Source organism: Marinitoga lauensis (assembly GCF_004135675.1).
GTDB classification, from domain to species: Bacteria; Thermotogota; Thermotogae; order Petrotogales; family Petrotogaceae; genus Marinitoga; species Marinitoga lauensis.
On the sequence record NZ_QHLX01000006.1, the window covers coordinates 115,343 to 173,013 of the forward strand.

68 protein-coding genes, 7 pseudogenes and 1 riboswitch (2 of these 76 running past the window's edge) are annotated in these 57,671 nt (G+C 26.8%); of the genes and pseudogenes, 52 read left to right on the forward strand and 23 right to left on the reverse strand.

The window, feature by feature from the left end; translation table 11 throughout:
* The 6 genes from DJ007_RS11340 to DJ007_RS11360 form a co-directional block, all read right to left on the reverse strand.
* On the reverse strand, window positions 1–252 hold the 5' end (the start) of the coding sequence (locus DJ007_RS11340; RefSeq protein WP_129409650.1) for a hypothetical protein. Its footprint begins 1,338 nt before the window's first position; the window shows 252 of its 1,590 coding nt (coding positions 1–252); it begins with the start codon at window positions 250–252; its stop codon lies beyond the left edge, outside the window.
* A gap of 13 nt (window positions 253–265) precedes the next feature.
* Complete coding sequence (locus tag DJ007_RS11345) at window positions 266–1,027, reverse strand: outer membrane lipoprotein-sorting protein (RefSeq protein WP_129409652.1); 762 nt, start codon at window positions 1,025–1,027, stop codon at window positions 266–268.
* Window positions 1,024–2,634: an efflux RND transporter permease subunit gene (locus DJ007_RS11350; RefSeq protein WP_129409654.1), complete on the reverse strand. Its 1,611-nt coding sequence runs from the start codon at window positions 2,632–2,634 to the stop codon at window positions 1,024–1,026. The genes DJ007_RS11345 and DJ007_RS11350 overlap by 4 nt, the downstream gene beginning before the upstream one ends.
* Window positions 2,631–2,762: a hypothetical protein gene (locus DJ007_RS19360; protein WP_276318760.1), complete on the reverse strand. Its 132-nt coding sequence runs from the start codon at window positions 2,760–2,762 to the stop codon at window positions 2,631–2,633. The genes DJ007_RS11350 and DJ007_RS19360 overlap by 4 nt, the downstream gene beginning before the upstream one ends.
* Window positions 2,735–3,058, reverse strand: a complete 324-nt coding sequence (locus tag DJ007_RS11355) for an MMPL family transporter (protein ID WP_129409656.1) — start codon at window positions 3,056–3,058, stop codon at window positions 2,735–2,737. Before DJ007_RS11355 ends, DJ007_RS19360 begins: the two co-directional genes overlap by 28 nt.
* A 174-nt stretch (window positions 3,059–3,232) precedes the next feature.
* The gene (locus DJ007_RS11360; RefSeq protein ID WP_129409659.1) at window positions 3,233–3,748 is read right to left on the reverse strand and encodes an RND transporter family protein; all 516 of its coding nucleotides are present in this window, start codon (window positions 3,746–3,748) and stop codon (window positions 3,233–3,235) included.
* Between the two features lie 169 nt (window positions 3,749–3,917).
* On the opposite strand from DJ007_RS11360, the gene DJ007_RS11365 reads away from it, so the two are divergent.
* Window positions 3,918–4,124, forward strand: coding sequence for a transposase (locus DJ007_RS11365; protein WP_129409679.1), 207 nt, complete (start codon window positions 3,918–3,920; stop codon window positions 4,122–4,124).
* Between the two features lie 5 nt (window positions 4,125–4,129).
* A complete protein-coding gene (locus DJ007_RS11370; protein ID WP_129409681.1) occupies window positions 4,130–4,450 on the forward strand; it encodes a hypothetical protein in 321 nt (106 codons plus the stop codon).
* 230 nt (window positions 4,451–4,680) lie between these two features.
* On the opposite strand, the pseudogene DJ007_RS20470 reads toward DJ007_RS11370, so the two are convergent.
* Window positions 4,681–6,022, reverse strand: a pseudogene (locus DJ007_RS20470) (NCS2 family permease).
* 170 nt (window positions 6,023–6,192) lie between these two features.
* A riboswitch (purine riboswitch) is annotated at window positions 6,193–6,294 on the reverse strand.
* A 62-nt stretch (window positions 6,295–6,356) separates the two neighbouring features.
* Entirely contained in the window at window positions 6,357–8,054 is a 1,698-nt protein-coding gene (locus tag DJ007_RS16265; RefSeq protein ID WP_206076346.1) for an HD-GYP domain-containing protein, read from the reverse strand.
* A 259-nt stretch (window positions 8,055–8,313) separates the two neighbouring features.
* On the opposite strand from DJ007_RS16265, the gene DJ007_RS11385 reads away from it, so the two are divergent.
* The 14 genes and pseudogenes from DJ007_RS11385 to DJ007_RS11440 all read left to right on the forward strand — a co-directional run bounded on the left by DJ007_RS11385 (window position 8,314) and on the right by DJ007_RS11440 (window position 16,296).
* Window positions 8,314–8,598, forward strand: a complete 285-nt coding sequence (locus tag DJ007_RS11385; protein ID WP_129409683.1) for a protein-glutamate O-methyltransferase CheR — start codon at window positions 8,314–8,316, stop codon at window positions 8,596–8,598.
* Window positions 8,592–9,107 (forward strand): CheR family methyltransferase, encoded by a 516-nt coding sequence (locus tag DJ007_RS11390; RefSeq protein ID WP_206076347.1) that lies wholly within the window; start codon window positions 8,592–8,594, stop codon window positions 9,105–9,107. The genes DJ007_RS11385 and DJ007_RS11390 overlap by 7 nt, the downstream gene beginning before the upstream one ends.
* A 113-nt stretch (window positions 9,108–9,220) precedes the next feature.
* Window positions 9,221–9,397: a hypothetical protein gene (locus tag DJ007_RS14855; protein ID WP_165974146.1), complete on the forward strand. Its 177-nt coding sequence runs from the start codon at window positions 9,221–9,223 to the stop codon at window positions 9,395–9,397.
* 1 nt (window position 9,398) lies between these two features.
* Complete coding sequence (locus tag DJ007_RS11395) at window positions 9,399–10,040, forward strand: hypothetical protein (protein ID WP_129409687.1); 642 nt, start codon at window positions 9,399–9,401, stop codon at window positions 10,038–10,040.
* 111 nt (window positions 10,041–10,151) lie between these two features.
* The gene (locus DJ007_RS11400) at window positions 10,152–10,442 is read left to right on the forward strand and encodes an Hpt domain-containing protein (RefSeq protein WP_129409689.1); all 291 of its coding nucleotides are present in this window, start codon (window positions 10,152–10,154) and stop codon (window positions 10,440–10,442) included.
* Window positions 10,443–10,714: 272 nt separating this feature from the next.
* Entirely contained in the window at window positions 10,715–11,032 is a 318-nt protein-coding gene (locus tag DJ007_RS11405; protein ID WP_129409692.1) for a hypothetical protein, read from the forward strand.
* Between the two features lie 5 nt (window positions 11,033–11,037).
* Window positions 11,038–11,139 (forward strand): annotated as a pseudogene (locus DJ007_RS20475) (hypothetical protein); the annotation flags it as partial.
* A gap of 81 nt (window positions 11,140–11,220) precedes the next feature.
* Complete coding sequence (locus DJ007_RS18125) at window positions 11,221–11,514, forward strand: hypothetical protein (protein WP_240739558.1); 294 nt, start codon at window positions 11,221–11,223, stop codon at window positions 11,512–11,514.
* A gap of 62 nt (window positions 11,515–11,576) precedes the next feature.
* Window positions 11,577–11,915, forward strand: a complete 339-nt coding sequence (locus tag DJ007_RS11415) for a response regulator transcription factor (protein WP_276318772.1) — start codon at window positions 11,577–11,579, stop codon at window positions 11,913–11,915.
* Between the two features lie 8 nt (window positions 11,916–11,923).
* Window positions 11,924–12,490, forward strand: coding sequence for a chemotaxis protein CheB (locus tag DJ007_RS11420; protein WP_129409696.1), 567 nt, complete (start codon window positions 11,924–11,926; stop codon window positions 12,488–12,490).
* A 23-nt stretch (window positions 12,491–12,513) separates the two neighbouring features.
* A complete protein-coding gene (locus tag DJ007_RS11425; RefSeq protein ID WP_129409698.1) occupies window positions 12,514–12,987 on the forward strand; it encodes a PDC sensor domain-containing protein in 474 nt (157 codons plus the stop codon).
* Window positions 12,984–13,808, forward strand: a complete 825-nt coding sequence (locus DJ007_RS11430; protein WP_129409700.1) for a methyl-accepting chemotaxis protein — start codon at window positions 12,984–12,986, stop codon at window positions 13,806–13,808. The genes DJ007_RS11425 and DJ007_RS11430 overlap by 4 nt, the downstream gene beginning before the upstream one ends.
* Window positions 13,809–13,822: 14 nt before the next feature.
* A complete protein-coding gene (locus tag DJ007_RS11435) occupies window positions 13,823–15,484 on the forward strand; it encodes a formate--tetrahydrofolate ligase (RefSeq protein WP_129409702.1) in 1,662 nt (553 codons plus the stop codon).
* 104 nt (window positions 15,485–15,588) lie between these two features.
* A complete protein-coding gene (locus tag DJ007_RS11440) occupies window positions 15,589–16,296 on the forward strand; it encodes a bifunctional 5,10-methylenetetrahydrofolate dehydrogenase/5,10-methenyltetrahydrofolate cyclohydrolase (protein WP_129409704.1) in 708 nt (235 codons plus the stop codon).
* A gap of 275 nt (window positions 16,297–16,571) precedes the next feature.
* Here DJ007_RS11440 and DJ007_RS11445 read toward each other — a convergent pair whose 3' ends face one another.
* Together DJ007_RS11445 and DJ007_RS11450 are read right to left on the reverse strand one after the other, a co-directional pair.
* The gene (locus DJ007_RS11445) at window positions 16,572–16,988 is read right to left on the reverse strand and encodes a chromate transporter (protein ID WP_165974147.1); all 417 of its coding nucleotides are present in this window, start codon (window positions 16,986–16,988) and stop codon (window positions 16,572–16,574) included.
* 93 nt (window positions 16,989–17,081) lie between these two features.
* Complete coding sequence (locus DJ007_RS11450) at window positions 17,082–17,612, reverse strand: chromate transporter (RefSeq protein ID WP_129409708.1); 531 nt, start codon at window positions 17,610–17,612, stop codon at window positions 17,082–17,084.
* 136 nt (window positions 17,613–17,748) lie between these two features.
* Here DJ007_RS11450 and deoD point away from each other — a divergent pair, with 136 nt between their 5' ends.
* The 18 genes and pseudogenes from deoD to DJ007_RS11530 all read left to right on the forward strand — a co-directional run bounded on the left by deoD (window position 17,749) and on the right by DJ007_RS11530 (window position 32,244).
* Window positions 17,749–18,456, forward strand: coding sequence for a purine-nucleoside phosphorylase (gene deoD, locus DJ007_RS11455; protein WP_438268390.1), 708 nt, complete (start codon window positions 17,749–17,751; stop codon window positions 18,454–18,456).
* A gap of 97 nt (window positions 18,457–18,553) precedes the next feature.
* Window positions 18,554–19,072 carry a PAS domain-containing protein gene (locus DJ007_RS11460; protein WP_129409712.1) on the forward strand — a complete coding sequence of 173 codons (519 nt, stop codon included), beginning with the start codon at window positions 18,554–18,556 and terminating at the stop codon, window positions 19,070–19,072.
* Window positions 19,045–20,301 (forward strand): sensor domain-containing diguanylate cyclase, encoded by a 1,257-nt coding sequence (locus DJ007_RS11465; protein WP_303645148.1) that lies wholly within the window; start codon window positions 19,045–19,047, stop codon window positions 20,299–20,301. The genes DJ007_RS11460 and DJ007_RS11465 overlap by 28 nt, the downstream gene beginning before the upstream one ends.
* A 14-nt stretch (window positions 20,302–20,315) precedes the next feature.
* Window positions 20,316–22,459 (forward strand): annotated as a pseudogene (locus DJ007_RS11470) (sensor domain-containing diguanylate cyclase).
* On the forward strand, window positions 22,413–22,736 hold the full coding sequence (locus DJ007_RS11480) for a hypothetical protein (protein WP_129409715.1): 324 nt from the start codon (window positions 22,413–22,415) through the stop codon (window positions 22,734–22,736). Before DJ007_RS11470 ends, DJ007_RS11480 begins: the two are co-directional and overlap by 47 nt.
* Window positions 22,694–24,049: an Ig-like domain-containing protein gene (locus DJ007_RS11485; protein ID WP_165974148.1), complete on the forward strand. Its 1,356-nt coding sequence runs from the start codon at window positions 22,694–22,696 to the stop codon at window positions 24,047–24,049. Before DJ007_RS11480 ends, DJ007_RS11485 begins: the two co-directional genes overlap by 43 nt.
* Window positions 24,028–25,125: an alpha-2-macroglobulin family protein gene (locus DJ007_RS11490; protein ID WP_129409717.1), complete on the forward strand. Its 1,098-nt coding sequence runs from the start codon at window positions 24,028–24,030 to the stop codon at window positions 25,123–25,125. Before DJ007_RS11485 ends, DJ007_RS11490 begins: the two co-directional genes overlap by 22 nt.
* Before the next feature lie 65 nt (window positions 25,126–25,190).
* Entirely contained in the window at window positions 25,191–25,676 is a 486-nt protein-coding gene (locus tag DJ007_RS11495) for a hypothetical protein (RefSeq protein ID WP_129409718.1), read from the forward strand.
* The gene (locus DJ007_RS11500; protein ID WP_129409719.1) at window positions 25,673–26,674 is read left to right on the forward strand and encodes a hypothetical protein; all 1,002 of its coding nucleotides are present in this window, start codon (window positions 25,673–25,675) and stop codon (window positions 26,672–26,674) included. The genes DJ007_RS11495 and DJ007_RS11500 overlap by 4 nt, the downstream gene beginning before the upstream one ends.
* Window positions 26,631–27,044: a hypothetical protein gene (locus DJ007_RS11505; protein WP_129409720.1), complete on the forward strand. Its 414-nt coding sequence runs from the start codon at window positions 26,631–26,633 to the stop codon at window positions 27,042–27,044. The genes DJ007_RS11500 and DJ007_RS11505 overlap by 44 nt, the downstream gene beginning before the upstream one ends.
* Before the next feature lie 28 nt (window positions 27,045–27,072).
* Complete coding sequence (locus tag DJ007_RS11510) at window positions 27,073–27,717, forward strand: DUF1175 family protein (protein ID WP_129409721.1); 645 nt, start codon at window positions 27,073–27,075, stop codon at window positions 27,715–27,717.
* A 21-nt stretch (window positions 27,718–27,738) separates the two neighbouring features.
* Complete coding sequence (gene abc-f / locus DJ007_RS11515; RefSeq protein WP_240739560.1) at window positions 27,739–29,283, forward strand: ribosomal protection-like ABC-F family protein; 1,545 nt, start codon at window positions 27,739–27,741, stop codon at window positions 29,281–29,283.
* Window positions 29,284–29,390: 107 nt separating this feature from the next.
* Window positions 29,391–29,534: a hypothetical protein gene (locus tag DJ007_RS18130; RefSeq protein ID WP_240739561.1), complete on the forward strand. Its 144-nt coding sequence runs from the start codon at window positions 29,391–29,393 to the stop codon at window positions 29,532–29,534.
* Window positions 29,535–29,538: 4 nt separating this feature from the next.
* Window positions 29,539–30,090, forward strand: a complete 552-nt coding sequence (locus DJ007_RS18135) for an alpha amylase N-terminal ig-like domain-containing protein (protein ID WP_240739562.1) — start codon at window positions 29,539–29,541, stop codon at window positions 30,088–30,090.
* Window positions 30,091–30,131: 41 nt separating this feature from the next.
* Window positions 30,132–30,524 carry an alpha-amylase family glycosyl hydrolase gene (locus DJ007_RS19365; protein WP_276318774.1) on the forward strand — a complete coding sequence of 131 codons (393 nt, stop codon included), beginning with the start codon at window positions 30,132–30,134 and terminating at the stop codon, window positions 30,522–30,524.
* A complete protein-coding gene (locus DJ007_RS11520; protein ID WP_276318761.1) occupies window positions 30,512–31,525 on the forward strand; it encodes an alpha-amylase family glycosyl hydrolase in 1,014 nt (337 codons plus the stop codon). The genes DJ007_RS19365 and DJ007_RS11520 overlap by 13 nt, the downstream gene beginning before the upstream one ends.
* Before the next feature lie 94 nt (window positions 31,526–31,619).
* Window positions 31,620–31,883 carry an STAS domain-containing protein gene (locus DJ007_RS11525; RefSeq protein WP_129409722.1) on the forward strand — a complete coding sequence of 88 codons (264 nt, stop codon included), beginning with the start codon at window positions 31,620–31,622 and terminating at the stop codon, window positions 31,881–31,883.
* Between the two features lie 121 nt (window positions 31,884–32,004).
* The gene (locus tag DJ007_RS11530) at window positions 32,005–32,244 is read left to right on the forward strand and encodes a glutaredoxin family protein (protein ID WP_129409723.1); all 240 of its coding nucleotides are present in this window, start codon (window positions 32,005–32,007) and stop codon (window positions 32,242–32,244) included.
* A 31-nt stretch (window positions 32,245–32,275) separates the two neighbouring features.
* On the opposite strand, the gene DJ007_RS11535 is transcribed toward DJ007_RS11530, so the two are convergent.
* Window positions 32,276–33,628 carry a glutamine synthetase family protein gene (locus tag DJ007_RS11535; RefSeq protein WP_129409724.1) on the reverse strand — a complete coding sequence of 451 codons (1,353 nt, stop codon included), beginning with the start codon at window positions 33,626–33,628 and terminating at the stop codon, window positions 32,276–32,278.
* Window positions 33,629–33,770: 142 nt separating this feature from the next.
* On the reverse strand, window positions 33,771–33,971 hold the full coding sequence (locus DJ007_RS11540) for a hypothetical protein (protein WP_129409725.1): 201 nt from the start codon (window positions 33,969–33,971) through the stop codon (window positions 33,771–33,773).
* A gap of 6 nt (window positions 33,972–33,977) precedes the next feature.
* Here DJ007_RS11540 and DJ007_RS11545 point away from each other — a divergent pair, with 6 nt between their 5' ends.
* Entirely contained in the window at window positions 33,978–34,184 is a 207-nt protein-coding gene (locus DJ007_RS11545) for a hypothetical protein (RefSeq protein WP_129409726.1), read from the forward strand.
* Here DJ007_RS11545 and DJ007_RS11550 read toward each other — a convergent pair.
* Window positions 34,174–34,581: an MFS transporter gene (locus tag DJ007_RS11550; RefSeq protein WP_129409727.1), complete on the reverse strand. Its 408-nt coding sequence runs from the start codon at window positions 34,579–34,581 to the stop codon at window positions 34,174–34,176. The genes DJ007_RS11545 and DJ007_RS11550 overlap by 11 nt on opposite strands.
* An 8-nt stretch (window positions 34,582–34,589) precedes the next feature.
* Complete coding sequence (locus DJ007_RS11555; protein WP_129409728.1) at window positions 34,590–34,898, reverse strand: hypothetical protein; 309 nt, start codon at window positions 34,896–34,898, stop codon at window positions 34,590–34,592.
* Window positions 34,899–34,966: 68 nt separating this feature from the next.
* Here DJ007_RS11555 and DJ007_RS11560 point away from each other — a divergent pair, with 68 nt between their 5' ends.
* The 11 genes and pseudogenes from DJ007_RS11560 (at window position 34,967) to DJ007_RS18150 (ending at window position 44,740) form a co-directional block, all read left to right on the forward strand.
* Window positions 34,967–35,236, forward strand: coding sequence for a hypothetical protein (locus DJ007_RS11560; RefSeq protein ID WP_129409729.1), 270 nt, complete (start codon window positions 34,967–34,969; stop codon window positions 35,234–35,236).
* 257 nt (window positions 35,237–35,493) lie between these two features.
* The gene (locus DJ007_RS11565) at window positions 35,494–36,240 is read left to right on the forward strand and encodes a hypothetical protein (RefSeq protein ID WP_129409730.1); all 747 of its coding nucleotides are present in this window, start codon (window positions 35,494–35,496) and stop codon (window positions 36,238–36,240) included.
* 12 nt (window positions 36,241–36,252) lie between these two features.
* Window positions 36,253–37,155: an ABC transporter substrate-binding protein gene (locus tag DJ007_RS11570; RefSeq protein WP_129409731.1), complete on the forward strand. Its 903-nt coding sequence runs from the start codon at window positions 36,253–36,255 to the stop codon at window positions 37,153–37,155.
* 10 nt (window positions 37,156–37,165) lie between these two features.
* The gene (locus DJ007_RS11575) at window positions 37,166–37,561 is read left to right on the forward strand and encodes a MazG nucleotide pyrophosphohydrolase domain-containing protein (RefSeq protein WP_129409732.1); all 396 of its coding nucleotides are present in this window, start codon (window positions 37,166–37,168) and stop codon (window positions 37,559–37,561) included.
* Window positions 37,554–38,468, forward strand: coding sequence for a metallophosphoesterase (locus DJ007_RS11580; RefSeq protein ID WP_129409733.1), 915 nt, complete (start codon window positions 37,554–37,556; stop codon window positions 38,466–38,468). Before DJ007_RS11575 ends, DJ007_RS11580 begins: the two co-directional genes overlap by 8 nt.
* 49 nt (window positions 38,469–38,517) lie before the next feature.
* The gene (locus DJ007_RS11585; protein WP_129409734.1) at window positions 38,518–38,733 is read left to right on the forward strand and encodes a hypothetical protein; all 216 of its coding nucleotides are present in this window, start codon (window positions 38,518–38,520) and stop codon (window positions 38,731–38,733) included.
* A gap of 15 nt (window positions 38,734–38,748) precedes the next feature.
* A pseudogene (locus DJ007_RS19370) lies at window positions 38,749–39,732 on the forward strand (NAD(P)H-dependent glycerol-3-phosphate dehydrogenase).
* A gap of 31 nt (window positions 39,733–39,763) precedes the next feature.
* Window positions 39,764–42,425: pseudogene (gene ppdK, locus DJ007_RS11595) on the forward strand (pyruvate, phosphate dikinase).
* A gap of 145 nt (window positions 42,426–42,570) precedes the next feature.
* Window positions 42,571–42,951 (forward strand): hypothetical protein, encoded by a 381-nt coding sequence (locus tag DJ007_RS11600; protein ID WP_129409735.1) that lies wholly within the window; start codon window positions 42,571–42,573, stop codon window positions 42,949–42,951.
* 419 nt (window positions 42,952–43,370) lie between these two features.
* Window positions 43,371–44,530, forward strand: a pseudogene (locus DJ007_RS11605) (methyl-accepting chemotaxis protein); the annotation flags it as partial.
* Between the two features lie 30 nt (window positions 44,531–44,560).
* On the forward strand, window positions 44,561–44,740 hold the full coding sequence (locus tag DJ007_RS18150; RefSeq protein WP_240739563.1) for a hypothetical protein: 180 nt from the start codon (window positions 44,561–44,563) through the stop codon (window positions 44,738–44,740).
* Window positions 44,741–45,127: 387 nt separating this feature from the next.
* On the opposite strand, the gene DJ007_RS16270 is transcribed toward DJ007_RS18150, so the two are convergent.
* From DJ007_RS16270 to DJ007_RS11630, 5 genes are all read right to left on the reverse strand, one after another.
* Entirely contained in the window at window positions 45,128–45,817 is a 690-nt protein-coding gene (locus DJ007_RS16270; protein WP_206076348.1) for a P-loop NTPase fold protein, read from the reverse strand.
* A gap of 17 nt (window positions 45,818–45,834) precedes the next feature.
* A complete protein-coding gene (locus DJ007_RS16275) occupies window positions 45,835–46,290 on the reverse strand; it encodes a hypothetical protein (protein WP_206076349.1) in 456 nt (151 codons plus the stop codon).
* 102 nt (window positions 46,291–46,392) lie between these two features.
* On the reverse strand, window positions 46,393–47,478 hold the full coding sequence (locus DJ007_RS11620; protein WP_129409738.1) for a BMP family ABC transporter substrate-binding protein: 1,086 nt from the start codon (window positions 47,476–47,478) through the stop codon (window positions 46,393–46,395).
* Window positions 47,478–48,302 (reverse strand): hypothetical protein, encoded by an 825-nt coding sequence (locus DJ007_RS11625; protein WP_129409739.1) that lies wholly within the window; start codon window positions 48,300–48,302, stop codon window positions 47,478–47,480. Before DJ007_RS11625 ends, DJ007_RS11620 begins: the two co-directional genes overlap by 1 nt.
* 22 nt (window positions 48,303–48,324) lie before the next feature.
* Window positions 48,325–49,056, reverse strand: coding sequence for a metallophosphoesterase family protein (locus tag DJ007_RS11630; protein WP_129409740.1), 732 nt, complete (start codon window positions 49,054–49,056; stop codon window positions 48,325–48,327).
* A gap of 106 nt (window positions 49,057–49,162) precedes the next feature.
* Here DJ007_RS11630 and DJ007_RS18155 point away from each other — a divergent pair, with 106 nt between their 5' ends.
* The 6 genes from DJ007_RS18155 (at window position 49,163) to DJ007_RS19390 (ending at window position 54,459) form a co-directional block, all read left to right on the forward strand.
* Window positions 49,163–50,053 carry a hypothetical protein gene (locus tag DJ007_RS18155; RefSeq protein ID WP_240739564.1) on the forward strand — a complete coding sequence of 297 codons (891 nt, stop codon included), beginning with the start codon at window positions 49,163–49,165 and terminating at the stop codon, window positions 50,051–50,053.
* Window positions 50,054–50,100: 47 nt separating this feature from the next.
* Complete coding sequence (locus DJ007_RS18160; RefSeq protein ID WP_240739565.1) at window positions 50,101–50,910, forward strand: M3 family metallopeptidase; 810 nt, start codon at window positions 50,101–50,103, stop codon at window positions 50,908–50,910.
* Window positions 50,911–51,202: 292 nt separating this feature from the next.
* Window positions 51,203–52,222: a Fe(3+) ABC transporter substrate-binding protein gene (locus tag DJ007_RS11640; protein WP_129409741.1), complete on the forward strand. Its 1,020-nt coding sequence runs from the start codon at window positions 51,203–51,205 to the stop codon at window positions 52,220–52,222.
* Window position 52,223: 1 nt separating this feature from the next.
* Entirely contained in the window at window positions 52,224–53,810 is a 1,587-nt protein-coding gene (locus DJ007_RS11645; RefSeq protein ID WP_129409742.1) for an ABC transporter permease, read from the forward strand.
* Window positions 53,810–54,142 carry an ATP-binding cassette domain-containing protein gene (locus DJ007_RS19385; protein WP_206076350.1) on the forward strand — a complete coding sequence of 111 codons (333 nt, stop codon included), beginning with the start codon at window positions 53,810–53,812 and terminating at the stop codon, window positions 54,140–54,142. The genes DJ007_RS11645 and DJ007_RS19385 overlap by 1 nt, the downstream gene beginning before the upstream one ends.
* Window positions 54,136–54,459 carry an ATP-binding cassette domain-containing protein gene (locus DJ007_RS19390; protein ID WP_206076351.1) on the forward strand — a complete coding sequence of 108 codons (324 nt, stop codon included), beginning with the start codon at window positions 54,136–54,138 and terminating at the stop codon, window positions 54,457–54,459. The genes DJ007_RS19385 and DJ007_RS19390 overlap by 7 nt, the downstream gene beginning before the upstream one ends.
* A gap of 46 nt (window positions 54,460–54,505) precedes the next feature.
* On the opposite strand, the pseudogene DJ007_RS11655 reads toward DJ007_RS19390, so the two are convergent.
* The 4 genes and pseudogenes from DJ007_RS11655 to DJ007_RS11665 all read right to left on the reverse strand — a co-directional run.
* A pseudogene (locus DJ007_RS11655) lies at window positions 54,506–55,236 on the reverse strand (SDR family oxidoreductase).
* 631 nt (window positions 55,237–55,867) lie between these two features.
* Window positions 55,868–56,743: an Abi family protein gene (locus tag DJ007_RS11660; RefSeq protein WP_129409743.1), complete on the reverse strand. Its 876-nt coding sequence runs from the start codon at window positions 56,741–56,743 to the stop codon at window positions 55,868–55,870.
* 245 nt (window positions 56,744–56,988) lie between these two features.
* On the reverse strand, window positions 56,989–57,162 hold the full coding sequence (locus tag DJ007_RS14860; RefSeq protein ID WP_165974150.1) for a hypothetical protein: 174 nt from the start codon (window positions 57,160–57,162) through the stop codon (window positions 56,989–56,991).
* Window positions 57,163–57,401: 239 nt separating this feature from the next.
* Window positions 57,402–57,671 carry the 3' portion of a hypothetical protein gene (locus DJ007_RS11665; RefSeq protein ID WP_129409744.1) on the reverse strand. Its footprint extends 1,893 nt past the window's final position, so only the last 270 of its 2,163 coding nucleotides appear in the window; its start codon lies off the right edge, out of view; its stop codon occupies window positions 57,402–57,404.

Sequence of the window (57,671 nt, forward strand, 5' to 3'; positions counted from 1 at the left end):
AAACACTGAATAATCACTGCTATCAAATTCAAAATAGTCTTTTCCATTTTTTATTTTAAATAGATCAAGTGATAATTTATAATATAATGTATCCAATGAATTTTCCAGAGTTATATTTGTTTTTAATCCGCTAATAGTAGTTGAAGCTTCATCTGAAAAATTATATCCATAAAAATATTGTAAATCTCCACTATATGCAAAAATTATTAATGCTGATAAAATCATTAGAATTGTAAGAATACTTTTTTTCATTATTACACCTCCATCATTTGTATTTCAATACTGGTTTTGAAATATTTCTTCTGTCAAAGAATTTCTTTGTTATAGGAATTTCAAATTCTGCTTTTTTAATTTCTAATACTGTAGAATGATTTTCTTCTAAATTATTCAATTCAACTATAGTAGCTAAAAGATGTCCGCTAAAATCCTTTACATCTTTAAAGTTCATAACTTTAATTAATCTATTGTCTTTACTATAAAATTCTATTTTATTGAATAAAAGATGATCTTTTGTAATATCCATAATTATTTTTCCATAATCTGTATCTTTATCATGAGGTATAACTTCAACAACATAATTTGTATCTGTTTCTTTCAATAAATTTGCATCATAATCCCCACTTTGTTCATTGTATAATAATGTAATATCATTGTATTTAAAGTCTGATCCTACGAATTTCCCATTTTTTGCGCCACCAGAAATTCTTTTTGTTTTTCTATATGCTGGCATGTATAAATAAATTTCGTCATCTGATAAAGTTAATAGGGTAATATTTTTTACTTCTGATGGTTTGTTAAATCTTACCAATGCTAACGAATCATCACCTTCATGCATTAAATACATATTAAATTCTCTTTCCCTTACTTTCCCATTTGAATCTATTAATTTCATTACAACAACGGATTTTTCTGTTTTGAAATTATTATGAAAATCCTTTACGTTATCCAATACTTCTTTACCTGTAATTGCAAAAATAGAAGTGATAAATAAGGTTAGAACTGTTAATGTAATAACTACCTTTTTCATGCTACTTCCTCCCTTTTCTTTAATTTTTGTTTTATAATTGACTCTTTTGAGAATTTTTTTAATAATTTTTCACTTAATAAGGTCATCAATATTGGGAAAATTGTTAGAGTTAAAAATGGTGCCACTATCATTGCTGTTGCCGTTAAAATACCGAATTGTTTCAACATTCCTATTTCTGAGAAAATAAATGTTGCAAAGCCTAAAATAACTGCTAATGAGTTTATAACTATAGCTCTTCCTGAGGTTGCTGATGTTCTAACTGCTGCTTTGAATTTATCGTTGCTTTCTCTATATTCTTTTTTGAATCTTGATAAATAATGAATTGTATAGTCAATTCCAGTTCCTATTGTAATGGAAGCTATGGTAACTGTTGCTGCGTTTAAAGAAATACCCGTTAATCCCATAATTCCAAAATTTACTATAATTGTTAAGGTAATAGGTATTAATGCCAATAGACCCAAAATAATCGAATGCATCTGGATGGCAAATAATATAAACACCAGAACATAAGCCAACATCATACTTTCTTTTTGATTATCAAAGACCATATCATTAACCTTATTTGTTAAAACTGGAATTCCTGTTACTCTAACTTCAAGAATATTATTTCCTTTTTCTACCGGAACCTGCTCATCATTTACATATTGTGATAATTCTTCAAGATGTTTTTCTGATAAATTTGTATTTAATGTTTCTAATTTCTTTTTGGCATATGTCGCTCTTAGATTTGGTTCATAATCGTATAAGAAATAATCATAATATTCTGAAATATATTCATCAACACTATTTCCATTTATCAAATTTGAAAATGTATCATAGTCAATTTGGTTTTCTTCATTATATTCAAGATAATTATTAAACATATTAAAGAGTGTTTTTGTATCAATATCTTTAATCAAAGCATCTATTTCCTGAGATTTTGCATTTATCATTACATCTAAAATCGCATCATCATACTCTCCGCCTCTTGAAATAACAAATTGTTTTATTTCATTGCCATATGCTTTAACATGTTGTGGATTTTCAATATCAAAATCCTCTATTTTATAATTTTTCATTATATTTTTATCTATAAAATCCTTTAATGATTTTTCTAACACTTTTACATCACTAAAACTCTTTGTATTTACCATTATTTGTGAAATAGCTTCATTTTTTTCAGAAGATAATATTTGGTCTATACCTTCACTACCTTCAATTAACATATAATTCTGTTCCATTGCATAATTAGAACCAGGAACATATGCAATTCCTATAAATCCTTTTGTTAGATTTGCTACAACATCGCCAATATTAGTTATTTGAGAAACTATTGAATAATTTTTTGCATACATAGAAATATCTCTTATTGAACGATTGAAATAAAAATCTCTAAAAGAATTGTCTCCTTTTGCAACTAAATCCACAAAAATATAATCATTTCCACCAAAGTTTTTCCTGAGGAAATTAGATCCCTGAACCATATGTGTTTTTTCGCTCATAAAATTCTCTATTTGCATATCAGATTTAATTTTAGGAATAAAAAATGTTGTTAATCCTATTAAAACCAATATAATACTTAAGGTTATAGCTCTATGGTGAACAATTTTTTCTGTGATGTTTCTCAATAAGTGGCTTTCTCCATCCTGGATAAATTAGCCTTTGATTTTGGTTGGAAAATCATTAACATTGCAGGAACAAATACTGTTGCCATTAATAATGCCAATGCTATTCCAAGAGATGTAAATATACCCAATTGCCAGACTGGGTTAAATCTGCTGTTAATAATGATAGAAATCCTGCAATAGTTGTTAAAGCACTTAATACAACAGCAGTACCCACATGCTTTAGAGTAGCGTTAACAGCTTCTGATGCTGATATACCTCTATGTAATTCTTCATAATATTTACTTATAATATGTATTGAATAAGCTGTTCCTATTCCTACAACTGCTATTGGTACAGCGGAAGTAGTAATATTAAAATTAATACCTAAAAGATACATTATTCCAACTGTCCATATATCTGCTATTAACACTGAAATTATTGGCAATAATACCCTGCTATATTCTTATAACTGAAATACAAAACGAGCATTACCAATATCAACACTATAGGTATAAGTTTTAAAAGATTATCTTTAACTATTTCTTCAATTTCTCTATTTGCTATTGCAGTACCGAAAATATAATAATCAACCCTGCATCTTTGAAAACATTTTCAACCATTAAACCCGCAGATTTTTCTTCAACGTCTTTTTTAATCCAATTGCAAATAACACACTTTTACCATCTTCTGAAATAAATTTTCCTTTTATCATATCATCATTTTTTAATATACTTTTGAGCTCATCTGGATCATATGAATTTTCAGAAGAAAAATCATAACTCGACTTTAAATTCCCAACCGAAATATCACCATCTTCTGTTACACTAATTCTTGGTGCTGTAACAGGAGATATTACGTTATCCACTACATCTAATTTTTTAAGTTTTTCTGTCAACTTATCTATTTCGCTAAAATGTTTATATGCATCATCAAACTTTATCCCTGTGAGAATAATGCCATTTAAACCAAACTCATCAGCAACTTCATCGTATATCTTCTTATCTGGATCATTTTTTGGAACATAACTGGCAATGTTATCTTTAACGCTTACTTTTGATGCATAGAATCCAAAAAAAACTGTTAAAATAGTAACTAAAATAACTATAAATACTGAGTTTTTTCTATTTAGTTTCATATACTCCCTCCTTTGGTGGCAAATATTAAATACTTATTTCAGAATATACTTTACTCCCTAATTGTTTCATTTGTATTTAAAAATAAAGAAAATTTTGGTGGCAAATAATTAAGTCTTTATTAATGTGGTAAAATAGTAATAGACAAAATAATGAAAAATGAGGTGAGTTATGAAATTAGAAGAATTAAAAAACGATATAGAGGCTGAAAAGTTTTTAATTGAAATAGGAGTCTTAAATATAAAAGAAGAATGCCCTTATTGTGGCAGTAATGAAGTGTATTCAATAAGAAGAAATCATTTTAAATGTAAAAATTGCAGAAGAGAATGGTCTAAATATAATGGAACTATTTTTAAAGATATTAGAATAAAGCCTTAAAGTTTTTGAAGATTGTTCATGAGCTTTCAAAAGGAAGATTAATAAAAAGAATTTCAGAAGATTTAGAAGTTTCATATAATACTGTTTTAAAAATCAAGAATTTGCTCTTAAAAAGATTATTAAAAAGATTTTTTGATATAGATGAAATTAAACCTTTATTTTCCATAGGTATAAGAATAGATAATGATAAATTAGATATGAAGTATATAGAAGATATCGATATAGATGATTTATCAAATTTAAAGAATGAAAAAATAGGAAGACTTTACATTTTCAAAAATTATAATAATTATGATTTGTATATAGTATTTTCAGAAAAATTATAAAACCTTTAGAAAAAATTCTCATAAATTAGACATAAAAACTGCAAGGAAAGAATTAAGGCAAATATTAAAAAATTTTTCTGAAAAAGTTTTTCACGGAAAGATATCAAATATGGAAACACTATTGTTTACCTTAACCCATAGTCATTTGGTACAGCAAGAAGGCGAAGACAGGATCTTTTATATCTTTTTAGAAATATTAAAAAATTAGCCCGCAAAATGCGGGCTAATTTTTAGTGTTGTAAAAATACAAGATAATATACAAAGGCCAATGCAAGGAACCAATTAAACCAATGAATTTCTTTTCCTTTACCAGAAAAAACTTTAACTAATGGATATACTACTAAACCAAGAGCAATACCATTTGCAATAGAATAAGTAAGAGGCATCATTATAATTGTAATGAATGCAGGAACAGCTTCTGTAGTATCTTCCCATTTTATATTAACTAAATTTTTAAGCATTAATGAACCAACAAAAATTAATGCTGGTGCTGTTGCTGCTGCTGGAATAGTCAAACCCAATGGTGAAAAGAAAAGCATTAATAACATTAATACTGCAACTGTTACTGATGTTAATCCTGTTCTTCCACCCTGAGCTATACCCGTTTCACTCTCAATATATGTAGTAACTGTAGATGTTCCAAATAAAGCCCCAACAGTAGTTCCAATAGCGTCTGCCATATATGCCCTATTTGATCTTGGAAAATCACTTTCCCTTTTTTGATGAATCCTGCACTTTGTGCTAACCCTGTTAAAGTTCCCAATGTATCAAAGAAATCAACAAAGAAGAAGGTTAAAACAACTACCCAAAATGACCCTGTTATCAAATCTCCCCACGTAAGTTGCATTTTAAGAAAAGTAGGAGCAATGCTTGGTATTTTTCCAATAATCCCTTGATAATGAGTAACCCCAAATACCGGAAATGCACCTATAATCGTCGTTAAAATAATCCCAGTAATATCGATCCAGGAACTCTTAAAGCAAATAATACAGCTGTTAAAATTAATCCTATAATAGCTAATAAAGAATCTGGTTTAGTTAAATCTCCTAATCCTACAAAAGTAGCTGGATTAGAAACAATTATATTAGCACTTTTCAAACCAATAAATGCAATGAATAAACCTATACCTGCGCTTGTTGCAAATTTAATATTTTGCGGAATTACTCTAACTACAAACGTTCTTGCACCAGATGCCGTTAATATAATAAAAATTATACCTTCAACAAAAATAGCACCTAAAGCTATTTGCCATGGTATCCCCATTTTAAGAACGACTGTATATGTAAAATATGCATTTAACCCCATACCTGGAGCTAAGGCAAAAGGATAATTAGCATAAAGCCCCATTACCAGAGTTGCTGTTGCTGCACCAAAAATAGTTGCTACCATTAAAGCACCAAAATATTGCGCATATACTGATGTTTCCGGTCCAGCACCAGGTGCCATAGCCGTTACTAAAATGCTCGGGTTAACAAATAATATATATGCCATACTTAAAAAAATAGTTAACCCAGCCAAAATCTCAGTGGTCACCGTTGTTCCGTTTTCCTTTAACTTAAAAAACTTTTCCACCCCTTAACACCTCCTGAGTTATAAAAATATAAAAAACCTTAACATTATTGTATAGTTAATTGATTGCTTATTTTTTTCTATTTCTTTAAAAAAATGTAAACTTTAATCCTATATTCATATTATACATAAAATAAAAAAACCTCTCTGGAAGAGAGGCGTGATTATATTAATATTCACAACTCCCTTCCTATAGTCAAACAGTTTACGGCTGTTTGGTAGAAACTCCTGAGCCGTATTCTCAGGATTATATAGGAAGAGTCCATTTATTTACTTTTCAAGTTTAAAAATACTAAAAAAATTAAGATGATAGCATTAAATAATTGAAAAAATAATGTTAATTTACTCTTTTAAATTCTTTCATCTTTCTACTTTGGATATTTCTATTATTAGTCTCCATTTTCTTATATTCAGTATATATTTTATCAAACTCAATATGATACTTCTTAAATACTTCTAATACTTCAGGATCAAATATCGATGGTTTCGTTTTGAAATCTCCATTCACTATAATGTTATATGCTTCCTTATGATCATACTCATCTTTATATGGCCTTTCGCTTCGTAATGCATCGTAAATATCTGCAAGTGCTACTATTCTGGCTTCAATAGGAATTTCTTTACCAGATAATCCAAATGGATATCCACTCCCATCATAGTTCTCATGATGATACATTGCTATATTTTTTGCCATTATAAAACGCTCATCATCCCCAAATATTCTATCTGCAAATATTGTATGCTTTTTCATTTCTTCATATTCATCTCTGGTTAAACCACCTGGTTTATTTAAAATTTCATGTTTAACCATTAATTTACCTATATCATGTAACGACGCATATGCTTCTATATCATTAACAAACTTCGGGTTGAATCCCATTTTTTCAGCTATTAACCTGGAATATTTTGCTACTCTTTCAATATGATTACCTGTTATTTCATCATATTCTTCAGCTATTGCTGAAAGATGTGCTGAAAATTTCCTATATGAATCTTCTAAATCATTATATGCTTTTTCAACTTGCAAATATAAATCTTCAAGTTCTTTATTTGTTGCTTCCAATTCCTCTGTAGAAGCACTAATTTCATCAAATAATTCTAACATTTCTTTTATTGAAAGAAACTCTACCTCTTTTAACTCTTTTAATTCCTCAAAATAAAAATCTTCATTTTTTATAGGATTTAGTACATCCTGAAAATCATTTTCTGATACATTTAAAAAACTCTGTCTATCTAATATCCTTAATTCTTTCAAAAAGTTTTCCATACTTTTTATTATTTCAGAAAATTCGATATCAAATCTATTCATAAACTTCAAACTGTTTTTTCTTGAAATAAAATTCCATACTATTATTAAAAACATAAATATTGAGATTAAAAAATTATACAATAATTGATTTGTTATATCGAGAAATGTTGATAATGTAAGATTATTCCACCGAGCAGATGTACTTATATAAATCCTACTTTTAATTAAAGCAATTTTTGGGAGATGGTTTAATTTATATCTCGAATAAATAATATCTCCTTTTTCATCTTCTATTGTCAAAAAATAATTAGAATCCGTTTCAAATTCTGGATTTTTTAATTGCCCTACTAAATAACTTTCATTAAATTTACCACCAATATATAAATGAGAAACGCCATCAGGAAATTCACTTTTAAAAATAAAAATACCTGTATTATTTTCCAATAATTGATTATAAAAAACTGTATTTGAAATATTTGAATTTATTTCAAATTCAGCTGGTAATGTTTTTCTTATAATTCCATTTTTTCCTACTACAAAAAATTTCGATATGTCTATATCTTCCAATAATTTTTCATCATTTATAATACTAATATATTTCAAATGATAATAATAATGATTCATAATATTATTAAAATTATTTAGATTAATCTTAGAAACCGATTTTAACATTGAATTAATATTTAAAAACGTCAAAATCCACAATACTAATATAATTAAAATAAAAATCATATTTTGTATTGTGGAATTTTTTATATGTTTTTTTATTAACTCACCATATCGCATTTTGTGACCTCTCAATGTAAAATTTTCATTTGTTAACTTAATATTAATATATCACCTGATTAATTAATTTTATTTTTCCCGAAAGATTATATCACAATAATTTTTTTTTCTCAAGAAAAAATATTTCTATAATCTCAATCTTGTGTTTAAATATTTTTAAGATAATTCGATTTCTATTCTCATTATATTTTTCGACGATTTAGTAAAAAAACCTTAATTGTTTGGTATAATATTTATAACAATTATAAGGAGAGATATCATGCTTGAAAAAAGAATTAAAGATGTTTTAGATAAATACGGTCTTAAATATGATGAAAAAAGAATTAAAAACATTAGAAACATAATTGGCTATTTTAAAAATATATCATATGATGTTTTAGAAAATATAATTTTAGAAAACTATACAATAGGCGAATCATATTTTTTTAGAGATAAAAAATTATGGAATGTTTTAAGAAAATACTTTTTAAAAAAAGAAAATTGGAATATCCTAAGTTTGGGATGTTCCAGAGGGGAGAGGTTTATACATTATCTTTTTTGTTAAATGATATAAAGAAAAATTATTATATTTTAGGTGTAGACGCTTCAAGAGAAAGAATAATTCAGGCTAAGGAAGGGAAATATAAACACTGGAGTATTCGACACTTATCTTCCACAGAAATAAATAAATACTTTGAAGTAAAAAATAACTTTTATTATGTAAAAGATGAATATAAAAAAAATGTAGAATTCAAAACGGATAATATTACAAATACTATAAAAACAAATGACAAATATGATATAATTATCATCAGAAGAGTTTTGATTTATTTCAATAATGAACAAATTATAAAAATACTAAGATCATTAAATAGAATTTTAAATAACGACGGAATTCTCATTTTAGGTCATGGAGAATTTTACCCTATATTACCAGAAATTTTCAATTTTGAAATAGAAAATAAAATAGTTATCTGGAAAAAATACAATAAATCAAATTCTATTAATATTTTTCCATTTAAAGATGAGAAGAATAATATTCTCAAAAAAATTTTCCCAATATTAATTCTCTAGAGAAAAAAAGAAAAAATAAACTTTTAACTTCTTTCACAAGTATATCCGAAGAAGAATATATAGAAATCATAGAAAAGCTGATAAAAGAAAAAAAATTTCTTTTTGCATATGATTTGATTAATAAAATATGTAATAATTCATTAAATTATTTAATATGGAAGTATAAAGCATTTTTGGAAATGCAATTAGAAATCGACCCTACAGATTCAATAGGAAAAGCTTTATTTTTAAATCCTGATGATAATGAATTATGGAATATGAAGCATTTAAATGATCATAGGAGTGGATAAAATGAATTATTATATATGTGAATTAATAGATGAAAATAATGAAATAATCAAAATTGCTTTAAAAGATGAGATTTTGGGAGTTTCAAAAAAATTTATCAAGAAAAATGTTGAAGGAAAATTCTTAGGTTACTCCAAGTTTAAAGATACACTTTATCCTGTATTAACATTACCTGGAAAAAAATCTTTTATATTAAAGAATTTTCTAATATATAGTTCTTTTGCTTTTGGTGTAACTTCAATAGTCAAGAAAGTATCCATTGAAAAATTTGAATCTTTTAACGATGAAACTTTAAAAATTTTCCCGGATTTGGAAATTTTTTCAGGATATTTTGAATATGATTTTGAAGATGTATTCATATATAATATAAATAAAGCTGATGTCAAACTCCCAAAAAATTATATTATTAAAACCACTAAAGAAAAAGATTTTTCAAAAAAGGAAGAAAATATTCCGAATGCTTTTATTATCGATAATAAATTTGCCATATTAAAAGGAAATAGCATCTTAAGTATTATTGATAAAAACAGTTATTGCCCTTTTAAATATAAAAATTATTCTGGTTTTATTGAATACAAAAATAAAATATTTCCGGTAAAAAAAACTTCGAATAATTCGAAATGGATAATTGTAACTAAAAAATAGCAATTTTGTGTGAAAAAATTATTTTTGAATATGGAGAAATTTTTACGGATAATAATGGTAAACATCTTTTAAAATTTAAAAATATGACTTTACCTATTCTGGAGTGATTATATGGAATTTATGGATATTTATTTCACTGAAATGGAAGAAAAATTAAATGAAGCAATAGAATTGCTTAAAAAATATTTAAAAAAACATGACCAAATCATTATAAAAGATTTATATAGAATATATCACACTTTAAAAGGATCTGCTGGATTGGTTGGACTTCCAAAACTTGGTGAATTTATGCATAAATTAGAATCTGCATTTAAAGAAAAAGTTAATAAAAAACTCGATGAAGACTTCGTAGCAAAAATAATGAAAATCTCCAGTGAAATTATTAATAAAAAAAAGATTTAACAGATGCAGAAATTAAATATTTTGAAAATATTCTTAGTGGAAAAGAAAAAATAGAAAGCTCTATAAACAAAATAACAACAAATAATAATATATCTTATGAGTTTCTGGAGAATTTTTATGAAAGAATTCTTAAAATAGAGAATAATTTAATCAATAATAACTATTCCATTGCCCTAAAAGAGATACAACAATTAAGAATTTATACTCAGAATTTAATAGAAGAAAACAAATTTATTCCAATTCAAAAAATAGTAAAAAGTTTTGAAAATCTTGTGTTTCAAGAAGCTGTATTTAATCAAAAAAAAGTTAGTTTTAATACTGAAGTCGAAAATACGAAAATAGAAAAAGAAGATGCTGAAATTCTTAAAGATATATTAGTTCATCTTGTAAAGAACAGTATTGCACATGGTATAGAATTACCAAAAATACGAAAAGAGAAAGGAAAAAATGAAATCGGAAATTTAACTATAAAAAGTTATACAAAAGGAAATTACATCTATTTAGAAGTAATAGATGACGGAAATGGTATAGATATTGAAAAGGTAAGAAAAAAAGCTGAAAAAAAGGATTCAAAAATTTTGACCCATTAAATGTTATTTTCTATTCAGGATTTTCTACAAAAGACAAAGCAGATCAATCTGCTGGAAGAGGGGTTGGATTAGATTCTGTTAAAGCTTTTGCAGAATCTAAAGGTGGTTTTGTAAAAGTCGATACAGAACCAGGAAAAGGAACAAAATTCACTATTGCTTTTAAAACAAAGGTAACATCACAAAAAGTATTGGTTATTAAAAGAGGTGAGAATATTTTTTCAATTTCATCAAATAATATTCTGGAAGTTATAAATAAACCTAAAATAATATCAAATAAAATAGCTTACAGAAATAAGTTGTTAGAAATTATTGATTATGGTGAAGGAGAAATAAATATTGCAGTAATAACAAAAGATTATAGGGCTGTTATTGTTGACGAAATAATGGGTCATTTTGAAGCATTTGTTGTTCCATATAATATAGAAAAAATAGTGAAATATCTGGTTTTGCAAAAAATATTTATCCTTTTCCTATTCCGATAATTTCCACTGAGTTTTCTTCTTTTAAGAAAAATATCGAAATTCAAAAGAAAAAAAGAATCCTTATTTTAGATGATTCTGCGTTAACCAGATTTGTTATTTCCAGAATGGTGAAAAATAATGGTTATGACGTGATTGAAGCTGCAACTGGAGAAGATGGGATTAAAGCCTCAAACTTTGATGCCGCTATTATAGATGTTGAACTTCCAGATATTAGTGGATATGATGTAGTTAAACACATAAAAAAGAATAGTCCTGATATTCCTATAATAATATTATCAACAAAATCTTCTCGTGAAGACATTAAAAATGGATTGGAATCTGGAGCTAATGGATATGTTATTAAAGGTGAAGACACGGATAAAATTATTAAATTACTAAATAAATTTTTGGGAAATGCTTAAATTAGGAGATGATAAATATTATAAAAGTAATAATAGGCGCTTCTGCCGGAGGCCCCCAAGCATTAAAAAAACTATTCTCATTTAATAAAGAAATTAACTATCCAATTATTCTGGCTATGCATAATTTATCAAACCAAACTGAAAATTTCAAAAAATATGTCGAAAATATTTCAAATCAAAAAGTTCACATTGTAAAGAACTTAAAAAAAATACATAATGGAATTTATATTCCAGACGGAGGAAAAGACTTAATTTTTTTTAACAAAAATACATTAACTGTTAGCCAAAAAAGCGATGTTGTCGCTCCTTCTATTAACCATTTATTTGAAAGTTTGGCTTTGTATGCAGATGAAAATACATATGTTTTTTTACTTGGTGGATTGGGAAATGATGGAAGTAAAGGACTAAAATTTTTGGAAAAAACACGTACAATCATTTATATACAAAAAGATGCTCAATTCCCATATATGACCAAAAATGCAATGAATGCAATTAGTCATTATATACAAATGAATCTTGAAGATATGAACAGAGTTTTAATTCAGCTAAATGAGAAAATAAAAAATGAAAAATAGAACTTTTATAGAGGGGAATTAAAATGAAAATAGAGTTTAAGTATGCTTTAATAATTTCTGTTCTTTTTACAATAATAATAACAATCTTCTTTTCTATTTCTTACAACACTTTTGTAACTAGGGTAAAAAAAGATATGATGAAAGAATATTTATTTTCTGTAGAAGGCATAACTATCAGTCTGAAAAAAGATTTTAATATTATTAAAGATCCTTATTTTAAAGAAAGTTTTAATACTTTTGATTCTGGTTATTTTTATATTCTTGATGTTAACGGAAACGTAATATTTCATTCAGATAAATCTAAAATAGGTATAAATATAATAAAAGATGCAAATTTACCAAAACTATGGGAATATATGAAAAAAATGATAAAGGCGTTTTTGAATATATTTATGAAAACCAAAAAAGATATGTTGCGTTTGAAAAATTCGAATTCGATAAAAGCATATACTACTTTGCACATGCAATCTCTGAAAATGAATTATTTAGTAGTATGATAAAGGGGAGATATTATTTAATAGTTATTCTTATTGTATCTATAATTATAGTTTTTATAATTTCAATTTTTATTAGTAAAGCAATAGGGAAGGAATTCAAAAAGAATATTAAAAACATTGAAGAATTCACAGCCAATGTATCTTCATATATAAGCGAAAATAGTTCTGCAGCCAGCGAAATTGAATTAGTAACTTCTAATACACAAAAAAATATAGAACAGCTGGATGAATTAATACAAAATTTTTCTTCATCTATTGAAGAAGGAAGGAGCGAATTAAATGCCACACTACTAAATATGAAAGAATTTTTTGCAAATATCCAAACAATGAATCAGATGACTCTAAAAATTGCTGAATTTATAAATAATTTATCTGCTTTAAATGATAAAATAAAGGATATTTCAGATACTGTATCTATATTATCAATAAACTCTTCTATAGAAACAAGTAAAGAAAATATAGATAAAGACGGAATTTCTAAAATCGCTGAATTAATTAATGAATTAGCAAGTGAATCAAGAAATGCCTCAAGAAACTCAGAAAAAGTTTTAAAAGAAATAGAAAACAGTATTACCTCAACTGTATTATTATCAGAAAAAATTTCAAAAGAATTAGTAAATGTTGAAAACTCTTTGGATTCTATATCACAGGTTGTTGAAAGTTTTGCAGAAAATGTGGATTCTTTAACTGGCTTTTCACATAGCACAAGGCTATCAATTAATGAAGTTCGTGAAGGAATAAAGCAAACATCTGAAGCTTTATATGAAATTAAAAATCATATGGACAAATTACTCGAATTAACAAAAGAAATCGATGATTAAAGGAGGTAATAATCATGCTTAATGACATCGAAATCGCAAGAAATGCAAAATTAAAAAAAATTAATACTATTGCCGAAAAATTAAAAATAAGTGAAGAACACATTCATCAGTGTGGAAACCATATTGCCAAAATATCTCACCATTATTTAAAAGAATTACACCATAAAAAAGATGGAAAGTTGATTCTTGTTACTGCTATTAATCCAACTCCAGCTGGTGAAGGGAAAACAACAACAAGTATTGGATTATCAATGGCAATTAATAAATTAGGAAAAAACTCTATAGTAACCTTAAGAGAGCCTTCATTGGGTCCAGTTATGGGTGTAAAAGGTGGTGCTGCTGGAGGTGGATATGCACAGGTACTACCTATGGAAGACATAAATTTACATTTTACAGGTGATATTCATGCAGTTACTACCGCTCATAATCTTGTTTCTGCAATTATTGATGCACATATAAAATATGGTAATGAACTTGATATTGATCCAACAAGAATCTACTGGAAAAGAGCTATGGATATGAACGATAGAGCTTTACGAGAAATAGTAATAGCGCTTGGCGGACATTCAAATGGTGCTCCAAGAGAAGATGGCTTTATAATTACAGCTGCATCAGAAATAATGGCTGTTCTATGTCTTGCGGAAGATATTCCTGATTTAAAAAGAAGATTACAAAATATTGTTATTGCAAGAACTAGAAAAGGAAAGCCTGTTACTATAGGCGATTTAAAGATCGAAGGCGCTTTAGCCGCTGTATTAAAGAATGCTCTGGATCCAAATTTGGTTCAAACTATTGAAAATACTCCTGCATTTATACATGGTGGTCCTTTTGCAAATATCGCACATGGAACCAATTCATTAATTGCAACTAAAATGGCTTTAAAATTATCCGATTATGTTGTTACAGAAAGCGGATTTGGAGCTGACTTAGGCGCAGAAAAATTCCTTGATTTTGTATCTCCATCGGCCAACTTTAAACCTGATGCTATAGTTCTTGTAGCAACTGTTAGAGCTTTAAAATATAATGGCGGTACTAAAGAATTCAACGAAAAAAACATGGATGCATTAAGAAATGGTATTGCTAATTTAAGAGTTCATATAGAAAATTTACAAAAATTTGGTATTCCGATAGTTGTTGCACTAAATAAATTTGATAATGATTCTGAAGAGGAAATAAAATATGTCATAGATTTTGTTGAAAATATGAACATTCCTATTTCCATTAACGAATCTTATTTTAAAGGTTCTGAAGGTGCTCTGGATTTAGCAGAAAAGGTTATAAATGCAACAAAAATTGATAGTGAATTAAATACTATTTATAATTGGCATGATCCATTAGAAGTAAAAATAATGAAACTTGCCAAAGAAATTTATAGAGCAAAACATGTCGATTATGAAATGGCAGCAAGAAATAAAATTAAATTCTTAAAAAAATATAATTATGACCATTTGCCAGTTATAGTGGCCAAAACACAATATTCAATATCTGATAATCCTAAAAAATTAGGTGCTCCTTCAAATTATAATTTTACAATAAGAGATTTTGAATTATCTGCTGGTGCCGGATTTATAGTTGCTTTAGCTGGAGAAATCATGAGAATGCCAGGATTACCAAAGCATTCTAATGCAGAAAAAATTGACATAGATGCAAAAGGAAATATAACAGGTTTATTTTAGGTTGGTGATTATATGATAATAAAAATTGATGAACTCGCAGATAAAATTAAAAATAATATTTTAAAAAAACAAAAGGAAAAAAATTTAAACTGGTTAGCGTAGCTTTGAATCCCGACAAAGCAACAAAAGCTTATTTAAACTCTCAAAAAAAATTATCAAAAAAATTAAATATTGAGTATGAATTAATTACGTCAAAAACTGAAAAAGAATTAATGGACATTATATTAAAATTAAACAAAGATGAAAGTGTCAATGGAATCTTTCTGGCTCAACCACTTCCATTCGATTCACATAAAATTATCTCTTATATCAATCCTAAAAAAGACATTGAGGGCATTACTCCATTTAATCTTGGAAACTTGATTTATAATAAATCATATTTTTTGCCCTGTACTGCAGATTCAATTGTAAGAATACTTAATAGTTTTACCAAATTAGATGGAAAAAATGTAGCGGTTATAGGTAGAAGTGTTATAGTAGGAATTCCTGTTTCTATATTACTTTCTAATAAAGAAAACAATGCCACAGTCACTATTTGTCATAGCCATACAAAAAATTTAAAAGACATTACCATTAATTCTGATATAGTAGTTGTTGCAGCAGGAGTTCCTGAATTATTAAAAAAAGATATGGTTAAACCAGATAGCATAATAATAGACGTTGGAATTAATGTGGAAAATGGTCATATTATTGGTGATGTTGCAGAAGAGGTAAAAGAAATAGCATATGTGACAGAAGTGCCTGGAGGTGTTGGAGAAATAACCTCGCTCATTTTATTCGAAAATCTCACAAAAACCATATTATATAAATAACCAGGAGCTTCCGCTCCTGGTTATTTCAGACTGTCGATAAAATAAAATAAGAAAAAATAATATGAACGAATCTTAAACATTTCGCATGGCGAAAGGTTTAAGGTTATTTTTTATTTTATAATAAAAACATTCATCCTAAACCCCTTCGCGAAGCGAAGAGTTTAAGAATTTTCACTGGATGAGTGAATATTATTTGAGTATTTTATTATTTTATTATTTTATTATTTTATTTTGTACTTTGTTTACAAACTGTCAGGAGCTTCCGCTCCTGGAGTTTATATAATAGAAAAGACTATCATTCCTATTAACGCAGAACTCAATATTATATAAATAGGGTCCAATTTTGTTTTTATGAACAATATCAATGCATAAATCGCTATTATAATACTTAGGTAATTATTTTCTACAACTACAGGCTTCAAGACAGATAAAAAAGTCATAGAAATAAGAATAACTGTGCTTAATCTTAAACTTTTCATTAGAATATTCCTTTTTAAATTAAATCTCTTTAAAATAGCTTTTGCTGTATAGTAGTAAATAATAGCCGGTATTACCAAAAAAAATGTATTTAAAAATGCTCCTAATAAGCCATATTTTAAATATCCTATATACGTGGCTAAATTCACTGCAACTGGGCCAGGAGTCATTTGTGATATTGAAATTGCTTCTTGAAGAGCTTTTTCAGATAACAATTTATTTTCAAGGATTAATTGTTTTATAATCCCAAAGAAGCCCAGCCTCCGCCAAAAGAAATAAATCCTATTTCAAAAAATAATAATATCATTTTAAACATTTTTATCATATCCTTTTTCTAAAAAATAAAAGAGCAATACTGATGAAAAAAACACAATAACTGTATAATTAGGATAAAAAAACATCATTAAAACTGAAAGTAATATTATGAAAATATCATATACGTTAAATTTTGTTGTTTTTACAAAATCATATAGAATTCCAGCAACCATACCTATTAGTGATGCGTATGCTCCTTTGGTAAATGCAGATACAAATTTATTATTTGAATATTTTTTCAATATTGAAGCTACTAAAACTATACTAAAAAAAGGTGGAATTAATATTCCAAGAGATGCAACTATTGCTCCTTTTATTCCGTATATTTTCTTACCTATTAACCATGAAGTCTTAAAAGCTATAGGACCTGGCATAGCCTGAGCTATTGAAAGAATATCTTTAAATTCTTCTTCTGTTAATAAATTTGCACTGGTTAAATTTTTTAACATCACAGGAATCATTGCATAACCACCACCAAGGGCTAATGAAGAAATTTTAAAAAACATGAAAAACAATTTAATCAAAAGCAACACCTCTTCCAATTTCTTTATGTTCTTTATATTTTATCATATTTTTTTATTTTTGAATTTTCTTCTTAATTAAAAGAGTGTATAATTATAAATACTATTTATAATTTTGAAAAAGGGAGGAATTGTTATGATACCAACACCACATATTGAGGTAGACAAAAAAGGGATTATTGCAGAAACTGTTATAATGCCAGGAGATCCACTAAGAGCAAAATTTATAGCTGAAAATTTTTTAGAAAATCCTGTTTTATTCAACAAAGTGAGAAATATGTTTGGCTACACAGGAACATACAAAGGTAAAAAAATAAGTGTTATGGGTAGTGGTATGGGTATGCCAAGTATCGGAATTTACTCATACGAACTTTTTAAATTTTATGATGTACAAAACATTATAAGAGTTGGTTCATGTGGTGCTTATACAGATGAAATTGATTTATATGATGTTATCTTAGTTGAAGAATCATATAGCGAATCCACATATGCCAGAGTAATGGCAGGAATAGAAGAAAATATTTTAAAGCCTTCACATGAGTTAAATGTAAAATTGGAAAATGCTGCAAAAAATTTAAATATACCTATTCATAAAGGAAGAATCCATAGTTCAGATGTATTCTATAGACAAAATTTTGATGATTATAAAACTATAAGAGATAAATATGGATGTATTGCTGTTGAAATGGAATCATTTGCTTTATTTGCTAATGCCCAGGTGACAGGAAAAAATGCCGCATGTTTGTTAACCGTATCAGATTCTCTGGTAACCATGAAAGCTACATCAAGTGAAGAAAGAATGAAATCATTTACAAACATGATGAAAATCGCTTTAGAAATGGCTTAAAAACAATTGGGCATTCGAGAATGCCCAATTGTTTTATTTTGTTGTTTTATTTTATGGTATAATATTATTATAATTTTTTTAACTTTTAGGAGGAACTATGAAAATAGAAAAAGAGATCTATAAAGGATTGTTTGACTATTCAAATAATGCTATATTTTACTGGAATAAGGATTTAAAGTTAATAAAAGCTAATAAAAAAGCTGCTAAATTATTAGGTTATTCATCACCAGATGAAATGATAGGAATTTCATATGATATGCATAGATATGACACAGAAAATGAAATATTAAAAAGACTAAACAAAGTAATTGAAAATGGTGATTTTTTTCAAATTTTTGAAAAAAGATATATTTCAAAAAATGGAAATATCAAATGGGTTGAAGCCCATATTTCTCCTATTTTTATCAATAATAGAAAAGATTTTATTATTCAAGAAATCAATTATGAAATAACAGAAAGAAAAAAATTAGAAGAGCAGTTAAGTCTTGAAAAACAAAAATTCGAAAACTACTTTAATATTTCTCAAACGATCAATGTTGTTCTTGATAAAATGGAAATATCTATGATATTAACAATAAAGCCTGTGAAATACTTAAAACAACTCGAGACGCTATAATTGGAATTAATTGGTTTGATAATTTTATCCCTGAAGAAGTTAGAGAACGGGTAAAAAATACTTTTTTTAAAATAATGCAGGGGAATTTAAAGGAAGTTGAGTTTTACAAAAACGAAATAATAGATAAAGAAAATAAGAGGCATTTAATTTCGTGGCATAATTCTTACGTAAAGAACGCTGATGGAAAAATTACACATACTATGAGTTCTGGTATTGATGTTACAAAAGAAACAAAATATATTGAATTATTAAAATATAATTCAATATTCTCTTCTGAATTTTTAAAACTTACAAACTATATATTATCTAATTCTCCTTCAGACGAATTTTATTATAAAATTCTTGAAAAATTAATTCGAATTGTTCCTCATGCTGAAGCCGGAAGTTTTCTTTTAAAAAACGCACAGGGATTATTTGAATATATTGCAACATATGGATATGAATTAAAAAAATTAAAGTCTATAAAATTTAAGCCAGAATATTTAAAAAGCTATGATCCATATATAATTTATGACCTTAAAAAACATGCTAAATTAAATAAAAATATTTTAGATATTCTAAATAAGTATGGAAGAACTGAAGAAATAAAAGAAACAATAATGATACCATTAATAGTTAATGGACAGGTATATGGTGAAATCACTCTTGATACGTTTAATTATTCATTCGAAGATATTGATTTACATTTTGCCAAAATTATAAAAAGTAATTTAGAATTTTTATTGTATAAAATTGAACTTGAAGAAAAATTGAGATTGGCAGCAGAATATGATTATTTAACAGGAATATATAGTCGTCAGGCTTTTATCTCAAAAATTAAAAATATTATCTCTTTAGAAAAAAGACATAATAAAAAAATTGCTTTCATATACATGGATATAGATAAATTTAAATCAATAAACGATAATTATGGACATAAAATTGGAGATGAAGTATTAAAGTATTTTGCAAAACAGATATCTGCAATTATTAGAGAAAGTGATTTATTCGCAAGGCTTGGTGGTGATGAATTTATAATAGCACTACCAGAAGTTAACACAACTGGGGTAGAGGAAGTTATAAGCAAGATCAGAAAACAGTTCGAAAAATCTTTTTCCTATAAAAGTATTAAAATTAAACTACACTTTAGCTATGGATATTCAATCTATCCAGATGATAGTAGCAATATAGACAAATTACTGGAAAAGGCTGATAAAATGATGTATCAAAATAAAACCAGAAAAAAATAAGGATGTGTACATAAGTGAGTTCATTAAAAGAATTCAAAAAATTTTTTTATAATAATCCTTCAATTGCATTATTAATAGATAACAAACAAAATAAAATTATAGATGCTAATAAAGCAACTATAGACTTCTTAGGTTATTCTCATGAAAAATTATTAAATACTTCACCTGATAAAATATTCAACTTTTCTTATGAAAATATAGATAAAAACACTTCATTAATAACTTCTGCAAAATTATCTAATGACGAAATTAAAATAGTTGAAATGCTTATATCTGTTATACCAGATAATAAAAATAATTTTTTACTATCAATAATTCATGATATAACAGAAAAAAAAGACCTGGAAAATAAAATACTTGAAGAAGAAAAAATGTATAAATTAATTTTTGAAAATGCTCCTATTGGTATATTTTATTATAACAAAGATGGATATCTTACAAATTTCAACCATGGATTTTTAAAAGTTTTTGGAACATATGAAGAACAATATAAAAAATTCAATCTTTTTGAAATCCCTTATAAAGAAATTGTTGAGAAATTAAAAAATGTTTTTAAAGGGAAAAAAGAATGTATTGAAACTAAATATACTGCTCTGCTTTCCAAAAAGACGTTATATATACGTGCTTTTTTCTCTCCAGTATATGATGCCAATAATAATATTATAGCTGGAATGGGAATTGTCGAGGATTTTACTGAAAAAAAACATTTCGAAGAAAATTTAGCTCTCGAAAAAGAAAAATTCAAAAAATATTTTGAAGTATCTCAAGTATTAAATATTATTCTTGATAAAAAAGGAAAAATATTTGAGATAAACAATAAAGCTTCTAACCTGTTAAAAATCAATAAAGAAAAAGCTATTGGAATAGATTGGTTTGAGAATTTTATACCAAAAGATGTAAGAAAAAACACAAAAAATGTTTTTTTAAAAATAATGAATGGATTAATAAATAGTGTCGAATACTATGAAAACGAAATAATAAATACAAAAGGAGAAAAATTTATTATATCCTGGCATAATTCATACATTAAAGATAGCACTGGCAAAATTCAATATATAATTAGCTCGGGAATAGATATAACCAAAGAAAAGAAATATATAGAAGAATTAAAAAATAATGAAAAATTTGCAAATACTCTTCTTGAAATAAGTAAAATAATTATGCGAAATGATTTTAATTCAAAAATGGCAAAACACATTTTAAAAAAGATTATTGATATTACCCCTGCAGCTGAAAAAGGTAGTTTTTTAATTAAAGAAGGTAATAAATACAAATTTTATGCAACAGTCGGATATGATTTAAAGCATTTAAAAAGCGTTTATTTCGATGCAAATGAAGCAGAAAAGTTATTTAAATCATGTTCTGTAATAAAAAAATGGGAAAAAAATTCCGCCAAAAATATTTATAATTTAGAAAATTTAAATAAATATGGTTATAGAAATGAAATAAAAACTTCTATTCTTATTCCTATAACAATAAATAATGAATATTACGGATATATCACACTCGATAACCTTGAAAATGAAAATGCTTTTGATAAGAAATGCTTAAAGTTTGTTGATGTTTTAAAAAATTATCTTGATTTACTTTTAGAAAAAAACTATTTAGAGAAAAGGCTAAAAGATTTATCCATTTATGATTCATTAACAAACATATATAACAGATATTATTTTTATGAAAAATTGGAAGAATTCTTTGATTTTGCTAAAAGATACAATAGAATCTTTTCTATTATTTATCTTGATATTAATGATTTTAAGAAAATAAATGATACATACGGTCACTTAGTTGGAGATAAAGTGCTCATAAAATTTTCTCGTTTAATAAAAGAAAATCTCAGAAAAACAGATATTTTTGCCCGTTTAGGGGAGATGAATTTGCAATAATATTACCAGAGACTGATTATAAAAAAGCTAGTTTATTAAAAGTAAGACTATTAAAAAAATTCAATAATCCATTAAAAATAGACCAAAATTCTCTTGAAATAGGTGCCAGTATTGGAATTGCTACTTATAGTCGAGAATTTGAGGATGTAAATAAAATCATGGAATTTGTAGATAAAAAAATGTATGAAGAAAAAAATGAATATAAAAAAAATAACGAGGCGGGTAATGAAAAAAAATATTGTTTTTATTTTATTTATCATTTTGATAATTAATGCTTTTTCTTATGTATATATTGAAAACAAACAATTATATCCTGGTGAAGAGGTTATAATTCACGGATATAATGAGGAATATATTAAAGTAAATGTTTATAAAATAATCGATCCCATGGAAATATTTATACAACAAAAAAATATCAAAGATCTAAAAAAAGAATATCTTTATTCAAAAAAGATAAAATTAAAAAACAACAAATACAATGAAAAGATAAAAAAGAAGGCATATATTTGTTTGAATTACAGGGAAAAGAAAACGCATATTATAACATAGTTATAGTAAAAAGCATAGATTTTATCTCAATATATGATGGTAAAAATTTAAAAATAAAAATTTTAAATCTTAAAAATCAAGCTTTATTACCTGCTGATATATTTTTAATAGATAAAAACAACAATATAAAAGAGTATAATGATATTTTTGAATTAAGCATAAAAACTTACAATTTGAAAAAAATCATTGTAAAGAAAAACGATTCATATGCAATAAAGGATTTTTACAACCAATATAAAGTATATACCGATAATAAAATCATCATTATAACCGACAAAACAATATATAAACCCGGAGATCCACTTCATATAAAAATACATCTTTTCAATGCTAATAAGAATATATATTCTCCTGCTGAAAACAAAAAAATACAGATAAAATTAATAGGTCCAGATGATTTAAAATTAATGGACAAAGAAATAATTACCGACGAATATGGCGGTGCCTCTATTGACTATAATTTAGATAAAGAACTACCTATTGGATATTATTCAGTAATCGTTAATAACAATAAAAAAGAAACATATTATGGTTTTTATCTTCAAAATTATATAAAACCGGATTATAAAGTAAAGTTAAGTGCTGATAAAGAATATTATTTTTCCAATGAAATAATACATTTTAAAATAAATTTAAAATACTACAACGAACAACCTGTAAATAATGCACAGGTCGCTTATTATATTAGATATTATCCATTAAATTCCAATAATTCAAATATGATATATCAGGGAATAGGTTTTACTGATAGGAATGGGAATATAAACCTTCCTATAAAAGTATTACCCCAACATAATGGATATTATGTTTTACAGGTAATAAGTGTAGATGAAAGTCAGAGACAACTGGAAGATGAATTATCTGTAAAGGTTTATAATGGTGAATATCTAATTAAAACAGATAATTACTACTATCAAAATAAACTAAATGAAAAAATCACCATCTCTGGTACTGTAACGGATATAAAAAATAGACCTGCTTCAGGAAAGATGAAAATAGAGATATTTGATGATTCCAATAAAATCATCGATTCATTTATACATACTTTTAAGAATAACTTCTTCATACCCATTTCTTTTAATAATGAAGGTTCTTATAAAATAAAACTATCATATAGCGATTCTTATACATATGTATATGCTTATATTTCAAAATATTATCAGAAAAGAAAAGATATTGATTACATTATAAAGGATAATATTATACATCTTATTAATTTTAATGGTTATGCTTATTTGTGTGGTAGAACATTATATGATGAAGGTAATACATTGAAAATACCCAAAATACATTGGAAAAGAATTTATTTATAGTTGCCTTTTATATGGAAAAGCACAAAATTATAAAAATTATCAAAAAAATAGACTTAAACAAAAACAGAAAATTAAACTTCTCAATAAAATTATCAAAATACATTGCTAATCCAAAAGACTATATAAATCTGGAAATTTTTTCAAATGAAGACGCAGAGTTTACAATATCTGTAGTTGATGAAGCAATCTTTGCACTTGCAAATAATAATTTTGACTTTGAAAAAAAGTTATATCCTCAAATTTATTATCCAGAAATGATAATAGATACTTCTAATAAATACTTTTACTATTATCCCAGAGCTGCTCTTCCAATTTCAAAAAATATAATGGCTTCAACCAAGGCAGCTAATTCGCAAAAAGCAAATACACGTGAATTTTTCCCTGATACTGCATTGTGGATACCTTCTATTATTACAAAAAATGGTTATGCTAAAATTACATTTAAAAATCCCGATTCCATAACCAGCTTTAGGGTTACTGTAAATGGAGTTTCAAAAAAAAGCGTAGGTACTAAAATAACAAAATATGTATCAACAAAGGATTTCTATATCAGACCTATTCTACCAAAATTTGCAATTAAAGGAGATTCATTTGTTGTACCTGTAATTATATATAATAAAAATAATATAGATCTAAAAGTCAATTATAGCATTAATAGCGAAATTAATATTTCTCCACAATCTGGAAATATTGAAATTCCAAAAAATTTAACAAAAATCCTCAAACTTAAGTTCGAGACAAATGAAGCCGGTGAATATAATATTTTATTCAATTTTGATAAGGATATAGTAAAATTACCATTTACCGTTTATGATAACAAATTAAAAAGGCATGAAAAAGAGATTATCCAGAGCAACAAAGGAAATGTTTTCAATATAAACTCTTTAATATATGAAAACATCAATGAATTATTAAAATATCCATATGATTGTACTGAACAAACTGTATCTTCAATATTCCCTGCTGTTTTAAATGGTTACACTGATATTCAAAGCAATATTTATAGATTATATAAATATCAGAACAATGATGGTGGCTGGGTTGGTGGCCAAATGATAAATCAAATCCATATTTAACCGCATATGTTCTGGAATTATTTCACTACATTGATAATATTGAACAGAAAATTATAAAAAATGGTTTGAATTATCTAATAAAAAATATATCAAAATCCAACTACAAAGGATATATATGGTATGTTTTAAGATTATATGGGAAAAATATCAAAATTAATCCTGAAAATACTTTTGATCTATTATTTATTTCATTTTTTGACGAGAAGTCCTTTAATTTATTAAAATCCAAGATAAAAACCATTAATGATATTGCATATTTAGAAAATGAAAACAATGGTAATTATTTCATAAGTCATATTGAACTTAATGCATGGTTATTAAAATTATTGTCAGAAAAAAGAGAAAAAGATCTTTCATTAAAAGTATTAAAATATTTATTATTAAACAAATGGTATTCTACAAAAGATAAAGCTCGAGCTATAATTGCATTATTAAATTTTTCAGATCTTAAATTAAAAAATCTAAAAACAATAGAAAAAATAATTATCAACAAAGAAAACGTAAACAATGGTATAAGCATAGAAAAAACGTTGTATAAAAATTATCCATGATTATAACAAAGGATAAAAATAAATATTTAGTAGATATCTTTATGCCCTTAGACAAAAGTTATATACCAGATATTATTACACCATTATCTTTAAACACATTAGAAAAGAAGGAAAATGAATATATATGGCTTTACAAAGGCAAAAACGAAACATTTCAAATAAATAATATCTTTTTTGAAATAAAAAATGGAAATATCAGAATAAACAATATAGAATATGGAAATCCATATTCTATAAGGACCTTTAAGAAAAAGATATATGTTCATACATCTAAAGGACTCTTTGAAGTTGTTTCAAATACTAAAATCAACGAAAACATAACGGATTTTGCAATATATAAAAATAATGTAATTATCCTTAAAGATAATCAACTTTTAATGAATGATAAGATTATCGATTTAAATAAAAATATACATCATATCGATACATTAAATGATGAAATCTATTTATTCGGCGATGCAATGTATAAATTGAATAATGAAAAATTAGAATATTTACTACCTATAAGTGCTTCCAGAATACTGAAAAAAAACATTTACTATGGCACTGTTAAATTTGAAGGAAATTCAAAACCTTTAATGAATTTTGGTAAATTTGAAATTCGTTTTAAAAATGGGGAGCATAAATTATACATATCAGATATTTTAAAAACAAAAATACATTTCCATTCACAAATTCCTGCATATTTGATATTTGAAGATCCATTTATAGGAGCCTCACAGATATTAAACAATTACAACGAAAATACTATTAAACCATCTTATAAATTTTATTATAATTGGTATAATGAATGGAATTACTGGTATAGTGCATATCAAATTAAGAAAAATAAAATTTCATTCTTTGCAAATGGCTACAATGATGGAACATTTGAATATTATTGGAAACCTACAGCAATCGGAAATTATACACTATTACATACTGTAGGTTATTCCATGTATTGGAGCGGTGTTTATGGCAGTTCGAAAATCTTTAATATTAATATCCTTAATAATTAGTTTTATATCCTTTGGCTATAATATATATCTTTATCCTTATGATTTTAATCTGGATTATAATTTTAATGAATATTTTGAAGTATTAATTATAGAAACGGAGTCATTACATGAATACAATTTACTTACAGGGCAGCCGTATTCAAAAGCGGCTGTTTATATACCAGATGAAAATATTATTATTACTGAACCATTTACCATACTGAAAAATTTGAAAATTTTTAGAAAAACATTAATTCATGAACTTTACCATTATTATTTAACTAATTTCCTTAAAATGAATTATCAATACCAGGAAATATATATTAAAAATCTGGGTTTTAATATGAAAAGATTTTATATACTAATCACATTATTATTTATTATTTTATAGACACCAGTTGTAAAAATAATTATATACCATAGATAAAAATTTAAATGGATTCGAAGATTCTCTTGAACTTAATGAAGAAGAAAGCAAACTATTTAGAAATTGGTTTTCCAATATCGTTATAAACATTGCTTTAGAAAATAACTTGCCAGAAAATTATAGTGATTGTGCTGGTTTAATTAGATATGCCTATAAAGAAACATTAAAAAAACACGATGAAAAATGGATTATCAAAAATAATTATAACGGTCCTGTTTTTAAGGATTTGAAATATAATTATCCAGATGTTCCATATATCGGAATTAAATTATTTAGAAAAAGATCCGGTGTATTTAATCCTGATACTATCGATAAAGATTTTTCAGATTACGTTACCGCAAGATATCTAATAGAATTCAATTTTGATTTTATCTCAAAAGACATAAACAAAGCAAAATCAGGAGATATTCTGGCTTTTTTTCACCCAGAAGACCCCTCATTCCCCTATCATCTAATGGTTTATATTTCTTATAATAATGAAAATTATCTAATATATCATACCGGTCCTATTGAAGGCGGCGGTTACATAAAAGTCGTTAAAATAAAGGATTTCTTTAAATTTGATCCTTCATGGTTACCAGTTGAAACCAATAAGTATTTTCTTGGAATTTTTAAATTCAAAATTTTAATGTTATAATTGTGCAGTGAGGTGAAATTAATGCTTTTTAAAATAGAGAATGTTTCTCATAATTTCGGAAATCAAGACATCTTTTATGATGTCAATTTATCTGTTTACGAACATGACAGAATTGCACTTATTGGTCCAAATGGTTCGGGAAAAACTACATTGTTAAGAATTATCAATGGAGAAATAGAACCACTTGAAGGTAATATATTTAAAACCAAAAATTTAAAATTGGGATATTTAAAACAATTTAGAACAGATGAATTAAATTTGACATTATATGATTATGTATTAAAAGAAATTGAAAAAAGTATTAATGAAGAAATGAAAAACAAAATAGTAAGAGCCGTATTAAAAGGAATGGGTTTTGAAGAATTTGAATGGGAAAGAAAAATAAGCTCTTTAAGCGGTGGTGAATTAACAAGACTGGGTTTGGGTAGAGTTTTAGCTGGAGATTATAATCTGTTGATATTGGACGAACCTACCAATCATTTAGACATATTCTCTATTAATTGGCTTATAAATTATTTAAAGAATTATAAAGGTGCATTGATATTTGTTTCTCATGATAGAAAGTTCATAAGTGAACTTGCAAATCGATTCTGGGAAATAAATAATTTTAAAGTATGGGATTTCAAAGGTAATTATAATCAATATTTAAGCAATAGAAAAAACATGTTATTGAATATAACCAGCAGAAAACAAAATCTCCAAAAAGAAATTGAAAGGCTTAATTCAATGATCGAACGTTTTAGAAAATGGGGAACTGAAAAAATGATGAAACAGGCAAAGTTTCGTGAAATGCTTAGAGATAAGCTTATCAAAGAATACGAAGAAATCGATTCATTAAAGGAAGAAAAGGTTATTAAAATAAAAATCCCGGAACCCAAAAGAACTGGTTATAAGGTTTTAGAAGTCAAAAATCTCAAATTTGGATATGATGATAATAAATTAATTTTACAAAATATAAATTTTGAAATTAACGAAAGTGAAAAAATTACTATTTTAGGAAAAAATGGTTGCGGAAAATCCACATTGTTAAAACTGCTCATGGGTAAGTTATCTCCAAAAAATGGAATAATAAATTGGGGATATACTATTAAAGTTGGATATCTTGATCAGGTTATTTCATCGTTAAACAAATCCCTAGATGTGATGGACATTATCTGGAAAGATGTTCCGGATTGGCAGGATTTTGAAGTAAGAAAATATATTGGTCGTTTTGGATTTGCAGGAGATTCTGTATTTAAAAGTGTAGAAACACTTAGCGGCGGTGAATTAACAAGATTAGCTCTTGCAAAATTGATTTTACAAAAACCAAATGTTTTGATTTTAGACGAACCTACAAACCATCTTGACATTTTTACAGTTCAAACATTAGAAGAAACATTAAAAGACTTCAAAGGTGCTATAATAATGGTTTCACATGATGAAAATTTAATAAAAAATATTTCTGATAGATTATTCTTAATAAAAAATGGAGTTTTATTGGAATATCAATCTTTTGATTCAGTTCTTCCAGAGTTACTAAATGATTCGTTTAAAATAAAAAAGAAAATAAAAAAATATAGATTTTGAAACATCTAAAAAAATAAAAATAAAATCAAATCATTAAAAAGAGAAAAGAAAAACTGGAAAAAACATTTGAAAAAATTATATTAAAAATTGAAGAAATAGAAGAATTAATGTATTCTTATTCAGAAAATTATCAAAAATTGATAGAATTGGAGAAAGAAAAATCTATATTAGAAAAACAATTGGAAAATATTTCAGAAAGAGAAAATAATATAATTCTTGAATTACAGGAATTAGAAAATATTGGAGGATGATTGTATGATTCTTGGTATATACTCCGATCAGAGTGAAAATTTTTTTAATCCTACCAGTCCTAAAATCGGAGACGAAATTACTATTAAAATAAGGGTTCCAAAAAAGTATGGCGAAGTTTCTGGAAATCTATATCTTTTAACACAAAAAAATTCAAATAGATATAAACATACCCCTATGCATTTAGAGCGAGAAAACGAATTATTCTGGTATTTTTCAACAAAATTCAAGCTAACTGAAAGATATATAAGATACCATTTTGAAATAGATTTTATCGAACGCAGAAAAAAAATAAAATATGATTCAAGAGGCGTTGTAAAAAATAGGCATATTGAAGACTTTGTTATTATTCCTGAATTTGAAGTTCCAGAATGGGCTATTGGAGCTGTATATTATCAAATATTCCCGGATAGATTCAACAACGGAAATCCTACAAATGACCCTGTAGACGGAGAATATATTTATGATGGAGAACCTATAAGAAAAAAGCAATGGAATGAATTACCTCATCCTACCAAAGGTCATAAAGAATTTTACGGTGGGATTTACAGGGTATAATTGATAAATTAGATTATCTGAAAGAACTGGGAATTGAGGTTATCTATTTAAATCCTATTTTTGTATCTCCGAGTCCACATAAATACGACACACAGGATTATGAACATATTGACCCTCATTTAGGAGTAATTGTTGAAGATACTGATAATTTGAAAGAAAAATATAAAGTTAGAACTACTTCTGAAAAAAATTTAATTGAAAGCGATAACCTATTTAAAAAGTTAGTTGATGAGGCCCATAAAAGAAATATAAAAATAGTCTTAGATGGCGTATTTAATCACTGTGGTTCTTATCATAAATGGGTCAATGAATATAAAATATACGGTGAAGATGTTGGCGTTGCTAATGACCCAAATGTTCCTGAATCTGAATATTTTTACTGGAACAAAGATGGATATGAAGGCTGGTGGGTTATAAATCATTGCCAAAATTAAATTATGACAAAACAATGTTACTATGGAAATATATTTCTAAAATTGGTGAAAAGTGGGTAAGCTATCCTTTTAATGCTGATGGTTGGCGCCTTGATGTTGCAAGGGATCTGGGAAAAAGCCGACAACTTAATAAAACCTTCTGGAGATATTTCAGGAAAATTGTAAAAAAAGCTAACAAAGAGGCTATTATCTTTGCAGAAGATTATGAATCTCCTCGTGAATGGATTGAAAGTTTATCCTGGGATGGCGTCATGAATTATATTGGTTCTATGGATCCAATTAGTTATTTTTTAACAGGTACAGAAAAACATAATGATGATTTCAAACCTGAATTAATAGGAAATTCCGAATGGTTTATTAATCATTTAAGATGGGCCTGGAGTCAATTACCACTGAATTCTAAATATGTTTCATTAAATCAATTAAGTAATCATGATCATTCAAGATGGGCTACCAGAACAACAAAAAAAGTTGGAAGAGCTCATATTAATGGACATGATGAAGCGGAAAACGGAATTGACTGGGATATTTTTAAAATTGGTTATTTGATGTCATTCACACTTCCTGGCGCTCCTGGATTATATTATGGTGATGAAATAGGCTTGGCCGGCTGGACAGATCCTGATAATAGACGAACTTTTCCATGGAATAAATTAAATGAAAAAGAATATCAAGAACGTTTGACTTTTATGAAAAATATGATACAATTCTATAAAGAGCACTTTTCTTTAAGAAATGGTTCTATTGAATTTTTAAAATGGGACAAAGGTTTTGTATCTTATGGTATCTGGAATAATGATGAATATATAGTAGTTATAATTAATATCAATGATACACCATATGAGCTTGAAATTCCTGTCTGGATTTCAGAAATAAAAAATGGGAAATTGCAAGTTGTTTTTAGTACAAAAAATGTTGAATTTAAAGAAATCGAAGTATATAATGGCATAATAAAAGGAAATATACCAGAAAAAAGTGCTATCGTATTTAAAAAATTATAATTTTTTGTGATATAATAAAATGTAATAATGGAAGGAGGAATATTATGAAAAAAGAAATTTATGGAAATAGTGCAACGATTTTTTACAAGGAAGAATCGACATAAATAACTCTGAAGAATTAAGAGATGAATTAAATGAATTAGCAGAAAATGGAATAAAAAGAATATTTATAGATATGTCAGATTTAGACTATATCGATAGTAGCGGATTGGGAAGAATTTTATACTTTTTCATGAATTATAAGAAAAAAGGAGGCTCTATGGAGCTTCATAATGTAAGAAATGAAAATGTAAAAAAGGTAATCGAAATTGTTAGATTAGATAAGATAATTCCTGTTAAGGAATACAATGTAGATTAAAAATCTTCCTTCGGGAAGATTTTTTTATTTTTAACAAAAAATGCTTCTATTTTTAAATATTATATGGCATAAATACATTTAGATATATACAAATTGTATATAATATTAAGGAGGGGTTTGTGTGGCTCACGTAAAAATTGCTATATATACAACATCAAGATGTCCATGGTGCAAAAAAGCAAAAAGATTTTTTAAGGAATTGGGTATTCCTTTTAAAGAATACAATGTAGAAAAAGACCAAAAAGCTGCTGAAAGAATGGTAAGAAAAACAGGACAAATGGGTGTTCCAGTTATAGAAATAGGTAATCAAACTATTGTTGGATTTGACAAAGCTAAAATTGAAAGATTATTAGGAATATAGCAAAAAGAGAGGCAGAGAGCCTCTCTTTTTGTTATAACTCAAAATATAGCTCAAATTCTTTTGGTATAGGAATTGAATATATCATATTCGCTTCTTTTTCTTTTGTTTCTATCCATTTATTTATCAAAGATTTTGGAAATGTTTTTAAATATTCATTATCTTCTTTGAGACCTTTCATAACATTTTTTAAATTTAATGGAAATTCCTTCTCATTTTCCCCTTTAGAATGAAATCCCATTTTTACTGGATCGTATTTATTTTCAATACCATTAATTCCTGCCAAAACCATAGCAGACAAAAAGAAATATACATTTGCCGTGGCATCACCCGTCCTAAACTCTATTCTTGTATCAGCTTTGCTTAAATATCCAGGTATTCTAATAGCAGCACTTCTACTTCCTTTTGAAAAAGATGCAGATATTGGCGCTTCAAACCCGGGAACTAATCTTTTGTATGAATTTGTTGAAGGATTAGACCATGCAAGTAGTGATCCACTTAAACTATGATGTAAAATACCGGCTGTATAATTTAAAGCTAAATCGCTCAAATTATACAATGCATCTCCTACAAATAAGCTTTTGCCTTCTTTTTCAAGATATTGATGAACATGCATACCATTACCGGGCATATTATATAATGGTTTTGGCATAAAAGTTACATATAATCCATATTCATTCGCTACTCTTCTAATTAAATATTTTGCTAAAGTAACATTATCAGCAGCATCAACTAAACTCATAAAATTTAATTCTATTTCATGTTGGGCAATTCCGACTTCATGATGATGATATTTTACAGGTATTCCAGCATTTTCTAAAACCTTAACTATTTCATTTCTTAGTTGAAAATGTATATCATATGGATCATTTAAATGGTATGCAGAACCATATGCTTTTGGATAATCATGTCCTTCTCCCAATCCTTCAGAATTTTCCACACTATAGTACGATTCTGTTTCCGATGTTTTATAGCTGACTTCATCAAAAATATGAAATTCTAGTTCAACAAGCATCTTAATATCATCTGCAATTCCTGATTTTTTAATATTTTTCAACGTCTCTTTTGCTATGCTTCTTGGATATTGATCAAAAAATTCGCCAGTAGATGGACTTATAACATCTGAAAATATATGAATAATTTTCATTCCCTCATTTTCTTCCAGATATATTTTATCGAAATCAGAAATTGAAACCATATCTGAATCTGTAACCTTTGCAAATCCATAATTAGACGCATCAAAACCTATTCCTTCTTTGAAAATTTTTTCACTTACATAACTTTTAGGTAAAGTCACATGTTTTAACTTTCCATATATATCTACAACCATAATATCTAAAAAATCATAATCTTCCGGTATTTTATCAATTTTAAAAAAACTAAACATTTTTTCACCTCCAAAAATTATTTCCACTATACTATACCATCTTTGAAATTTTTTTCATAGTTCTATTATTTAATCTATCAAGTTATTGGCAGTAAATATTCCTGTTTATAAACATCAAAAATTATTTTTTTGAAAATTACGCTTATTTTTTTAATTTGATTACTTTCATTGAAATTATAGAGACTAAAATAAATGAAATTATTGGAATCAAATAACTATATACTATCGAATAATCACCTATAAATCCCATAGCAGTTGTTATTGATGCTGCACCCAATCCAATACCAACTGAAACCATACCTGAAACTAATCCAACTTCTCTATGTGATAAATTTGAATTCAAATATTTTTGTGTAGCTGGAAAAATTGGCCCAATAGAATTCCAAGAATCGAAAAAATATATGGTGAATATTTTCCAAGAAAAAAAATTGAAGATAGTGCAGATGCAGAAAAAAGAGCAGAAATCAATGTAATTTTCATCTTTAATTTATTATATAGAAAATCAGTTAGTACCCTTCCAATTGTAAAAAAGACCCAGAACATGCTTATAAAATAGAAGCATATTCTTTGGAATAACGGAAATGATTGTAAAAAAGATTTGATGACCATGTAACTATACCAATTTCAGAACCGGAGTATAGAATAAATATTGTTATCATATACAAAACAAATTTTTTTCTCATTACCCCAAATGCTTCTAAAATATTGTATGCTTGATATTTAACATTTTCTGGTGCCTTTCTTATCATCATAAATAAAAATATAAACAAAAATGCACCAAGGTAAAAATAAAATGGTATTTTATAATTCAAATTATTTTTTAAGATATAAGAAATTATTAAAGGTCCAGCTATACCGCCAAATCCAAAAAAAGAATGAAGCAGGCCATATCTTTGATATTTTTCTGGCAAATGGTCAAACATTGAAATTAAAGACAAAATTGTTTGTCCCATTGATGCTCCTATAAAAACATTGAAATTATTAAAATATAAACATTATAAGAATAAATAAATAAAATTATACCTATTATTTCAAAACCTAGTCCAATTAATATACTGCTTCTTAACCCCAGTATAGCAATAACAAATGCGCCAACAATAGAAACAATAATATTCCCTATTGTTCTTGAAAGAGGTATAAAAGATGAAATACCTATTGATATTGAATAATTGGATTGCAATGTGGTCATTAACGGTGGAATAGAATTTACGACTATAGCAAGAAAAAATATTGTAAAAAATATCAATCTCTGTTCATTTTTATGTGTCATTTTTTCCTCCTTTAAAATTAGTAATTTTTATTGTATAATATTATAGCAGATAAACTATGGGGTGCAATATGAAAAAATATTATTTCTTTATATTTCTTTTAGTACTTTTAATTTTTCAAAGTTGTTCAATCTTTAATTTTTCTCTCAAAGAAAAAAACTTTAATGAAATAGTTAAAAATAATAAAAAATTCAATGTATCTATAAAAAATAACAAATTCATTGTTTCTAAAAGGTTTAGAACACCTTTTAAAGTTTATGTTTCAAATACGTATTCACCAACACCTTCAGAAATTATAGATAAAATCAGAATAATCCCGAAACAACAAATGCAACAATAAAATTCTATAAAGATTATTTAGATTTCAGCAACTTCACAGCAGCTGGAACATATACAATAGTATTTTATCATTCTGATATATCCACTTCATTAACTTTAACTTTAACCCCTGATAAACCAGAAAATTTAAATCTGGAAACATCTAAAAACATTTTTTTTGCATCAAAAAAAATAAAAATACCTTTTAAACTATATTATACGGATCAATATGGAAATAAAGTAATCAAACCTTTCGATAATATTTCTATATTTCCTTATGTGAAAAATACCATAAAAAAAATCGATAATGAAAACTATGAATTAGAATTATATAATATTACAAAACCAGGAAAATATATCTTTACATTACAAATAAATAACATAATCAAAAAAAACATATCATTTAAAATTATTTCTGGAAACCCAGATACTATTAAATTTGAAAAAAATGTTATATATCTTGCTACTTATTATGACGATTCCTCACATTTTCCACCCAAAAATACTGTTATTAGATATACTCTTCTGGACAAGTTTGATAATATAACAAAACTATATAATATTAAATATAAGATTATTTCTAATAGCATATTAAACCCAAAAATAAATATAAAAGACAACAATATAGAAATTACTTCTAATGTCTATCCTGGAAAATATGAAGTGGAATTTTATTATAACAATAAAAAATTAAATGGAACTCTTGAAATAAATGTTATAAGCGTTCCACGAAAATTGATTTTTATAGATAAAGACATAAATAATTCAATATATTTATCCTTTGCCATTCAAGATGGGAATACCAATTTTGCCAGCAATATTAGTATTAATAAAATAATTGTGAAAACCGACAAAACAGAAATTTTGATAAATGATAAGCTAGATAAATATCTAAAAAGAAAGGATAACATATTTATTTTTGACCATTTCCCATTAAATGGTTATATGTCAAACATAGAAATAACTTTTTATATCTCATCAAATATTTTTAATTATACAAAGAAAATCACAGAAAACTTATATTAGGAGGTGTTTTATATGAAAAAATTTAATTTATTTTTGTTGTTGATTTTAAGCGTAGCAATATTTGCTGGAACATTTTATAATCCATTAGGACCTACATTGCTACCCGCCGCTGGATTATATATTAATAAAGTTCCAACATTACAAACATACTATTGGAGAAACCTCGACCAGGCTCAAACATTAGTTCTAAAAGAACAGGCTGACTTTATTGTTTTACCTGTAGCTTTAGGGGTAGAATTAATAAACAAAGGTGCAAAATATAAATTAGCAGGTGTTTCTTTATGGAAAACTTTTTATCTTATATCATCACAAAAAATAACTAGTGTCGAGGACCTTGCCGGTAAGAGAATTGTCACTCTTCATGGCCCTGGCCAAACTGCTGATGTTATATTAAAAAGCATTAAAAAAATGAAAAACATAGATTTTAAAATAGTATATGTTACCAGTGGTCCAGAAATAATTCAGTTACTGGCCTCAGGCAAAGAAACAATTGCTGTTTTGCCAGAACCTTTTGTATCACTTGCAGAAATAAAAACAAAAGGAAAAATTAGAGTTCAAATGGATTTTCAAAAATTATACGCAAATTTATTTAACTTAAAGGACGAAAGAATTCCTGTAGCTGGTGTGTTTGTATCAAACAAAAAATTTGAAGAAAACCCTAATTTTGTCAGACGTGTCTTAAAAGCCTATGAATTTTCTGCAAATGATTTCTATAAAAACAATTTTAATGAGGCTATAGATTACGTATTTAAGATAATGCAAACTATGCCAAAAGTAGTATTAGAAAAAGCTGCTTCAAGATCTGAAATCTTTTATACTAAAGATATTAAAAAGGAAATAGATTTATATTTAAAAAACCTATTAGAATATGGTGCCATTTCTAATATACCAGAAGATTTATATTTAAACTATTAAGGAGATATTTATGGATAAAGATTTTTTCAATGAATTTGAAAAACTATGTGATATAGTACAACGGAATATAGATAAATGCCCATGGGTTAAATCTATAAACCTTAATATTATGATAAATGAAGCCTCTTCTGAAATTAAAGAAATAGAAGAGGCTTTAAATAAGAACGATCTTGATAACCTCGAAGAAGAAATTGGCGATTTAATATATGATGCTTTTTTAATATTGAAAATTGCCGAAAGAGATTATAATATTTCTTCTCATAAAGCAATAAAACGTGTTGTTTCAAAAATATCAAATAGAAAACCCTGGCTATTTTGGAATAAAAAAATCTCTCGAGAAGAAGCTTCAAAAATATGGCAGGAAAGGAAAAAAGCGGAAAAAAAGTCGGGTGAGAATATTGACTAAACTATATTTAAGTGATTTACATATTGGAAATGGAAGTAAAAAAGACGATTTCAGATATGATAATGAATTAATTAAAATTTTAGAGGATTTAAACGAAGAGTCAAACAATGAATTATATATTGTAGGTGATGGATTTGAAATACTTCAGTCATATGAAAACAATGGAAAAATAAATGATGTAAACGAAATTATAAAAAATATTGATTTTAATTATATACTTTCTGAAATCGAAAATAATCACAGTGCTTTAATAAAAACTTTTAGAAAATATTCACAAAAAAATACAATACATTATATTGTTGGAAACCATGATTATTATTTGTTATTCGATGAAAAAATCAAAAATAGATTTAAGGATTTTTTAGGAAAAAAGATAGAAATACATCCATATTATTATGATGATAAATGGGAACTTTTTATTATACACGGTAATCAATTTGATGCATTAAACAGATTAACATTAACCAAAAGTGGGAAAATCTTGCCTCCTTATGGTGAGATAATGGAAAAATTTATTTCAAAATATTTTGATAGCGAAGTTTTAAAAGTCTTACCTGATGAAATTTTAATGGATTACGATAATATAGAACCCAAAATGGATATATTTTTATGGCTTGAAGAAATAAGAAAAAAATACTCTATAGGCCTGGATCTGGAATACAAATGGATTGATATGTTTGTACAATTTGTCAGAAGCAAAGAATCAAAAGAATGGCTAAAAACAAATTATCCTTTAATGCATATTTTTTCTTATTTATTCATTAACAAAATTGGTGGTATCAAATTTGGAGAAAATCTTGTGAGAGTAATAAGTTCTTTACGCGGAGCAAAAAAGACAAATTATCTAATGGAAAATGTAAAAAAATATTATACAAAAATAGAACTATACCTAAAAAATATTGCATAGGTTATGCTAATGAGGATATTGTTATACCTTCTAAACTTCAGGAATTATTATGGGACATATTCATGTTCCAACATATGAAATCTTCCCAAATAATAACGATGAGGAAGTGTTTTATTGTAATCTTGGAAGCTGGAAACATACCGTAAAAAGAACCACTGTTAAAAACAAAACAAAATTTTTAAAAAGAACCCAAATAAGTTATTTTATAGTAAAAGAAAGTAACAAAAGCTTGAACACTCAATTTATCATAAAAGATATGATATAATTAAGGAGGAACATTATGAATATAGGAATAATAGGTGCTGGAAGCTGGGGTACAGCTATTTCAAAAATACTTTTAAATAATGGACACACAGTTAGAATATGGACAAGAGATTCTCATGTTGTTGATGCTTTAAAAAATGGGGAAAATCCTTATTTTTACCTGGAATTTCAATACCAAAATCAATAATCCCTTCCTTAAATTTAGAAGAAGTAATATCTAATTCGGAATTATTGGTATTAGCTATACCAACACAAGCTATTAGAGAAGTTGCAAAAAGATTAAACCATTTTACAAAGATCAAATTCTTGTTAATTTAGCTAAAGGATTAGAAATCCATACGCAAAAACGTATTAGTGAAATCTTAATAGAAGTATTTGAAGCTCCTATAAAATATGTTGCATTAAGTGGCCCAAGTCATGCTGAAGAGGTTGCGCGAGATATACCAACAAGTATTGTTGCTGCTTCCAAAAATTTAGAATTAGCAAAAGTAGTCCAGGAAAACTTTAGCAATGTTTCTTTTAGAGTATATACAAATGATGATATAATAGGCGTAGAACTTGGTGGAGCAATAAAGAATGTAATAGCAATTTCTGCAGGTATTATAGATGGTATTGGTGGCTGGGATAATTCAAAAGCTGCATTAATAACAAGAGGACTTGCAGAAATAACAAGATATGGCGTAAAAAAGGGGCAAAAAAAGATACATTTTCTGGTTTAGCTGGACTTGGTGATTTAATTGTAACCTGCACCAGTCAACATAGTAGAAACAGATATGTTGGTGAAATGATTGGAAGAGGAAAAAAATTAGATGAAATAATAGAAAATATGAACATGGTAGCTGAAGGTGTTTATACCGTTAAGGCATTATATGAAGAAATTAAAAATTTAAACATAGAAATGCCTATAACTGAAAAGACTTATGAAGTTCTTTATTTAAATAAAGCTCCAAGAAAAGCTATTCATGAATTAATGATGAGAGAATTAAAAAACGAAAATTAACCTTTTACATTTGATAAGGAGGGAGAAACACATGGAAAAGATGGTATATTTCTACGGCGGTGGTATCGCTGAAGGTAGCGCAAAAATGAAGAACTTACTCGGTGGTAAAGGTGCAAACCTTGCAGAAATGGCAAGAATGGGATTACCAGTTCCTGCAGGTTTCACAATCACAACAGAAGTTTGTGACTATTATTGGAAACATGATAGATCATTCCAGAAACATTAGAAGCAGAAGTTGAAGCTGCATTAAAAAGATTAGAAGAAGTTTCAGGTAAAAAATTTGGAGATAAAGATAATCCATTATTAGTATCTGTTAGATCAGGTGCTGCTGTATCAATGCCTGGTATGATGGATACAATCTTAAACTTAGGTTTAAATGATGAAACAGTAGAAGCTTTAGCAAAAAATACAGGAAACCCAAGATTTGCATATGATGCTTATAGAAGATTCATGCAAATGTTTGGTGATGTTGCATTAGAAATTCCTCACCATGATTTTGAAGAAGCTTTAAATAAAGTAAAAGAAGAAAAAGGTGTTAAATTAGATATCGAATTAGAAGCTGACGATTTCAAAAAAGTTGTTGAATTATACAAAGAAATTTATAGAAAAGCAGGAAAAGAATTCCCACAAGATCCTAAAAAACAATTATGGATCGCTATCGAAGCTGTATTTGGTAGCTGGATGAATGAAAGAGCTATAAAATATAGAGCTATCAATGGAATCAAAGAAGGAGAATTATTAGGTACAGCTGTTAATGTTGTTATGATGGTATTCGGTAACATGGGTGAAGATAGTGGAACTGGTGTATGTTTCACAAGAGATCCTAATACAGGTGAAAAAGTAAAATATGGTGAATACTTACCTAACGCACAGGGTGAAGATGTTGTTGCTGGTATCAGAACACCTTACCCATTAGAAAAATTAAACGAAATAATGCCTGATGTATATAAACAATTAATCGATATTATGGATATGTTAGAAAATCACTATAAAGATATGCAAGATATCGAATTTACAGTTGAAAAAGGAAAATTATACTTCTTACAAACAAGAACAGGAAAAAGAACAGCAAAAGCTGCTATCAAAATTGCTGTAGATATGGTTAAAGAAGGTTTAATCGATAAAGCTACAGCTGTTATGAGAGTAACACCAGACCAAATCGATAAATTGTTACACCCTGCATTTGACGAAGCAGAAATCAAAAAAGCTCAAGAAATTGGAGAAGGTTTACCAGCTTCACCAGGTGCCGCAACAGGTAAAGTTGTATTCAGTGCAGATGAAGCAGAAGAATTAGCTAAAGAAGGTACTCCAGTTATCTTAGTTAGACCAGAAACAAGTCCTGAAGATGTTGGAGGTATGAACGCTGCTGAAGGTATCTTAACAGCTACAGGTGGTATGACATCACACGCTGCTGTTGTTGCCAGAGGTATGGGAAAACCAGCTATTGTTGGTGCTGAAGAAATTGTTATTGATGAAGAAGCAAAAGAATTTGAAGCAAGAGGCGTTAAAGTAAAAGATGGAGATTGGATTTCTATAGATGGTACAACTGGTAAAGTTTATTTAGGTAAAGTAAAAACAATCAAACCACAAGGTTTAGAAGGCGAAGTTGCTGAATTATTAGCATTTGCTGATGATATTAGAGTATTAGGTGTAAGAGCTAATGCAGATATTCCAAGAGATGCTAAAGTAGCAAGAAACTTTGGTGCTGAAGGTATTGGATTATGTAGAACAGAACATATGTTCTTTGAAGGCGACAGAATTCAAAAAATGAGAAGAATGATTGTATCCAAAACAGTAGAACAAAGAGAAGCTGCTTTAGAAGAATTATTACCATTGCAAAAAGAAGATTTCAAAGGATTATTTGAAGCTATGGAAGGGTTCCCTGTAACAATCAGATTATTAGATCCACCTTTACACGAATTCTTACCACAAGATGAAGAACAAATGAAAGAATTAGCTCCACAATTAGGAATCACAGTTGAAGAATTAAAAGAAATCGTTGAAAACTTACATGAATTCAACCCAATGATGGACATAGAGGTGTAAGATTAGCTATTACATATCCAGAAGTTGCTGTAATGCAAACAAAAGCTATTATTATGGCTGCTATTGAAATGGTTAAAGAAGGTAAAAAAGTTAAACCAGAAATTATGATTCCATTAGTTGGAACAGTTAATGAATTAAAATACTTAGATAAAATTGTTAGAGAAACTGCAGATAAATTAATTGAAGAAGCTGGCGTTGATTTAGATTACAAAGTTGGTACAATGATCGAAGTTCCAAGAGGTGCTATCACTGCTGACGAAATTGCAGAAGTTGCACAATTCTTCAGCTTTGGTACAAATGACTTAACACAAATGACATTAGGTTTCTCAAGAGACGACTATGGTAAATTTATCAATGATTACATTGAAAAAGGCATTTACGAAAAAGATCCATTCAAACATGTTGATCAAACAGGTGTTGGAAGAATGGTTAAAATCGCAAAAGATTATGGTAGATCAGTAAATCCAGAATTAAAATTAGGTGTTTGTGGTGAACACGGTGGAGATCCAGAATCAATTGAATTCTTCCACAAAACACAATTAGATTATGTAAGTTGTTCACCATACAGAGTTCCAATTGCAAGATTAGCAGCAGCACAAGCAGCAGTTAAATTCAAAAGAGGAAAATTCGTAAATTACGCTGACTAATAATAATCAAAACCCGGGAGAATATTTCTCCCGGGTTTTTTATTTAAAATATAATATATCTATTAATTTACTTGTTGACAGAATATATAATTTTATTATATAATTTGTTAACTAAATTTTACTAACAAAAAAGGGGGAGGATAGTATGAAGTTATCGGGGAAAATTCTATCTTTAGTATTATTAATAAATATTCTAGCAGTGAGTATAATTACTTTATTTACAATAGACATATCTTCTAAAGCATTGATTGAATCGAATGCAAAAAAATTACAAGCTGTTTCGAAAAAATCTGAATTATTGCTTAATCAATATTTTAATAGTATTGATGAATTTCTATTAATAAATTCCAAAAGAGAAGACATTATTGATTTTACTATAAAATTCAAACATTCTTTTCATGAAATTGAAGAGAATATCGGGGAACCTACAGAAATACTTCAAAATGCTTATATTACAAATAATCCATATCCAATTGGTGAAAAATATAAGCTCTTTGAGCTTTCTGGGAATATAAAAATAAATTAAAAGAATATAATGAGTTACATAAAGTATTTCACAATATAGTGAAAACATTTGTTGATGATAAAGGCTTTTATGATGTTTTTATTGTAGGAACAGATGGTGACGTTACTTATACATATTTTAAGGAAAAAGATTTTGCAACTAATCTATTAAAAGGAAAATGGAAAAACACCAATTTAGCAAAATTATTTAGAATATTGCAAAACTCTAATGATGATAAAGTGCATTATGTCGATTTTGAACCATATGATCCATCAAGTGGTTCCCCTGCTGCATTTGCTGGAACTCCTTTAAAAAAAGATAATAAAACAATAGGATATCTTATTGTACAATTACCTATTAATAAAATTGATTATATTCTTCAAGAAAGAACAGGTATGGGAGAATCTGGAGAAACATATGTAGTTGGACCAGATTATTTGATGAGAAGCAACTCCAGGTTTGAAGAAAATACAATATTAAAAAGAAAGGTTGAAACGAAATCTGTAAGAGAGGCATTAAAGGGTAACACAGGTTGGGATATAATAAATAATTATAGAGGCATAAAAGTCATAAGCGCTTATCTTCCTTTTGAATATAATGAATTAAAATGGGCGTTAATAGGTGAAATCGATTATAGTGAAGCTAATGATAGTATTAAAAAATTAGTCAAAACAAGTATTATAATATTGGTTATAATACTTGTTTTAAGTATAATTACAAGTATCTTATTTACAAACAAACTTGTAAATCCTTTAAAAGAGGCTGTAAAAGTATTTGAAAAAGTATCAAATGGTGATTTAACTGTAAAATTAGAGATAAAAGGAAAAGATGAAATCGCTATATTAGCAAAATCATTAAATAAAACAATTGATAATTTAAAACGTTCTATGGAAAATATCGTTGAAATTTCTAAAAAATTAAATGATTCTTCAACAGACCTGGCTACTATTTCTGAGGAAAATAATGTTAATATAGAAAAAATCTCTTCTCAATCAGAAATTATAGAAGAAAATACAGAAGTATTATCCTCTTCTATAGAACAAGTTTCATCAGGTGTAGAAGAAATTGCTGCAAATTCACAAGATATATCTAAATCCGCCCAGGAAATGTTAAATAGTTCTGAAGAAACTTCACAATTTGCTATTGAAGGACAACAAGGTATGGAAAATATTGTTAATAGTATTCACAATGTATCTGAAAAAACTAAAAATGTAGAAATAATAGTTTCCGAATTAGCTAATAAAGCTCAAAATATAGGAGAGATTTTAGAAACAATTGGTAGTATAACAGAACAAACAAATTTATTAGCTTTAAATGCAGCAATAGAAGCTGCACGAGCAGGGAAGCCGGAAAAGGTTTTGCAGTAGTTGCAGAGGAAATAAGAAAACTCGCTGAAGAAAGCAAAAAGGCAACTGATAACATTGCTGATATATTAAAAGAAATTCAGAATAATGCAAATAATGCAAATGATGCAACTAAAGAAGCTCACGGTGAAGTTGAAAATACTAAAATTGTTATTCAAAAAGCTTATCAACAATTTCATGAAATTGCTAATAAGATTGATGTTGTAAAACAACTTGCCGAAAATATCACTGCTTCTACAGAAGAACAAAGTGCATCAACAGAAGAAATGGCAAGTGCCACAGCGAATGTTGCTAAAAGCATAACTGAAATTTCTGAAAAAATAAGAAGTATAGTTTCATCTATTGAACAGGAAAGACGTGGTTCTGAAGAAGTTGCAAATGAAAGTCAAAAACTAAGCGATTTAGCTGAAAAGTTAAATTCAATTACTTTAAAATTTAAAATTTAAAAACATGAAAGACCATAAATTGACGAGGGCTTAAATGATTTATGTAAATAGAAAAAATATCCCTTCTTCTTGATAAGGTAAAAAATCAGGAAGAGGGTTTTTTATAGTAAAGCAAACCATTAAATATTAAATTTTGTAATAGAAATTACAAAAGAATTTTTATTCCAAAATTCCACATCAAAAATCACTGAAAATAATTATTAAAGCTTATTAGAATAAAATTAATCATTCATATAAAAAATCAAAAAGTAACAATCAATTTTTTAGTAATTTATTATCATCCAAGAAAAATATTCAAACAAAATTTTACAGACTACTATATCCATTTCGATTGTGACTTATGTGACAACTGTCGAATTTTTGTATACACCTGTGACAGATGTAAAATTAAAGATTTTCTATATAATACTTGATTTTAGACGGTAAATACAATATACCGTTATTTTCAATAATAATACCTTCATTCATCAAACGTTTGATATATGTATAAACAGTTTGGCGTTTTACTTTCCCTTCTAACTTTTTAACAAGTGTTGATTTATCCAACGGATTACTAGCTATTTCATTTAATATTAATTTTTGCATATCTGTAAATGATAATGTCTTTTTGAAATTCTGAGAAATTATCTTTCCTATAGTTTCCTTTGCTATATATCTATTGATTCTATCCTTATCAGAATTAATCAAAGCTGTTTGTTGGGCTATCCACAAAGCATCTCTTGGGTTTCCATCACTGAAAATAGCTATTTCATTTAAAGCATCTATATCAAAATAATCCGGATATTCTTTTATTCTTTTTAAAATCATTTTTTGAATATCTTCAATAGTTAATGGATCAAGAAATATCATATCTTTAAATATATTTTCTAAATTACCGCTTTCGTTCCATCTCATTCGATCATTTGAATACTCTCTATATATAGAAAAAGGCAGAGATACAAATGTAACTATATTTTCCTTGAGTAATATGTTTTTTAATGAATCAAGAATTTTTAATACTTCTTCCTTTTTTTCCTTGTCTAATTCATCTATTATAATTAATATTTTTCCATATTCCTCAACAAGTAATGACAACAACTTATCAATATATTCTTTTATTGTATATATATTAAACCTTTTTTATTGTCAACTGTCTTTTCATAAGAAATATTAGCAGCAAGATTTAATCCACCACTATAAGATATATTATAACTCATTTCATTTATTATAAAATTTTTTGATTCATTGGCTATCTTATTAATTTTTCTATTCTTTAAATTTAATACTAAATTAGCAAGTTTATATAAAAAATCTCCTATTATTATTTCTTTTGAATCTTTTTCTGTTATTAAAATATGGAATCTTTTGGTATTTTCTGCATCAATAAAATTTAAAGTCGTGGTTTTTCCAACACCCGTTTCTCCACATACACCAAAAATTCCCATTGGTTGAAAATAAGCCAGTTTATTCAAATGAAGCAATTCTTTTTCTCGATTTACAAGAAATTCTTTATTATTAATGGGCATATCAAATAATGATTCAATTATATATTTTAACTTATTTTTATTCATAAAGTCACCCCGGAATAATTATAACATATTCTGTGACTTATGTGACAACTGTCGAATTTTTGTATACTGTTGTGACAAATGTAGAAATCTCTTAAGAAATTTTTATGTATCAGTATTAAAAATTACTTTTTGTAAATCTCCATTAATATTATCAAGATACCAATTCATTTTTAATAAGTCCTCATCTAAAATACTTTCATTTCTATCAACTATCATATTATTTTCTTTATCATACAATGGCCCACTAAATATATCAAACTCGTTATTCTTTATTAATGTTTTCATAACCCCTATTAATTTTTCAGTTTGCCCTGGAATTATTTCTTTGTTTTTATACAATTTTACTATTTTTTTATCCATTCCATACCAATATTTCCTCAAATCTTCAAGATGCTTTGTTGTTGTTACAATCCACTCATTATTCAATAATCGGCTAACAATCTTCTTATAAAATCTGCCCCATTTCCAGTATGCAGATGCAATATATGTATCAGGTGTAATTTCTCTTGTTATTGCATTATAACCTATTGTATAAATTTTGTGTTTATCAGCTATAATTTGAGGAATAACAGAATCCATGTTTGTTGAAAGAATATCAATTCCTTCTTTTATTAATTCCAATGTTTTTTTGATTTCTATATCATGATCTATCCATTTATTTGTCCAGTTTACTAACACTTTTGCATATGGATTTACCACCTTAACTCCTATCGCAAAAGCATTTAAACCTCTCACAAATAAAGGAAGAGGATGTGGTGCAATATAACCTATCTTATTGCTTCTTGTCATAGCACCCGCTATTAATCCAGTTAAAAATTTTGGCTGATAAATTCTTCCAAAGTACACAGATAAATTCCTATAACTCTTATATCCTGCACAATTTAAAAATTTTATATTTGGAAATTCTATCGCTGCTTTATAGGTAGAATCCATAAAATCATAACTGGTTGTTATTATTAAATTATAATCCTGATTAATTAATTCTTTTATTACATCATAAGACTTATTTTTTTTCACATTCTCAACATAAAATGTTGTTATTTTGCCTTCAAACACTTCTTCCAGATATTTTCTTCCTGATTCATGAGCCTGAACCCATGTGCTTTCTTCAATATAATTTCTGTATAGAAAAGCAATATTTAATCTTTTTTCAGCAGACTTTATAAATGGAGAGAAAACTTCCTGTATTAAATTTTTTTCTCTTCAAAATATATATCTTCCAATTCCTTAATAACTGTTTTCAGCCTTAATCTTAATTCTTTTTCTGAAGTATATTTTTCTATACCATATTTTTTTAAATAGTATAAAAAAGCTTCTCCTGTTGTAATTGGTAACTTTTCTCCATTTAATTCATGATAAACCTTTCTAAATTCCCAATATATTGATTTTTCGAAAAATCTAAAAAACTCATCGGCATTTTCATTGTTTTTCTTTATATAATCAAATAATATTTCTTCTAACTCTTTAAAGCCACCTTCTCTTTTAAACCATATCATATTTATTTTTGTTTTTTCATAAAATTCTAAAAATTCATAATATATACGTATATTCAAATCCATCTCATCATATTTTGGTATAAGTCTTTTAACATTCGCCATTATAGATGGGGAATCAAGATATTTCAACACGCTTGCTCTTTTATTTCCTTCTACTACATAAAATTTATTTAAATATTCATAAGCTACTATTGCATCTCTTATTCCTTCTTCCTGTTGAGCTTCAAAAAGGTTCATCCATTTTATAGCAAATTCTGTATCCTCTTCTAATAAAGGCATAAAATTTTTGGCAAATGCACTCCTTCGTGAATCATAAAATGTTCCTCTTATCTTTTTTATAGGCACTTCAATAATTCCTAACGATGTCTCATTAACAATACTCTTATCTTTTAATAAATTTTCAAGCGATGGCAAATGTCCATCTCTTCCTCTGCTTTCCCAATATAATAATTCTCTTTCGCCCATTTTTTTTGCATTTCTATATTCTTTAGAACTATCATATCTCATATTATTCATATTATCCTCACCCCAAAAACTATTAAATATAAATATCCTTAAATTGAATTATTCCTTCTTCTCCTATTATTTCAATAGCTTCTTTTGTTTTCTCATCATATTTAACATATTTATATGGAACAACATTTAACAAATACGATATTTCTCCATTATGATGTACTCTAAAATTCAGAATCTGATCTGTATATCTTGGATGAATGTGACCATAAAACCATATTTTAGGAAAAAATTTTTTATATATGTTCGCCATAACTTTGGAACCTTTATGATACGAGCTAATTTCTTTTTCAAATAAATTTTCTAATCCTGGGATAGAATGAGTAATTATAATATCAATATTTTTTATAAAATTAAAAGTTTTTTTAATCTGCAATGTTCTTTTAAATGGTTTTACATCTTTCTCAGAAAAATGAAAAGGTTTTTTCCCATAAGAAAATGCTCCTGAAAAACCTGTTATATATAAATCCGACTCTATTCCAAGATCTTTTTTTGCATTAACTAATTGACTATGTAAAATAGACAACCCTTTATATATTTTTGAATATCCAGATAATTCAACTTCAAAAAGATTTTTAAAATATTTCTTATCATGATTTCCATAAATCATATAACTTATTTTAGGCATTAACGTATTTAATAAATAGTCAAGATATCCTGGTGATAAATCACCACAACCTAATAACATATCACATTTTTTAATCTTTTTAGGTATATAATTCCTTTCTTCATCAGAAACTGCAACAATTTCTATCATATCTCGTCTTCCTTTTATTTTTTTATTATTATAACATAAAAATATTTTTTCATTTTATATGTTATAATATAATGTTATTATAACAAACTATAATGGAGGGGAAAAAATGAAATGGGATTTAACTTTCTTTTATGATTCACCAGAAAATGAACAAATAAAGAAAGACTTTGAAAGTGCACTGGAAAATGCAAAAAAATTAAAAGAAAAGTACTATAACAAATTTTTAGATGAAAACTTATCTGCATTAGATATTAAAGAATTTTTCAAAGAGTTAGAAAAAACTATAGAAAAACCTTATTTTGCCATTCAGTATGCTCATTTATATTATGCAGAAAATACTCAAAATGTTCAAGCGCAGAAATTGGTTGCAATGGGTCAAGACTATTTAACCAAAGGCGAAATAGAGTTATCTTTCTGGAAACCGCTATTATTGAGTCATCCTATTGAAAAATTAGAAGAATGGAAAAATTCTGAAGATTTAAAAGAATATAAACATGTTATGGAAAAGCTTATTAAAGAAAAACCTCATGTGTTAAGCGAAGACGCAGAAAAGGTATTATCTGCTTTGCAACCTGCCGGCAGAGATGCTTTTGATATGTTATATGAAAAATTGACTTCTTCATATAATTTTGAAATAGAAATAGATGGCGAAATGAAGAAAATGACAGGACCTCAAATAAGAGCTTTAAGACAAAGTACTAATAAAGAATTAAGAAGAAAAGCTATGAAATTATTCTTTGAAAGATATAAAGAGGATAAAATAGTTTTAGAAAGTACATTTAATTCTGTTGCAAAATATTACGATACAGAAAGCAAGTTAAGAAATTATCCTAAACCAATATCAATGAGAAATATGGCAAATGAAGTTGATGATAAAATTGTTGATATGGTAATAGATGTAACTACAGAACAAACTCCAATGGTTCACAAATATTATAAATGGAAAGAAAAATATTTAGGTTATGAATTAACATTAGCTGATATATATGCCCATTAGATCCTATAAAAAAAGAAATACCATTTGATAAAGCAAAACAAATAGTATTGGATTCATATTATGAATTTGATAAAGAAATTGGAGATATTGTTAAATCATTCTTTGATGAAAATAGAATTCATTCAGAAATAATCCCTGGTAAAAGAGGAGGAGCATTTTGTTCTTATAATATACCAAATTATAAACCTTTTATATTAATGAATTATACAGGAAATATGAGAGATGTTATGACTTTAGCTCATGAATTGGGACATGGTGTTCATGGGACTCTTTCTTCAAAACAAAATCTATTAAATTATCACACACCATTAACCATGGCAGAAGTAGCTTCAGTCTTTGGAGAAATGCTTGTAATGGATAAATTATTGAAAGAATTAGATGAAGAAGAGAAAAAGGTATTTATTGCTTCTAAAATAGAAGACATGTTTGCTACAATGTTCAGACAAAATATGTTCGCAAGATTTGAAATACAGTCACATGAAATGATTGATAAAAATGGAATGGCAACATACGATGAGTTATCTGATCTTTATGAAAAAGAATTAAAAATAATGTTTGGTGATTCAGTAAAAATACCTGAAGAATATAAATATGAATGGAGTTCTATTCCACATATGATTGGTGTTCCTTTCTATGTTTATGCATATAACTTTGCTAATTTATTAGTAATAGCTCTGTACGAAAAATATTTAGAAGAAGGAAAAGATTTTGTACCAAAATATAAAGAATTATTATCAAGTGGTGGAAATGATGCACCAGAGAGATTATTGGATAAAGTTGGAATTGATATTACCAAAAAAGAATTCTGGGAAAAAGGATTCAAATATATTGAAAGAGAATTAATTAGTAAATTATAATGCTTATAAAATTGTAATTATTCTTTAAGTTTTCTTTTCAAAGTTACAAAAACTTAAAAAAGATTATAAAGCTTATTATTTAATTATTCCGACGCAAACACCCCTATCTGGCAGGGGTGTTTGTTTTCATTTATGTTATTTTTAAATGAATAATCTACAAAAAAATTATCTATGCACAGGAAATTATATCAAACATGTAATTTTTTCTTAGCTCTAAAATGGATAAAAATTGTTATAATTAAATTGTATTAGTGAAAAATATAATTTAAAATACAAAGGAGGTTGTTGCGGAATGAAAAAGTTCGCCATTATTATTACAGTATTAGTAGCATCTTTAAGTATTTTTGCGGGAATATTCGGTTATGGTCAAGGTGGAGAAGTAAATGTATATACCAGTAGACATTATGACACAGATCAACAGCTATATGATGAATTTACAAAATTAACAGGTATTAAAGTTAATGTTATTAAAGCTGGAGAAGATGAATTAATCGAAAGAATGAAAAATGAAGGAGAAGATACAAACGCAGACTTATTTATTACAGCAGACGTTGGTAGATTACATAGGGCAAAAATGTTGGGATTATTACAACCTATAGTTTCTGAAACACTAACAAAAAATATTCCAGATAATTTAAGAGACAGAGATAATTATTGGTACGCATTAACAGTTCGTGCAAGAGTATTAGCTTATGCTCCTGAAAGAGTGGATATTTCAAAAATAAAAACCTATGGTGATTTAATTAATCCTGAATGGAAAGGAAAAATATTAATAAGATCATCTTCAAATATATATAATCAATCATTAGTAGCTTCATTTATAGCTTTATATGGTGAAGATTGGGCATTAAATTGGGCAAAAGGAATTGTTGCTAATATAGCAAGAGAACCACAAGGTAATGATAGAGCACAGGTGATAGCAGTTGCTGCTGGTGAAGGAGATATTGCAGTTATAAATACTTATTACATGGGAAAAATGTTAAATTCATCAGATGAACAGCAAGTAAATGCTGCTAAAAAAGTCAAACTATACTTTCCAGAAAAGACACATATAAACGTAAGTGGTGCAGGAATTTCAAAATATGCTAAAAACAAAGAAAATGCTATTAAATTATTAGAATTTCTAACAAGTAAAGAAGCACAAAGATTATATGCTGAAGCTAATTATGAATATCCTGCTAACCCTGAAGTAGAACCATCAGAGTTTTTAAAATCTTTTGGTGATTTTAAACCACAGGAAATTGATTTAACATTATTAGGGGAATATAATTCAAAAGCTGTAGAAATTATGGATAAAGCAGGATGGAAATAATATGAAAAAAACTACGTTTCTTTTAGTTTTAATAATATCCATACCTATATTTATAGTATTATACAATTTAATATTACCTTCAAATGAAAACTGGACTCACATATATAACTATCTATTAAAAGACTATGTATTAAATTCATTGAAATTAATATTTGGAACAGCTATACTCTCATCCTTATTAGGCATCTTGAGCGCATGGTTTATTAGTTACTATGAATTTCCATACAGAAAATTTTTTGAATGGGCTTTAATTTTACCCTTAACAATACCTCCATTTATAGGTGCATATGTTTATGCTGGAATTTTAAGCTATACAGGTACTATTCAAACATTATTAATGAAATATACTGGTTTTAGTGGCAAATCTTATTTATTAGATATTATGTCAATTCCAGGTGCTGTTTTTGTATTTTCAATATTCTTATTTCCATATGTGTATTTAACAGTAAAATCATTTTTTTCGAAACAAATCACTGGAATTATTGAAGCATCTCAGTCACTCGGAAAAAACACTTCAACAACATTTTTTAAGGTAATTCTTCCTTTGGCTAGACCCGCTATTGTTGGCGGGACTAGTCTTGTATTAATGGAAGTTTTAAACGATTATGGCGTGGTGAAATATTTTGGTATTCCCACATTTAGTACTGGTATATTTAAGGCCTGGTTTTCATTTGGTGATGTAAACACCGCAATACGATTATCTGCTGTTTTATTGATTTTTGTATTTATAGTTTTATCTATAGAAAAATTCCTTAGAAAAAATAAATCATATTTCACCAAAAACAAAAAACCTTTAAAAAGAAGGAATTTGAAAGGTTTACCATTATTTTTAGTTATGGGATTTTATATTATAATATTTTTGTTATCATTCTTATTGCCTTTACTTCAACTTATTCAATGGAGTATTTTTTCATACAAAAATACAAACATAAAATTTATCGAACTAACTTTCAATTCAATATTTATTTCGTTTATAACTTCAATATTAATAATAATTATTGCTCTAATAATGTCTGATACAATTAGATTTAATAGAAATAATTCCAGAATTTTATCTAAATTAGCAACTATGGGATATTCAATACCTGGAGCAGTTATTGCAGTTGGAGTTATGGTATTTTTTATAACTATAGATAGGAGTTTAAGACCTCTTTATTCAATGTTTGATTTTAAAACAAAATTAGTATTATCTTCTTCAATAATCATGCTCATTTATGCGTATATTGTTAGATTTTTAAACATCGCATATAGCCCTATAGACGCTAATTTTGAAAAAAACGGAAAAAACTATCACGAAGCTTCAAGAAGTCTCGGTAAATCTTTTTTTAATACTTTTATTAAAGTAGATATACCAATGATTAAACCTGCTATTATTAGTTCATTTATATTTGTTTTTATTGAAATAATAAAGGAATTACCATTAACTCTTATTTTAAGACCTTTTAATTTTGATACTTTAGCAACAAAAGTATTTGAATATGCAAATGATGAAATGGTACATGAAGCTTCAGTAGCCTCTTTGTCTATTATTGTAATTATATTTATATTCATTATGATTTTAAGAAAATTATCAGGAGATGATAAATAATGTTTTTATACGTCGAAGATATATGGTTTAAATATGATAAAGAATTTGTATTAAAAGGAGTAGACTTTCAAATATCAAAAGGGGAAACAGTAGCAATTTTAGGAGAAAGCGGAAGCGGAAAAAGTACTATATTAAGAATTATTGCCGGCTTTGAAAAACCACAAAAAGGTATAATACGTTTAGAAGATAAAATATTATCTTCTAGAAAAAAATTTATTTTACCCGAAAAAAGAAATATTGGATTTGTATTTCAGGATTATGCTTTATTTCCACACATGACAGTAAGAGAAAATATTGAATATGCCAGAAAAGGAAAAACTAAAAAATGTTAGAATTAGTTGGTTTAATAGGATATGAAAATAGATATCCACATGAATTAAGTGGCGGTCAACAACAAAGAGTTGCTTTAGCAAGAACTTTAGCTACAGAGCCGAAATTACTATTATTAGATGAGCCATTTAGTAATTTAGATGAAAATTTAAAGGATAAAATAAGAAATGATTTAAAAGAAATATTAAAAAAAGCTAATATAACTACTATTTTAGTAACCCATGATAAATATGATGCTCTTTCATTGGCAAATAAAATTATTACCCTTGAAAATGGTGTTGTAAAATTCATCGGTGATCCACAAAAAATATATATTTAAAAATTAAAAAATTAGAGGCCATAAAAAATTATGGCCTCTAATTCTATTATAATGGAAACTTTGATAATCCACCATCTACAAGAATAGTTTGTCCGTTAATATAAGATGCTTTTTCAGATGCTAAAAAAACAACTGCATTTGCTATTTCCTCAGGTCTTGCCATTCTTTTAATGGAATATTTTCCGAAATTTGCTTTTCTTTCTCTTCATCAACCAATTCCTTTACTCTATTTGTTTTTGTCCAACCAGGACCGACTGCATTAAAGGTTATATTATATTTTCCGTATTCTAAAGATAATGTTTTCAATAATCCAGTTATTCCCAATCTTATAGAGTTTGATATATATAAATTCTCAATAGGAGTTTTTACAGAAAGAGAAGTTAAAAATACTACTCTTGCCCATTCTTTATTCTTCATTTTAGGCAAAAAATATTTTAATATACGAATAGTGCTCATAAGATTTTGTTCAAAACCATAGGTCCAATCTTCCTCAGATGTTTCTTCAAAATAACCAGGTTTAGGACCTCCTGCATTTAAAAATATAACATCAGGCACACCATATTTTTCCTCGAATTTTTTGTTCATATAATCAATATCATCCTTTTTTGAAAGATCACATATAATATATGGATACCCAGTACTTTTTAATTTTTCTTCATTACGTGATACAACTACAGGCTTAGCTCCTTCTTTATCAAATATTTGGGCTACTGCAAGCCCTATTCCTGAACTTCCGCCTGTAACTAAAACCTTTTTATCCTTTAATCCTAAATCCATTCTTTCTCCCCCTGATTTGTTTTTATACTTTTGATGGACTTTCAAAGTTTGTCCTTATAAGACATATATGAATTTTTATTCCATCTTTTTATTCTACTATATAATCAAAATCTTCTCATTTTTTAACCTCCACAACTGAATTATATCACATTTCAATAACAAAACCGGGCATCAGGCCCGGTTTTGATTTATATTAAAATATATACCGTAGACCACATTCTAAAACCAAATTTAGAAGGATCCACGGTGATCATATATTTTATTCATAGTATCATTTTTATTATACCGCTATTCTCACATCTTTCCAAAAATCTTTTTCAACTTTTAACTTCAATAAATCCTTATAATACTTTAATGTTTTTTATCCTTCTCATTTTAAAATTTTATAATTCCCAAAATTGAAAAAGAAAACTTAATTTTTTCATACAAATAAAATTTTTATAGTAATATATCGAGCTCAACACACAGTTTTAAATTTTAGAATACTTTATATAAAGTTATTTATGGTTTTATGTTTTTTCTTTATTTCAATAATTTTTAAATATTATAAGTTCATCTATAGTTCTTTATATGTTTACCAATAATTTCCAATTTTTTGGAAATCCCATTGATTTTAATACATCGTTTCCACTTATGCTATGTATTTCTTTCGAAAGATTTTTGAGAGCTTTTTCAATTTCTCTTGTAGTTTTAGAAAATTCTCCTCTTTTTTGTTCGGAAGGAATTCTTTTAAACAAATTAATAAAGCAAAGACATCATTTCTACCATAAATATATTTTCCATTATTATTTTTTGGAATGTTTAATTTTTGGTGAATTTCACCACCTCTTATTTCAGTTTTCAATTTTTTATTATAAAATATTTCTTCATGAGCACATATATTTCTAAAAATTGACATTAATTTAAGATAACTACTAAAAGTTTTATTATTTATTCCAAACTCTTTAGATATAGATTGTTGATCTTGTTGCTTTAAAATACCATAAAGCTTACTTATATTTCCAAACGTTAAGACATTTACTAGAACCCAAAAAGGCACATATCCATATTTAGTAATATAATGAGTTATAGCATTATGTTTCCCACTCTGTTCTGAAATATTTTTTTGTAAAATTGAAATTACCTTCATTATTTGTTGTAAACCTTTTTCATCTTTATATTTTTTAAAATTATTTAATTTTAAATAATCTGTATGTCCATATTTTTCTGAAATTTTATAAGCAAGAATAGATTTAACATTATTTTCTATTACTAATAACCTTTTTAAAAAAATAAATCGTAGTTCTCTATCAAATTTATACAACGCATATATTTCATCAAAAGTTGCATTATCTTTGTATTTTTCAGCAGTATTATTGCTTTGCAAAAATAAATCCTTGTAACCATTAATAATATTATAATAGTTTTCCATTTTAAGAATCTGTTTTGCTTTAGATGAAACATGTAAATTTCTTGAACGTAGTATTCTCATTTGTTGATTGTATGTTTTAAAAACTTTATCAGACATCTCATATATCTCTCCTTAATATAAAAATGGCCCTGGCTCTCTAGGAACACCAAGGCACCGATCATCATATAATTTAATTACATTTTATTATATCTTTTTTATGTTTATACAAAAAGACAATAATGTTAAAAAAATAAAACATTATGGCGATTTTTAATTATTATTAAACTAATTCATCTTTTTTACCAAAAAATTTGAGATAATTTTTTGAGCTTTTCACTCATTACTTATCTTAATTAGTCTTTTTAACAAAATAATGTTTTTCTTAATTCTTCAACACCCTCTTTCTCTTTCTCTGGCGATACTAATTTTCTATCTATTTTTATAGGTTTAGAAGGTGTTTGCGTTATTTTAATAAAACTTTCTACTTCTCTTTTACTTTTAAAAATAAAATCCTTATTAAAAGATGACGTTTCCATTATACTCACCTTGTTTCTTTTTTAATCATTTTTTATTATTATAACAAATATATTTTATTTTCAACTATATTCATCACAATGATTATACCTTAATATTAATTTATTTGTTCAAACTCCATAAACTCTTTAGAATACCCGGAAAATTTAAAAATATAATTACTTTCTTACTGTTCTCCTTTCATCATATATTTTAATTTTTTTGCTTACTTTTAGAAGTTAGATATATTTATTCTATAAAACTACCCAACATCTAAATTCTTCACTTCTTTATATAGTCCTCTTAATTCATAATCTCCCATATCTAATATAGGTTCATACATAAAAGAATTAACATGGATATTTTCAGGAGTCATTAAATTGACTCTCTTTAATATAGAAATTACTTCTTCATCTCCTGAATATTCCTTTTCAAACTCTTTTATTAATTCCCAAGTTTGCTTTTTTTTATTATCTAAATTATTCAAAAATTCTTTATTTGAAATTTTTGATTTCATAAAAATTTCAGCTTT

Excerpts from the sequence above, each read along its gene's own strand:
- DJ007_RS11345 (WP_129409652.1), bottom strand. The coding sequence starts at position 1,027 with ATGAAAAAGGTAGTTATTACATTAACAGTTCTAACCTTATTTATCACT.
- DJ007_RS11360 (WP_129409659.1), bottom strand. The coding sequence starts at position 3,748 with ATGAAACTAAATAGAAAAAACTCAGTATTTATAGTTATTTTAGTTACT.
- DJ007_RS11365 (WP_129409679.1), top strand. The coding sequence starts at position 3,918 with ATGAAATTAGAAGAATTAAAAAACGATATAGAGGCTGAAAAGTTTTTA.
- DJ007_RS16265 (WP_206076346.1), bottom strand. The coding sequence starts at position 8,054 with ATGCGATATGGTGAGTTAATAAAAAAACATATAAAAAATTCCACAATA.
- DJ007_RS11385 (WP_129409683.1), top strand. The coding sequence starts at position 8,314 with ATGCTTGAAAAAAGAATTAAAGATGTTTTAGATAAATACGGTCTTAAA.
- DJ007_RS11395 (WP_129409687.1), top strand. The coding sequence starts at position 9,399 with ATGAATTATTATATATGTGAATTAATAGATGAAAATAATGAAATAATC.
- DJ007_RS11400 (WP_129409689.1), top strand. The coding sequence starts at position 10,152 with ATGGAATTTATGGATATTTATTTCACTGAAATGGAAGAAAAATTAAAT.
- DJ007_RS11420 (WP_129409696.1), top strand. The coding sequence starts at position 11,924 with ATGATAAATATTATAAAAGTAATAATAGGCGCTTCTGCCGGAGGCCCC.
- DJ007_RS11425 (WP_129409698.1), top strand. The coding sequence starts at position 12,514 with ATGAAAATAGAGTTTAAGTATGCTTTAATAATTTCTGTTCTTTTTACA.
- DJ007_RS11430 (WP_129409700.1), top strand. The coding sequence starts at position 12,984 with ATGATAAAGGGGAGATATTATTTAATAGTTATTCTTATTGTATCTATA.
- DJ007_RS11435 (WP_129409702.1), top strand. The coding sequence starts at position 13,823 with ATGCTTAATGACATCGAAATCGCAAGAAATGCAAAATTAAAAAAAATT.
- DJ007_RS11460 (WP_129409712.1), top strand. The coding sequence starts at position 18,554 with ATGAAAATAGAAAAAGAGATCTATAAAGGATTGTTTGACTATTCAAAT.
- DJ007_RS11480 (WP_129409715.1), top strand. The coding sequence starts at position 22,413 with ATGAAAAAAAATATTGTTTTTATTTTATTTATCATTTTGATAATTAAT.
- DJ007_RS11500 (WP_129409719.1), top strand. The coding sequence starts at position 25,673 with ATGATTATAACAAAGGATAAAAATAAATATTTAGTAGATATCTTTATG.
- DJ007_RS11505 (WP_129409720.1), top strand. The coding sequence starts at position 26,631 with ATGGCAGTTCGAAAATCTTTAATATTAATATCCTTAATAATTAGTTTT.
- abc-f (WP_240739560.1), top strand. The coding sequence starts at position 27,739 with ATGCTTTTTAAAATAGAGAATGTTTCTCATAATTTCGGAAATCAAGAC.
- DJ007_RS18130 (WP_240739561.1), top strand. The coding sequence starts at position 29,391 with ATGTATTCTTATTCAGAAAATTATCAAAAATTGATAGAATTGGAGAAA.
- DJ007_RS18135 (WP_240739562.1), top strand. The coding sequence starts at position 29,539 with ATGATTCTTGGTATATACTCCGATCAGAGTGAAAATTTTTTTAATCCT.
- DJ007_RS11535 (WP_129409724.1), bottom strand. The coding sequence starts at position 33,628 with ATGTTTAGTTTTTTTAAAATTGATAAAATACCGGAAGATTATGATTTT.
- DJ007_RS11550 (WP_129409727.1), bottom strand. The coding sequence starts at position 34,581 with ATGGGACAAACAATTTTGTCTTTAATTTCAATGTTTGACCATTTGCCA.
- DJ007_RS11555 (WP_129409728.1), bottom strand. The coding sequence starts at position 34,898 with ATGACACATAAAAATGAACAGAGATTGATATTTTTTACAATATTTTTT.
- DJ007_RS11560 (WP_129409729.1), top strand. The coding sequence starts at position 34,967 with ATGAAAAAATATTATTTCTTTATATTTCTTTTAGTACTTTTAATTTTT.
- DJ007_RS11570 (WP_129409731.1), top strand. The coding sequence starts at position 36,253 with ATGAAAAAATTTAATTTATTTTTGTTGTTGATTTTAAGCGTAGCAATA.
- DJ007_RS11575 (WP_129409732.1), top strand. The coding sequence starts at position 37,166 with ATGGATAAAGATTTTTTCAATGAATTTGAAAAACTATGTGATATAGTA.
- DJ007_RS11585 (WP_129409734.1), top strand. The coding sequence starts at position 38,518 with ATGGGACATATTCATGTTCCAACATATGAAATCTTCCCAAATAATAAC.
- DJ007_RS11600 (WP_129409735.1), top strand. The coding sequence starts at position 42,571 with ATGAAGTTATCGGGGAAAATTCTATCTTTAGTATTATTAATAAATATT.
- DJ007_RS18150 (WP_240739563.1), top strand. The coding sequence starts at position 44,561 with ATGGCAAGTGCCACAGCGAATGTTGCTAAAAGCATAACTGAAATTTCT.
- DJ007_RS16275 (WP_206076349.1), bottom strand. The coding sequence starts at position 46,290 with ATGAATAAAAATAAGTTAAAATATATAATTGAATCATTATTTGATATG.
- DJ007_RS11625 (WP_129409739.1), bottom strand. The coding sequence starts at position 48,302 with ATGAATAATATGAGATATGATAGTTCTAAAGAATATAGAAATGCAAAA.
- DJ007_RS11630 (WP_129409740.1), bottom strand. The coding sequence starts at position 49,056 with ATGATAGAAATTGTTGCAGTTTCTGATGAAGAAAGGAATTATATACCT.
- DJ007_RS18155 (WP_240739564.1), top strand. The coding sequence starts at position 49,163 with ATGAAATGGGATTTAACTTTCTTTTATGATTCACCAGAAAATGAACAA.
- DJ007_RS11640 (WP_129409741.1), top strand. The coding sequence starts at position 51,203 with ATGAAAAAGTTCGCCATTATTATTACAGTATTAGTAGCATCTTTAAGT.
- DJ007_RS11645 (WP_129409742.1), top strand. The coding sequence starts at position 52,224 with ATGAAAAAAACTACGTTTCTTTTAGTTTTAATAATATCCATACCTATA.
- DJ007_RS19385 (WP_206076350.1), top strand. The coding sequence starts at position 53,810 with ATGTTTTTATACGTCGAAGATATATGGTTTAAATATGATAAAGAATTT.
- DJ007_RS19390 (WP_206076351.1), top strand. The coding sequence starts at position 54,136 with ATGTTAGAATTAGTTGGTTTAATAGGATATGAAAATAGATATCCACAT.
- DJ007_RS11660 (WP_129409743.1), bottom strand. The coding sequence starts at position 56,743 with ATGTCTGATAAAGTTTTTAAAACATACAATCAACAAATGAGAATACTA.
- DJ007_RS14860 (WP_165974150.1), bottom strand. The coding sequence starts at position 57,162 with ATGGAAACGTCATCTTTTAATAAGGATTTTATTTTTAAAAGTAAAAGA.